Source organism: Ruegeria sp. BC6, assembly GCF_056539185.1.
Genome location: NZ_JBQFUM010000004.1, coordinates 56,980 through 114,650, shown reverse-complemented (window position 1 = coordinate 114,650; position 57,671 = coordinate 56,980). Strand labels below are relative to the sequence as shown.

The following is a 57,671-nucleotide window of genomic DNA, read 5'->3' as shown; positions in this document are numbered from 1 at the left end:
CACCAGTCCGAACGTCAATTTCCGCCCGACACCTCCGCTGAGAGAAGCCCATGCAAATCCAGCATAAACCAGAGAGAATGCAGCCGCCGGCAAATGGGACCATCCGGCCAGCACACCGCAAGCCAGGCCAGCGATCACGCTGGTAAGGGCCGGGTACTTGGCGCAGTGTCTGGCCATCTCGGCCATGATCAACAATGACATGGCGATCGCCCAGAGTGAGACGCTGTAGGTCTCGACAACGCTGAGGGTGGTGACGGTTCCGAAGGTCAGGAGAACAGCAAGCGTCGCCAGAATGGAAACGGAGAGCGACAGGTGTTGGCGCAGCAGGAATAGTGCAATCGTGACAGACGACATGGCAGCCCAGAATGCGAGGCTGATCGAAATCGCGACAGGCTGCCGGATGCCCAGCCCAGTCAACGGCTCGGCGATGGCGGCATTCAGCATCACCACCAGCGGGTGGCGCGCAAGGTGGAAAGCCAGGTAGTGCCCCTGAAACAAGCCATGCGAGTAACGGCCAGGGTCCGAGGCAAGGATGCAGTCGTCGTTGTAGAACGGTTTGCCCGGTGGTGCGGGCATGTCCAGAAACTGCCGCGCGAATTCCAGCCGGAAAAAGAAAAAAGCAAAGACCACGCCAAACAGAAGCAGTAGCGCGAGGCCCACCTGCCGTCTCATTGCAGGGGGTTGTAGAGACCGAAATTCGGACCGGACATCGCGCCAAAGGCCCGAGCAGGATGCAATCAGTTCAGTCATGAACAGACTTAGGCACGTCGGTACGGCGCGTGACAAACGAGACAGGCCTGAACCTCTGTTTCGCATGACAATCGGCTGAATTGCGTCCTTTTGTGCGAATTTGGTGAACAGAAGTCCGCGCTTCGAAGATCAGATCAGCCATTTTTTCTGCCAGAAATGATACATCAGAACCGTCCACAGATGGGGCCCCCAATTGCGACGCCCGCTGAGATGCTCGCGCCATCGTTGCGCCAAGGTGGCTGTGTCGAATACGTCCTCGACCCCATGCCCTGTTGAAAATACCTCGTTTGCCACAGGCTTCAGCGGGCCACGCAACCAGTCGTTGACGGGAATTCCGAACCCTTGTTTTGGGCGATCATACAAGGCCTTTGGTACGCGCTTGTCCACGAGGCGCCTTAGGGCCACCTTGCCCTGTTTGCCGTCGAAACGCAGGGATCGGGGCGCCTGCCAAGCGGCGGCGACGACGCGGTCATCCAACAAGGGCGCGCGCGCCTCAAGACCGACGGCCATCGACGCTCGGTCGACTTTCACAAGAATGCCTTCGGGCAAATACAGGCAGGAATCCAGCAGCAGCATCGTGTCGATTTCATCAAGGCCGTCGGGCAATCCAAGTGTTTGATAAACCCCGCCGTCATTCACGTCCTTCAGCGCTGCGGACGGGTCCCAAAGAGTTAAAAGGGTATTGTATCGGCTTCTGAAATCAGGCTGCGCGATGACCGAGGCGACTTTGGAGATCCTGTCGGCTGTGATCTGGTCGCGCATGGTGCCTGAAACGAATTTACGCAGGATCGGCGCAACGGCTGCACGCAGGGCATCAGGGGATGCTGCCAAAACTGACGCAGCCGGCCGGGGAAGCTTTCCGCCCAGGCGTTCCATCGCCATCATTCGGGCATAGCGTTCGTACCCGCCAAAGGACTCGTCGCCGCCATCACCCGACAAGACGACGGTCAGCTGATCGCGGGCCAGTTTGGACACCAGCAGGGTTGGAACCCCGGACGGGTCGGCAAAAGGTTCGTCATAGACGTGTGGTAGGTCATCGAGCAATTCGAACGCCATGGAGGGTGTCGCAGTGACCTCGTGATGGTCCGTGCCCAGATGTGCAGCGATTGCGGCGGCATGGTCTGCTTCGTTCAGCCCTTCTTCCTGGAAACGGACTGTAAAGCTGGTGACCTTGCCGTTGGTTTGTTCCTGCATCATGGCAGTGATCAGGGTCGAGTCTATCCCCCCGGACAGGAAGGACCCCACCGAGACGTCCGCGACCATGCGCTCCTGCACGGCGCGTTGCAATTCCTCTTCAATACGAGCCAGCGCCCGGTCTTCGTCTTGGATTGGTGCGGCAAGTCCCTGTTTCGCGCAGTCGCGAAGGTCCCAGAACGTCCGGATGGCATCTACCAGGTCCTGAGCCGTCGCGGGCGGTTGGTCCAAGCGGACTTCGACCATTGATCCGGCGGGCAACTTCATAACTTCGCGATAGATCGAGAGTGGTGCCGGCACATATCCATAGCGGGCGTACTGCGCCTGAGCACGCCGGTCAGCTTTCGGTGAGCCAAATGCGGGGTTCGCGCGCAGCGCCTTGAGTTCGGAACCAAACAAAAGCTGGCCGGATTTGAGGCCTAGATACAGGGGTTTCTTGCCCAACCGATCGCGTGCAAAAACCACCCGGTTCAGCTTGCGATCCAAGACCGCGAAGGCGAACATGCCGTGCGCCTGTTCCAATGTCTTGCGGATGCCCCAGAGGTCCATAGCCGCCAGTAGCACCTCGGTATCTGATGTGCCGCGAAACGTGACGCCCTTGTCCAGCAACGTTTGCCGCAGGGCCAGAAAGCCGTAGATTTCCCCATTGTAGACGATGGTGAACCGGCCGCTGGGCGAGGTCATTGGCTGCGCCCCGGTCTCCGACAGGTCGACGATCGAAAGGCGGCGGTGGCCCAGAGCTACACCGGCGTCTGGATCGACAAACAATCCGTCGGCATCGGGACCCCGGTGCTGAATAGCGTCGCACATGGCCTGCAGCGTGGTGCGGCCCGAGTCGGCGCCCATGGGCTGAAAAGTCAGAAATCCGGCGATACCGCACATGGGTCAGGTCCTTTATTCGACTTGAGGCGCTGTGGGTGGCGCCGGGTTGGCAGCTTGGTTCAGGGCCTGATCATAGGCGCGGGCAATCGCGTCGAGGGAGTAGTGTGTGGCGATGCGGTCGCGGGCAGCATTGCTATGGGCCTTGTAGGTTTCGGGCGGCCAGTTGGCAGCTTGGACCAGTGCCTCTGCCAATGCCTGCGGATCACGTGGCGGCACGACATAGCCGCACGAGTCCACCACTCTGGCGCTGTCGCCGACATGAGTCGTCACGACCGGGCGGCCGTGGCTCATGGCTTCGGCGATCACATTCGGAAAGCCTTCGGTGCGCGAGGCCAAAACCAGCAGGTCAATGCTCGCGTAGAACTCGGACATATCGTGCAGGTCGCCGCACAACGTCACGCTGTCTTCGGGCAGATCGTTGTCGGCCAGCATCGCGCGGATCTCAGGGTTCTCCAGCGTTACGCCGTCTCCGGCCAGACGGGCATGCAGGTCCGGGACGGACTGGCGCGCAATCGAGAAGGCGCGGAAGAAAGTTTCGAAGTCTTTCTGCGGGTGAAACCTTGCCGCCACTCCAAGCACGCGGGCAGGTCCCGGCCGCGCCGTTGGATCGGGCGGAAGGATAAACCCGTTTGGAATCACCGTGGAATGGTCCCCGGAAAAGCCGTATTTCTCGTGCTGAGTTTGAGCGCGGGTCGAGTTGTAGAGGATCCCCTGACAGAACCGGGAAAGCACCTTCGACAGAGCCACCGCAGCGCGGGTGCTGCGGGTGAAGGCAGCCGGGTCGTCCAGCGCTTGCCGCACGGTCCAAACGACGGGAACGCGCCGCCCGGCAAGTTTGCCGGCAATCAGGCCCAGGACCATCGCATGGTACATCCAGCACAGAACCACATCCGGCTGATGGGTCCGGATCAAACGTCGGATCTGCCAAACCGCGCGAAACAGGGCCAACGGCGATCTGGCACGCAGCGAAACGTATTCGACCTTGTCATTCGCCGCCATTGCGCGGCAGCGGTCCGAAACCTCGGTCAGGGCGACGACGCAGGCCCGTTCGCCGGAATGGGCCAAAAGTCGGGCCAACATGGCTTGTGCGCCACCTTGGCCAGAGAAATCAGTGGTGACATGCAAGATCATCGGGTCACCCTCCGCAGCTCACCGGTGGGTGTTCGACTCAAGCTGTATGTTGATCGGCCACACATCACCAGTTCGCGCTCAGCCCTGCGCCATGTGGCGGGCCGTCGCCTTTTGGCCCACATCAACAATGGCCTTTGCCAGACGAGCGACGTTCTCGGTGGACCAGGCTGGGTCGACCAGGAAGGCAAGGCTGATTTCGCCCAGCTCGCGCGCCACGGGCAACGGTTCCTTGGGTCCCAGGCCTCGGCTGGTGAAGGTTTTCTCGAGATAAATCTCAGAGCAGCTGCCGGAAAAGGCGGGAAAGCCGGCCTCGGCGATCTCGGCGATGATGCGGTCCCGGCTCCAGCCGGGCGCAAGTGTTTCCGGCCGCACAAACGCGTAGAAGCGGTAAAATGCGTGGGTAACGCCGTCAGGTGGCATTGGCACGCGAAAGGCCGGGCAGGCCGCAAGGGCCTTGTGCAGGATATCCGCATTTGCCGTCCGGTGCGCGCGCCATGCGTCCAGGCGTTTCAGCTGTATTCGACCAAGTGCCGCCGAAGGGCCGTTCATCCGCAGATTGGTGCCGGGGCCCGAGTCGTGCAGCCAGCGAAAGCCGGGCGGGTGTTCGGTGTTGAACACGGTGTCATAACCTTTGCCGTGATCCTTGTAGCTCCAGATGCGGCTCCAGAGATCAGAGTCGTCGGTCAGCAGCAGACCGCCTTCGCCGCCTGTGGTCATGATCTTGTCCTGGCAGAAGGAAAACGAGCCCAAGGTCCCGATGGTTCCCACATGGCGGTCGCCAATCATCGCACCGTGGGCCTGGGCGCAGTCTTCGATGACCCAAAGGTCGTGAGCGCGGGCCAGATCCATGATGCCGTCCATGTCACAGGGCCAACCGCCCAGATGCACGGGTATGATCCCCCGGGTGCGCGGCGTGATCGCCGGGGCGATGGTTTCGGGCGTGATGTTCTGGGTGTCGGGATCGACATCGACAAAGACCGGAACACCGCCCGCCAGCATCACCGAGCTGGCCGAGGCGATGAAGCTGCGCGGCGTTACGATGACCTCGTCACCTGGTTGCAGGCCTAGCCCGAGCATCGCGGCGTCCAGCGTCACTGTTCCGTTGGCCATGGCGATCGCGTGTTTGGCACCGGTATATGCGCAGTATTCGGCCTCGAATGCGCGAACATCTGGGCCGGTCCAAGCGTTGACTTTGCCAGAGGCCAGAACTTGCGCTACGGCGTCGATTTGTTCCGGATCATAGATGGGCCACATCTGCATTTCGCACCTCCTGTCAAATCACCGATCGGACCAGAACAAAGCCTTCAGCCGCCGACCGGTGCACTGTCGCGCCGCGCAGGGTGGCCAGTGCGCGCAAGCTGTCGACCGATCGTTCGTGCGGTGCCTGTTTGACCTGGCTTTCGAACTTGCCGAACGCCTCCAGCTTCCGCTCGATCGTGTCCGAGATGTCGACAAACACGTTTGGCACGAAGGCCGGGGTCAGATAGGGGGCGTTCCAATTTGTTTCGGAAAGGGTTTCGTAGGCCAGAATATTGGCTGGATAGTCATGTTGATGCGGGCGGCTTGCCACCAGCGTGGACAGAAAACTCAGCTGGTGATCCATATGGATGTCGCCCGGATGCGGAGCCAGGATCAGGCTGGGGGCGACGTCGCGGACCAGCTTTCCCAGCGCACCGTTCAGGTCCGAATGGGCATGTTCTGACAACTCCGCCGCGTTGAAGTCCATCCAATGTGTTTCGGTGACGCCCAGCAGATCATGCGCATTGCGTGCCTCGCGCCGTGTGGTTGCGACCTGTTCATCGGTAAACTTCGGGGGTTTGCCACGAGTGACGACAACCACATGCACTTCGCGCCCAGCATCGGCCATGCGGGCCATCGTGCCGCCGGCACCCAGAACCTCATCATCGGGATGCGGAGCGACGATCAGCGCGGGGCCGGCGTGGCCAGTGGTCAGGTCGGAAGCGATCATGGATGTGTCCTCAGTTTCGCGTGAAGGGCAGGGGGTGTGTCGGCCCCTGACCATTCAGTTATGTCCAGACAGCGCCCGTCGCCGCAGGCCACCGTAAAGCCGCCGTTGCCGATGGCCTGGATCTGGCCGGGCAAGCCGATGAAGTAGCCCTCCGGCTCGGTATATCTGACCTCTGTCAGAACCAGTTTCGCGCCATCGGGGCCATAGGTGTAGGCGCCGGGGTAGGGCGGACCCGAAGCACGGATCAGGCGGTGGATGTCCGCAGCAGGATTGGTCCAGTCAATCAGACCGTCCTCGGGGCGGCGGCGGGCGCACAGGCTGATCCCGTCGGTGCGTTGCGGTTCGGCCGGGATATCGCCGTTGGAAATCTGGTTCAACAAAGGCGGCAGCAGTCCTGAGACGGCACGCAAAGCTCGATTGTACAACTCGCGGGCGGTGACGGTTTCGGGATCGACCGCATAGATGGCCTGAGCGGCGATAGGGCCATCATCGGCACCTTCGCCCAACCAGAAAAGCGAGGACCCGACATTTCGTTCCTGCAACAGGATCGTCCATGGGATGACACCGCGCCCCCGCAGGCGGGGCAGGGCCGACGGATGAAATCCGATGCAGCCAATCCGCGCCAACGCCCGGAACTCGGGGCCGCAGATCTGTGACCAACCGAGCACCAGGATCAGGTCGGGTTTGACCTTGGCAATCTGTTCGAGAGTCGCGGGGTCGTTGGTTTTCTCGATATGCAGAACCGGGACACCATACTTCGCGGCCGCCGGTGACAGGTCGACGAAATCCGAATGCCTCGCGGACAGGCGCGGCGACAGGGTTACCAAAAGGGCCGGAACATGCCCGGCACCGCACATCGACATCAGGGCTGCAAGCGTGGTCTCGACGGCGCCGACAAGTACGATATTCACGCGTTCATCTCCTGCATGTCCTGGGCCAGCGGGCCATTCGAGTCCATCCATTTCCGGGCCGCCTCGATCCGGTCGTCGCGGCGAGGTTCGTTGTGCAGGGCCGCTCCGACCGTTTCGCCCAGAATCTGCAGGTCCAGCGCCAGTGACCGATGCGCCACATACCATAGATCAAGGCTCAGCTTTTCACTGTTGCTGAGGTTGGTGTTGCCGCTGACCTGCGCCCACCCGGTCAGCCCCGGCCGAACGGAACATCGGTATTGTCCGGCGGGTCCGAAGTCTTCGATCGTCTCAGGCAGCAAGGGGCGAGGCCCAACCAGGGCCATTTTGTTCTGCAGGATCAGAACGAGTTGCGGGATCTCGTCGAGCCTCAGGCGTCGGATCATTGCCGTTGCGAGCGTCTGGCGATCCGCATCGGGGTGCAACGATCCATCCGCCGCGCGTGTCTCTTTCATGCTGCGCAGTTTGTAGAGCCGGAAATTGCGACCCTGTCGTCCGGCTCGGATCTGTGAAAACATCAAGGGACGGCCGATGGACAAAAGCACCACGACGCACGCAATGACAAAGAAGGGAAGCGCGAGCAGGCCCAGAAGCAGGCAGATCAGGATTTCAAGCAACCGGTTCACAAATCAAATCCAACTCGCAACACGCGGGGTCCCGCGACACACAAAAAATCAACCAATACAAAGGGACGCGACACGCCACCCGAGCAACCGCGACTGAAATACCGACAACCCGGGTCGACAAGCGGCGATGCAGCAAGATTGGTCGAAACGGATTCTGTTTGCAAGCCGTCGATGCCTCCGCGCGATGCAGGGGCTGAGAATGCAAGGCTGACTAGACGATGACGCTGATTTGCCTTCCGTGTTGCGTCAACGATTCGAGCCAAAGTCGTGAACTGTTGCCAGTCGGGAAAAGCAGGAGCCAGAGCCGCGGCGTGATTGCCGCGAAACTAGGCGGGCTTTTCTGGTCGGGTGTTTCGCGCAAAACACCCAGCCTTCGGGCTGCATTCACAGGGGGTTGCGACCGCGGCCGACGCGGTGGCCCAGGCGCTGACAGGTCAGTGTCGACAGGAAAGCCAGCGCCAAAGGCGACGCGCCATTGGCTTTGCTTGTCAGCCTGAGGCCAAGCGCCTATGATTTGCCGAGCGGGATCGTTTCTGTCCCGCCGATGACCGAAATTGCTTTTGACGACCGACTTGCGCTGTGGGTGCGGTTTGTGTTTTCGAGATTTGAGTATCGTGCCCGGCACCCACGCCCGGCTTGTTGGTGTTTAAGAGTTGGGAGGCAAGGTTTTGCGCAGCTTCTTTCGAGTAATTCTGGCGACGCTGTTGTTTGCGCTGGCCGCTCTGCCGGCCCTGGCCGAAAGCTATCGCCTGCTGCCGCAGGATCGCCTGTCGGTTCGTGCCATGCGTTGGGACCCATTGTCCGCAAGTTACATGATTTGGGATGGCGTGTCCGGCGAGTTCGCTCTGGCCGGTGACGGAACGCTGATGTTTCCGCTGGTGGGACAGGTTGAGGCGGCCGGGCTGACCACGCTGGAACTGTCGCAGATGTTGGAGCTTGAGCTGAGCAGCCAGACCGGCATGGCCGAGCCGCCCAAGGTCGCGCTTGAAGTGATCAGCCATCTTCCGGTCTTTGTTCTTGGAGACGTCAATTCGCCGGGCGCTTATGCCTACCATCCCGGGATGACTGCCCAGCAGGTTCTGGCCCTTGCAGGTGGCCCGATCCGTCCTCCGATCCAGTTTGGGGCAAACAATGATTTCCAGATCATGCGGATGGGCGGCGAAATGCGGCTCCTATCCACTCAGATCGATGAGTTGGAAGATGAGAGGCAGCGGCTGAAAGCTGACCTTGCGAGCCTGCAGGAAGAAGGGATTGAGACCGGCACCGACGCGGCGCCTGACGCTCCCGGAGGGCTCGAGGGTGAAATCCTCGAGGCGACAATGAACGCCCGCGAGGGTTTGGGTGAACGAATTCGGGATCTGCAGGAGATGCTCAAAGAGCAGATCTCGAGCCTGACCATCCAGTTGGAACTTCGCAAAACGCAGATCGAGAATGTCAGCCGGGAGTTAGAAAACCTGAACCAGCTCAAGGAAAAAGGTCTGACCGTATCGAACCGGGTGACGACTATGACCAATCTTCTGAACGATCTGGAATCCAAGCGACTGGATCAGGAGGTTGCGCTGATGCTGGCCCGTCAGGAGCTGAACCGCGCCGAGCGCGACGAGCTGGAACTGGATGACAAGGCGCGCTCTGATGCTCTGGTCCAGTTGAACGCGGTCGAACGCGAGTTGGCCGCGCTGCGGACGCGCCTGGATACCGCGGCGAGCCTGCACGGAGAACTGGCCGCCGCCGGTTTGCTCAGCGAAGATGACATCGCAAGTGAAGTCGTGATTGACTACATCGTCACACGGGCGGGTGGCACGGCGCCACGCAAGATGGACGGGACCGAGGCGGTTCAGCCCGGGGACACCATAGAAGTCGTACGAAGAACCATTGTCACGTCGAATTGAGTTTTCCGGCGCGAGGTTTGCCGGGTTTGTTTTTATTAGTCTGTTCGCAAGGTCACGAGTATTCCTATGTCTCTCCCTGACGGTCGTCCGGTCGACTTCCTGATTTTCGGTGCCGCGAAATGTGCAACCACCTGGTTGCAAAAGTCGCTGATGCAGACGCCGGCCATCCATATGCCGGGTCCCGAGCTGCATTTCTTTTCTCGGAATTATGCAAACGGACTGAGCTGGTATCGTGACCAGTTCGGTGACTGCGATGGCGCAGATCTGATCGGTGAAAAATCGAATTCGTACCTGACTGAACCGCTGGCTGCGCAACGCATTCGGGAGCATTTCCCTGAAACGCGTTTGATCCTGCAGATGCGGGACCCGGTTCAACGCGCCTATTCCGACTATTGCATGTTGTTCCGCCGCGGCGAGGTCTCGGGGAGGATCGAAGATTATCTGGATCCGGCGGTCGCGGCCGACCAGCGTTTTCTGTCCGATGGGCGATATGGCCACCATCTGAAGCGGTTCTACGACTTGTTCCCAGAGGACCAGATCCTGCTGCTAGCCTATGAGGATGTCCGCGTGAACCCTCATGGGAACCTGAAGAAGGTGGCCGGCCATATTGGATATGACGGACAGCTGGAACCTCCGGTGCAGCAGAAAGTCAAAGATAAGAATACGCCCATGGTGCCATTGTCGCTGCGTCGTGTGCTGAAGCCGGTTCGAGCTGTTCTGGACCCTGTACGTCACACCTGGCCGGTACGGTCCATCCGAAACGCTGTCGCTCGAAAGGTGACCTACCCGGCCCTGTCGCCCGAGTTGGAGGCGAAGATGACCAAGTTCTATGCGACCGACGTAGAATGGCTTGCCCGCCGCAATCCGGGACTCTGCCGGAATTGGACGGTTTCGGATGCAGTTCACAGACGCGAATCGCAGGCCATGTCATGATCGAAGCCAGAATTTGGTTTCCATTCAGGAAACAAAAGCGCCTCAGGGCTTTGTGCGTGCACGATGAACCGGGACGATCGGGCCCTGAGGATGTAACAATTGAAACTGCGACGGCGGTCGCCTGCTGCAAAAAATGGCATTTCTGTGATTTTATGGTGTCCAAGTGGTGGAAAGGGGATTTTGATACCCATGTTGGTGTGGTACCGTTGAAGACGTGGGTTCGTGGTCGGGACCGTGTAATGGGCCAGACCACGCGTAGTGTAACGAGTTGACGAGTTAAAAGGGGGTTTGGTTCAGGGCGGAGGTTTCTAGGCGCCCGGAATCACGTGGGGGACTTTTAGCGAAGCAATGTGTTTGCCGGCCGGCGCCATGTGGTGTCGATCGGGAATTGAGGCTTTTTAGTGGTGGAGCGGGTGTGTTTGGCCCGTCTCATTTCAGTCGAGTGGTAAGTGGCAATTTTTGCCGGGGGTTCTTATGAGTATGTACGAGCAAGAGTTGGTTAAGCTCAAAAGTGGACCGGATGCAGACAGCACGATCGAACAAGATCGCGCCTTTGGAGACATCCAGTCGAAGCTGAGACAGAAGCTGACCGAAATGAGCGCCAACCGGCGCCTGCTGATCGGAGATGTATTCGCATCCGCCGGAGCCGTGGCCGTGGCCGTCGTACTGGCCAATGGTGGCATTGTTCCTGAACAGTTCGGGTCCGTTTTGTTGCCGTTGGTGGTAATGACCTGCCTGGTGGCACTGGCGGTTTTGCCGCTTTCCGGCATCTACAAACGCCACACGCGGTCGACTTCGCTGCGCGATGTCACGTTGATCGTCCAGGCTGCGGGTCTGTCGGTTGTATTGCTGGCATTGCTGGGTGCTGCCCTGCCGGTTACCGCGCAAGTGCCGCTGGCGGTCTATGTCATTCAGTTCCTGCTGCTGGTGCCCGCCTTTGGTACCCTGCGCGTTCTGGCGCGCAGCACCGAGCTGACGAGCGATCCGGCGCGCCGTTGCCCGGATGCGTCCAACGGGAAAATCCCGGTTATTCTGGTCGGAACCGGCGCCAGCTGCGACCTGTTCGTGCGGTCTCTGCACAATCAGGAATCCAAGTATGAACCTGTCGGCATCATCGATGATGCGCGGAACACGCAGGGCCTGTATTTCCACGATGTGAAGATCATCGGGTCGCTGTTGGATGCAGACGCCGTTATCGAACGTCTGAAGTATTATGACCAACTGCCGCAGCGCGTTCTGTTGACCGAGCCTGTTACCCATTTTGAAAGTGATGGCATTCGCAAGCTGACCCGTTGGGCTGAGGCCAACAGCATTCCGGTGTCGCGTCTGGCGGGACTTGAAGAACTTGGCACCGAGAGCAACGGCATCCGGACCGTAAATCCCGAAGACATCCTGGACCGTCCGCAGAAAGCGGTCGAACGGTCGATGCTGCGCGAGATGTTCAAGGGCCGCCGCGTCCTGATCACCGGCGCCGGAGGGTCGATCGGTAGCGAGCTGACACGCCAGATCGCCTCGTTCGAGCCGGCCGAGCTGGTGATGATCGAGAACACGGAATACAACGCCTATTCCATCGACATGGATCTGGGTCAAAACTTCCCGGATGTCGCACGCCGGATCTACGTGGCCGACATTCGCAACGCGTCCCGCGTGAACGCGATCTTTGAACGTCACCGCCCCGAGTTGGTCTTCAATGCTGCTGCGCTGAAGCATGTGCCGATGGTTGAGCTGAACCCTTGCGAAGGCGTTCTGACCAACGTGATCGGAACCCGGAATGTTGCGGACGCGGCCCGCAATGTGGGTGCAATCGCCATGGTGCAGGTCTCGACGGACAAGGCGGTGAACAGCACCAGCGTCATGGGCGCCACCAAGCGCGTGGCCGAGTTCTACGTTCAGGCGCAGGACCGCGTGACCAACGAGACCGACGAGAAAACCCGGTTCTTCTCGGTTCGGTTCGGTAACGTGCTGGGGTCGTCCGGTTCGCTGATCCCGCTGTTCCAGCGCCAGATCTCGGAAGGTGGCCCGCTGACGGTGACTGATCCGAAAATGGAGCGGTACTTCATGACCATCCGTGAAGCCGTGCAGCTGACGCTGGTTGCCGCCGCGCGGGGTCTGAACCTTGAAGACAGCCACGGCGAGATATTCGTTCTGGATATGGGTCGGCCCGTCAAGATCGTGGACCTGGCCGAGCGTATGATCCGTCTGGCCGGCCTCGAGCCCTATCAGGACATCGACATCAAATTCATCGGTATCCGGCAGGGTGAAAAGCTGTTCGAAGAGCTGTTCGACGTGACCGAAGAGCGGCGCGAAAGCGGTATTCCTGGCGTTTCCTCGGCAATTCCCGAAGGCGTCTCTGCCGCGCGTTTGCGGGCGCTGATCCTCAAGCTGGAACAGGCTGCTCAGGACGGCAATGATCTTGGGGTCAAAAAGCTGCTCAAGGATCTGGTGCCGGGTTATGGTGCAAATGGTCTGCGCCCGATCGATGGCAAAGAGCTGGCCGCGCGCACCGGCAAGCCGCAGATCAAACCTGTGCCGACGCCCAAGCGGATTGCAAACTTCGCACCGCATAAAAATCTGGAGACGATCAACGCCGGTCGCTAAAATTTTGTCAAAAGTACATTTAAGTAAGCGGCATTTTCAGCCGCGGGTTACGATTTCAAAAGGGCTCTTCGGAGCATATCGTTGATGTTTATTTGCGACCTTGGCGGTTTACGGCAACCTGCAGATTTTGGCGGGCCCGTCCGAACGGGCGAAGCGAGAGGGATATGACGGCTGAGGCCGAACATATGCGTGACCGGGCCGTTTCTCAGGCCGGGTCTGGTCGGCGTCGCGCGGTGCTGTGGCTCTTGTTTGGGGGGCTGCTGGCCGTGATGTTGGCGGCTGTGTTCGGCCGGATCATGTCGTTTGGTTTGCGTCGGGACGAACTGATGTTCGTGGCACCGGCAGAATTGTTGGGCCAATGGCGCCTGTACCAGGACTTCTTCTACAATCACGTTCCGGATTCGGCGTGGTATTTCCGCGGTCTCTATTTGATCACGGGTCAGGAAGGTCTGCTGGGCTCAGCGCGCCTTGGTGTGTTTCTTGGCTGGATTGCGTTGATCGGCGGTACCGGGTGGGTGACCTGGCGCCTGTCCGGATCGGCTCTGCTTGCGGCATTTTTCATCGCGGTCTTGATGGTTGACGGAACACTTCTGGCCCAGGCCGGAATGGCCGCCAGCAACAACCTGCTGCCATTGCCCTTCGTCGTATGGGGTGTCGGGGGTTGTCTGCTGGAAACCCAGCGCGACCATCCGCGGCCAGTTGTTTTTGTACTGATTGGAGTCTGCCTGTCGATCGCAGCGGGGATGAAAGTCAGCGCGGTGGTTTTCATTCCGCCCGTCGCGATTGCCACTTTTCTGATGCCGGGACATATGGCGTTTTCGGAACGTGTTCGACGAGTGACCCTGCCGATGCTCGTGGGTGGGTTGCTGGGTGCCTTGCCGCTGTTCTGGTACATGGCCGTTGATCCCGCGGTTTTCATCGCGCATGTCCTCAAGTTCCATACGGGTCCGCACGTGGCCTACTGGCAGGCCAACGCCGCCTCTGAACCCGATCTGGCTCTGGGCCTTGGGGGCAAAGTGCAGTTGGCCTATTCGGTCTGGTTGGGTGGAGCGGCACTGGTTTGCCTGTTCGTCGTTGCCTATCTGGCAGTTTTGGCCAGATCGGGCGGCATGCTGCTCTCCGGGCTCGGCGCGGTTCTGTTGGTTTTGGTTCTGATCGCCGTGACAGCCGCGTTCAGCTTTGTACCGTCGCCCGGGTTTCCGCAGTACTACATTCAGCCCTTGGTCATGATCCCTCTGCTGGGCGCATTGGTCTTCCGAAAGGTCGGGTCAGAGCAGCGGTCGCAAGTCACCCCGGTCCTTGCCGCCGGCTTCGTTTTGCTGGCAGTGCTGGGCGCGCCGCGCCTCGTTCCCGGTCTGGCGGCGCTGAGCGATCCCAGCGGCTTCACGACCACCCGGGTGGCGCAGGGCGCCGAGGCTTTGAAGACCGCACTTGCCGAGAGTGCCCATCCGGACGGACCCGTTGCGACGATCATGCCGATCTACCCGCTTGAAGCGCAACTGCCGGTATATCCCGAACTGTCTACTGGCCCCTTTGCCTATCGGATTGCACCCTACACGGAACCTGACTTGGCTGCGAAATACGTGATGGCGGATGCGGAGGGGTTGCAGGCAGTGTTTGATTCCAATCCTCCCTCCGCTTTCCTGCTGGGATATGATCCGGCTCTTGAGCAGCCATTGTTGCGCTATGCGGAAACAAACGGCTACCGGCCCGTGGAAATTTCGGGATTGGGCAACCGCTACGGGCAAGGTGTGGTATACTTGAAGCCATCGGGAGCAACGGAATGAGCCCAATTCGATCCGCGGTCTCTGGTGGTCGGTTCGTTAAGCGGCCGGTGTGAGGCCCACGCAGACATGCAGATTTTAGTAACAAGTATTTTGAGGGAGTGGCACGAATGAAAACGATACTGCTTGCTGGCGGTCTGGGGTCTCGGCTGGCCGAGGAAACAGTCTCGATCCCCAAGCCGATGGTCGAAATCGGCGGCCGGCCGATCATCGCGCGCGTCATGGATATCTACAGCCATTTCGGGCACCGCGATTTCGTCGTAGCCGCCGGATACAAGGCGCTTTTGCTCAAGCAGTTCTTCGCGAATTACCACCTCATCGCCAACAATATCTCGGTCGCTCTGGATACGGGCGAGCTCAAGCTGGTGCCTTCGGCGCCCGGCGGTTGGAACGTATCGGTGGTCGATACCGGGGCTCATACCATGACAAGCGGGCGCATCCGGCGTCTGAAGGAATGGCTGGATCCGGGCGAGACCTTCATGTGCACTTATTCTGATGGCCTGGGGAACATCGACATCAACGCGCTGATCGATTTTCACAAGTCGCACGGCAAGCTGGCAACGGTTACGGCGGTTCAGCCGCCAGCGCGTTTCGGCAACATCGAGTTAAAGGGCGACCGCGTGGATGCGTTCACCGAAAAGGTGCGCCGCCGCGAAACCTGGATCAACGGTGGGTATTTCGTATTCGAGCCGGGGGTCATGGATTACATGGTCGACGATATGGAGCCGCTGGAACAGTCACCGCTGTCTCAGATGGCCCGCGACGGTGAACTGATGGCCTATCGCCACGAGGGTTTCTGGCATCCGATGGATACGATCCGTGACCGCAACGCGTTGGAGGCACTTTGCGAGGATGATACCCCGCCTTGGCTGCAATTTGATGCCAAGCCCTCCTCTGATTACCCCGCCATAGCGATCTGAGGAACAAATGACTGGTCAGCCCGATCAGATTTTCGGCGGTCAATTCACCGGCCGCCGGGTGCTTGTGACAGGGCATAGCGGGTTCAAGGGCGGGTGGATTTCGACCTGGCTGAACCGGCTGGGTGCGCAGGTCACAGGCATTGCCTTGCCGCCCGAGCCCGGGCCTTCCTTCTATCAGGCGTGCGGACTTGATCGGACAATGGACAGCCGTTTTGCCGATATCCGCGATCCGGCGGCCTTGGCACGGGCGACCGAGGGTCTGGATGCCGAAGTGGTGTTTCACATGGCTGCGCAACCTTTGGTGCGCAAATCCTATCGCGAACCGGCCGAGACATTTGCGACCAATGTCCAAGGTACGGTCAACGTTCTGGAGGGCGCGCGTCGAATGCCATCGCTGAAGGCCGTGGTCGTGATTACCAGCGACAAGTGTTATGACAATCAGGAATGGCTGTGGGGTTATCGCGAAAACGACCCTTTGGGCGGGAAGGATCCGTACAGTGCCTCCAAGGCGGCAACCGAGCTTGTGGCTCAGTCCTATGCGCATTCTTTCTTTTCTGACGCGAATGGCCCTCAGCTTTCGACGGTTCGGGCGGGAAATGTATTTGGCGGAGGAGACTGGGGCGAAGACCGGTTGATACCGGACATCATTCGAGCATGGAATGATGGCCAGCCGGTGACCATCAGAAACCCGGATAGCGTTCGGCCATGGCAGCATGTGCTGGAGCCGGTCGCAGGGTATTTGCTGCTGGCCCAGAAGATTCTGAGCGACGGACAGCGTTTTGCCGGGGCATGGAATTTCGGGCCAAACGTTTCGGGCACCGTCAATGTCCGGGATCTGGCGGATATGATGTGGCGCGCCTGGGGGGCAGGCGCGCCCGGGTTCCGGTTCCCGGATGAGTCCGCAACGGCGCCCCACGAAGCTGGCATACTTCGGTTGGACAGCACCAAGGCGCAGACCCGTTTGGGCTGGCGGCCTCGGCTTGAACTGTCTCAAGCCGTTGAACTGACAACCGACTGGTACAAGGCCCACGCAACGGGCGACGACATGGTTAAGGTCACCCAGTCGCAGATCGCCGCGTACCAAGACCTCATGTCCGGCACGGGTTGCGACCAAACCGGGCTGGCCGCACAGTAGATTTTCAGGAGATTATTTGATGAGAGTGAATTACGGACAGACAGTCCACGGCCAGGACGAGATCGACGCCGTCGTCGAGGTTCTGAAAACATCCACCCAAATGGGACCCAAAGTCCGGGAGATGCAGCAGAAAGTTGCCGCGCTGTTTTCGAAGGCACATGGGATCATGGTCAATTCCGGGTCCTCGGCGAACTATCTGGCCGTCGAAATCCTGGATCTTCCCAAAGGATCCGAGGTGATCACCCCGGCATTGACGTTTGCCACCACGGTCGCTCCGCTGGTGCGGCAAGGGCTTGTGCCCGCATTCGTTGACGCGGCCGAGGGAACCTACAACATAGATGTCGAACAGATCGAGCGGATGATTTCGCCCAAGACCTCGGCGATGATGATCCCCTCGTTGATTGGCAACCTCCCGGACTGGCGTCGGATCCGGGAACTGGCCGACGCACATGGCCTGAAGGTCATCGAAGACAGCGCCGACACATTGGGTGCCACGATCGACGGTACCAGCACGGGCGTCTGGTCGGATGTTTCGACCACCAGCTTCTACGGCAGCCATGTCATCAACGGCGCAGGAAATGGCGGAATGCTGTGCGTCAATGATGACGAGTTGGCACGCAAGGCATTGCTGATGAGGTCGTGGGGCCGCAGCTCGTCGCTGTTCGTCGAATCCGAGGCAATCGAGAACCGCTTCAACGTTCAGCTGGATGGGATCGAATATGATGCCAAGTTCCTGTTTGAGGCGCTCGGCTACAATCTTGAACCGTCCGAGATCAGCGCCGCTTTCGGCCTGGTGCAACTGGGCAAGCTTGAGAACAACATTCGGGTCCGCGAGGAAGCCTTTGCTGCGCATCGCGCGTTCTTTGCGCAGTATGAGGAATGGTTCATTCTGCCCGAACAGCTGCCGGGCGCACGCACCGGTTGGTTGGCGTTCCCGCTGACTCTGCGAGAAGGCGCTCCGTTTACCCGTCGCGAGATGCAGATTTTCCTGGAGAAGGCGGACATCCAGACCCGGCCGGTCTTTACCGGCAACATTTTGCGCCAGCCGGCCATGAAAGATGTTGAGTATCGCGCGGATGCCGCAGGTTATCCCGTGTCCGATGCCGTGATGCGCGGCGGCATTCTGTTGGCATGCCATCACGGGCTGACTCAGGCTCATATCGACTATATGCATGAAAAGACGCAGGAATTCCTCAAGCCGTATATGACCGGGATGCCGCGCAAGGCGTCTTGATCCGAAGTCTTCCAGTGGCCGCTTTCCGTCTGCGGTTGGTGGGTGCGGAGTGATCGGTGTTAGCGCAACTATCCCAATGGACCCAAATTCCATAGTATCGAAGGGACCGGCCAGGGCGCAGGAATGAAACTTATGACAACTGATCATGATACGGGTGACCCGCAAAGCGCCGGTTTCACCAATCCGGTCCAGAACATGGCCGGCGGCGGTTTGTCATGACGAGGCGCGTTCTGATCACCGGGGCCGGAGGGTTCATCGGACAGCATCTGCTCCGAGCCTGTATGGACAGGGGGGATCAGGTCGTGGCCTTGGTCCGACCCGGATTCCTCTCTGATGGAATGCCAGATGTCGAACTGCATCGTGTCGACCTGAGCGACAAGGATGCTTTGCGCCGCGTGTTTGACACGTCCCGGCCAGAGGTTGTGTTTCATGCGGCGGCAAACACCCGGGTTGTAATGCGCCCCGGCCTCAAAGATGCCGAAGCCAGCGTGGGAGACAATCTTTTGCCGTTGATGACCGTGTTGGGTGCCGCTGCGACCTGCGACGCACCTCCGGATGCGTTCATCCGCCTTGGAACCATTGCCGAATACGGTGAGGTTCCTTCACCCTACACTGAAACCCAAAGCGAAATGCCGCGCGACAGCTATGGTGCATCAATGCTGGCAGGGACCAAGTACTTGACCATGTTGCGCCCGCGCCTGCCGTTCACTGCAATGACGGCCCGGCTTTCACTGACTTATGGTCCGGGTCAGACCGGGCCTCAGTTGGTCCCGTATCTGATCCGCACTTTGCTGAACGGGGAGGCCGCACGCATCGGACGCCCCGATGATAGCCGGGATTTTCTGCATGTCGGCGATGCCGTGCGTGCCCTTCTGATGTTGGCGGATGCACCGCGGGTTGACGTTCCGGTAGTGAATGTCAGTACCGGAGTGGCTACTCGAGTCCGCGATGCGGCCGCGATTCTGGCTGAGCTGACCGGTTCCGGACCCGGGAAGCTCGACTATGCCGACCCGTCAGGTGAGCCGATGCACCTGGTCAACGATCCCGGACTTATCCATTCCCTTTATCCCTGGACCGCGCGGATCGGGTTGGAGGACGGCCTGCGGGATACAGTCGATTGGGCCACCTCATCGGATGCGCAGAAGAACATGGCAGGACAAAACGCATGACAGTCATTTCCATTTTGATCCCCGCCTACAACGAGGAAGACAACGTCCGTACGGCCTATGAGCGCGTGCTGGCGGTGTTCGACAAACTGGATGGGTACGAGCCTGAAATCATCTTCACCGACAATCATTCCGAGGATCGGACGTTTGAAATCCTGTCCGAAATCGCGGGGGAGGATCCTCGGGTCCGTGTGATCCGCTTTGCGCGGAACATGGGGTACCAGGCTTCGGTTCTGACAGCATACAGGTCGGCGACCGGGGCCTGCGCGGTGCAACTCGATTGCGATATGCAGGACCCGCCCGAGTTGATCCCGCGGATGTTGGATCTGTGGCGGCAGGGGAATCATGTCGTCTATGGTATTCGCCGCAGCCTGCCCGATGGCCCTGTCGTTGCCGCTGCACGGCGGGGGTTCTATGCACTGATCGACTTGATCAGCAACGATAATCTGCCGCGAAACGCGGGTGAGTTTCGTCTGACTGACAGGCGGATATTGGACGAATTGCGCCGGGTTGATGACCGCTCGCCCTATGTTCGTGGACTGATCAGCGGCATGGGGTTTTCGCAGGTCGGATTCGAATATGATCGCGCGGCCCGGACAGCGGGTGAATCCAAGTTTCCGGTCCGGGCGATGTTGGCGCTGGCTGTGGACGGGTTGATCAACCATTCCCTGCTCCCGCTGCGCCTGGCTTCGCTGATCAGCCTTACAGTAGGGCTGTCGATGTTCCTGTTGATGATCGGCTACCTTGTCGGCAAGCTGTTCTTTGGCCAGGATTGGCCCGCAGGTTTTGCAACCACGACAATCCTGCTGCTCTTGTCGATGACCCTGAATGCGATGTTCCTTGGCATCCTTGGGGAATATGTCGGCCGGATTTTTCTGCAGGCCAAAAACCTTAACCAGCCCGTGGTCGAAACCGAGTTGAATGGCCCGGTGGAACAATTGAACACGTCTGGGAAACAGAACCGTGCCGACAGCACGCAAATGGTGGAGCGGGCGCAGTGAAGATACTGATCGTTCAGGGTGGGTTCGGAGCTGGCGGTGCCGAAAAGATCGTCTCGGTTCTTGCAGCCCATCGGATCGGCCTTGGCGATCAGGTCTCGGTTGCGGGCATGACCATGCCCGAGGACGGGTCGTATTTTTCTTTCCCTGACGGCGTCAGCCTGCTGGTAGCCGAAGGCGGAAACGACGGGTTCAGGGGGCTGAAACAGCTGGCCCGCCTGCGCCGGATTCGTCGCTTCATCCGGGACGAGAACCCCGACGTGGTGGTATCCTTTCTGACTAAAATCAATGTCCTGACGCTCGCTGCAGCCCTGGGGCGGGATGTTCCGGTGATCGTTTCAGAGCGGAACAACCCGATCGTGCAAAACGCCAACCCTGTCTGGCGCCACGCTCAAAACATCCTTGGACATCGAGCCAGCACCGTGGTCATGCAGACTGAGCGGGTGCGCCAGGACCTGCCGCCATCATTGCGGAGCAAGGCGCGGGTCATTCCAAATCCCTGTGCGCCAATCGATGGTGCAGCCACGCTCCTTGGCTCGGGTGGCAATCGGCTGGTCGCGGTGGGGCGATTGGATCCGCAAAAGGGGTTCGATCTGTTGATCGACGCAATGTCGGAAATCATCCAGAACAACCCGGACGCGCGCCTGACGATTTTCGGGGAAGGCCCGGAACGTGCCGCGCTCGAGGCGCAGAGGGACCGGTTGGGTCTGCAGGACGTCATCTCCCTGCCGGGCGCAAGCGACACACCCGGAGCGTGGATGGATGGCGCAGACATACTGGTGTTTTCCTCCCGCTTCGAGGGGTTTCCCAATGTGGTGGCAGAGGCGACCGTCGCAGGCTTGCCGGTTGTGTCTTTTGATTGCCCCTACGGACCACGAGAATTGATCCGACACGGTGAGAATGGATTGCTTGTTGCGCCTGAAGACACGGAGGAACTGGCCCGCGCAGTGCTGCAGCTGAGCGACGATCCGGAATTGCTGGACAAGATGCGTCAAGGATACCAACACAACAGGGACTGGCTGGCTCCCGGCAGTATTCTTGAGAAATGGGACCGGATCATTGCCGATGCCGCTCATCGCAGGGTTGGAGCGGGGGTCGAACATGGCCATAGCAGCTGCCGCCGGGAAAGTTGAACCAAACCAGGCGGGCCGCAGCGCCTGCTCTGCCATCAGGAGTTGGCATTGTTGCAAAAGTTGAAACCGCAGGTCTCCCTCCCAACGCGGGCGCGACCACGGATCGTGGTTGTCGCCAATCTGACTGCGTCTTTGCTGAATTTTCGCTATGACCTGCTGAAGGAGTTGTCGGAGCGGGCTGAGGTCGTCGCCTGCGGTCCCGAGCGCCATGAAGCGACGGAAACTGCGCTCGCAGAAATCGGTGTGGAGTTCGTGCAGTTTCCGCTGTCACGTGCCGGGATGAACCCGGTTGAGGACATGCGCACGCTGCGTGCTCTTGTGCGCGTTTTCAAGGAATTCAAACCCGACATTGTCTTTGCCTACACCATGAAGCCAATCATCTATGGTTGCCTGGCTGCAAAATGGGCGGGAGTGGACCGGATCTATGCCATGAACACCGGGTTGGGCTATGTCTACAGCACCCATGGCCTGACTTTTCGGAGGCGTGCGGTTCGCGCTGTGTCATCGGTTCTGTATCGTATTGCGCTGAAAGGTGTGGACGAGGTGCTGGTCTACAACCGCGCAGATGCCGAAGAGTTCCGAGAAAGGCGCCTTGTTGCACCAGATGCCAAGCTCAGCATCGTGCCCGGGTCTGGTGTAAATCTGGATCGCTACGGATTTACCGATCCGCCAGCTGGGCCGCCTGTATTTCTGATGATCTCGCGCCTGCTGCGCGAGAAGGGCGTGTTTGATTTCGTTCAGGCTGCCCGTTTACTGAAAGAAACGCACCCCCAAGCAAGATGCCAATTGCTTGGTCCGATGGACGCCAACCCGGATTCCATCGGCCAAAGCGAGATCGACGAATGGACGCGCGAAGGCGTGATCGAATACTTGGGAGAAACTTCGGACGTCCGGCCCTATCTGACGGCGTGTTCGGTCTTTGTGCTGCCGTCGGCCTACCGCGAAGGGGTACCGCGCACGATTCTCGAGGCGATGTCCGCGGGGCGGGCTGTCATCACGTCGGATGCGCCGGGTTGCGCTGATCCGGTCATCAGCGGCGAGACTGGCTACGTCGTGCCGGTCCGGAACCCCGAGGCCCTGAGCCGCGCCATGGCCTCGTTTGTCGAGAGTCCTGATCTGGTGGCCCGAATGGGTCAGGCATCGCGGAAACGTGCCGAGGATTCGTTCGACGTCCGTCGGATCAATTCGATCCTTCTCGGCAAGATGGGATTTTCGGCCAATACCCGAGAGGATAAGGCAAATTGAGGGTTGGGTGGCTCTGCCAAGCATTTGTTATTTAATGATAAACGGGAATATTTGAAAGAATTCGCAGAAACTACGGGAAACCCCTAATTCCCAGGCCGCCTGAGACTGGCTAACCTTATTTCAACAACGAAATTCGACCGGTGGGGCCGTCGGCCCGACCACTCACTCGACAAATGACCAGCATATGGGGTGCTGGTCATTTTGTTTTTTTGGGGGGCAGAAAAGCGCAGTTCAGACTGCGGTTATGGTCGAAGGCAGCTGATACCCGAACTGACCTAAATCGAGGCCAGTCAAGGATTGGAGTTCAGCGTTGGACTCAGCAAAGGCACCGTCAAATCGGGACTGAATTTTGCCGATCAGCCGGTTTTTGAGCATCTGATCCAGCTTGTCGGGAAAGATGCGCCCGATCGGTCGGTTCAATTTTCCGAATCTGCGCGTTGCGTTCGGAAATGGCAACAATGCGCCCTTGCTCAGTTGGTTGTCGCTGAGTGTGAAATTAACAAATCGCTGCAGAATCTGAAAACACTCCGATCTCTTCTCATTAGTGACTTCAAATTCGCGCTTCTTGTGCTCGACGCCGACGAAATTGCACAGGGTTTCCACAAAAGAATCCGGCTCGGAAATGAACTGTTCGTAGGCCAATCCAAGCACACGATCCTTGCCGAACTTGTCCTGGTAGAATTTGAACAAGCGGTGGTACCGGTAGAACTCCTCCGAGAACATCGGCGCGCGTCGCAGGTTCGGTTCAGGTTCGGACAGATATGTCTTCAGCGATCCGTGGCCGCCATCGGTGATGTACTGGCTGTACATCGACAGGATCGACGACAACTGCTCGCGGAATACGACCAGGATGTAGGCGTCGGGAAAAGTGCGCTTCAGACGGTCGGCAATGATGGTGCTGTCGAACCCGCCGCTGGCGGGGTAACCCGAGAATCTCTCGTGAGAGAACACCGGAACCTGCCCGTTATCCTGCGATTTTTTCAGGAAACTCTCGTACATCTCGCGAGTTTCTCCGGGATCATAGGTCATCGGCTGCGGCAGTACGATCCGGTTTGAAAGAATGTATTTGCGATCGCCATGCGGAGTCGCGAACGGTGCGTCCGGCGCCGAGAACAGCTGCTGTTGCAGCGACGACGTAGCGGTTTTGTGATAGCCGATATGGACAAGAACGGGTGCACGGGTCATGACGGGGTATTTAGCCTTCGGACCAAGTATTTTCGGTCTGGCTTCGGGCGCGGTCGGCATCCGAGCCGGACCGGTTGGCACCCCGACAGGTGCTCCGAACAAGAATTGGTTTCTGTCGCAACTTCAAAAGCCCCTTCAACAATCAGTACTGGATTCAATCGGCAAACTGCGCTTTCGTAAAACGATATAATCCAAGACAACTAAATGATAGGAACGGAAACAACCGGAAACATGACTTAACCCGCCACAAATTTTGGAAACGTATTGAATTGTACCGAGTGCATGGGTGAATTGATGACCCGCTTCCTGAACACCGCGTGGATAGCGCCGCGTGGTTTCGCGTGAACCGATGAGTGAGCCAAGCTCGAAGCCGCTGCTGAAGCGGCTGGCCAAGAACATGTCATGGATGTTCTTGTCGCAGATCTTGGTCGGTCTGTTCGGTTTGGCCAGCCTCATCTTTACGGCTCGCGCAATCGGGCCGGCTGCGGTCGGGATTCTGGCGCTGGTGGACGCGTACATTCAAGTGATGGACAGGTTGTTCCGGCTCGAGCCATGGCAGGCAACCATCAAGTACGGCAGCGAGGCTCTGATCGAAGAGGATCCGAACAGATTCCGACAATTGATCAAGATGTCTGTGGTGACCGATTGCCTTGGCGGGTTGCTGGCGGGTTCGGTGGCGATAATGCTGGCGCCAAAGCTTGCTCCGCTCATCGGGCTGTCTGAACCTGAAGGCGCGTCCTATATCACGCTTGTTGCATATGGGTTGTTTCTATCGCTTCGACCAACCGGCATTGGAGTTCTTCGAATTTTCGACCGGTTCGACGTGCTGGCGATCTCGGACATGGTAATTGCCGGCCTTCGGCTTGTCGGAGTCATTATCGCCTTTTTGCTGGACTTGGGGATCTGGGCATTTGTGGCTTTGTTGCTGATGCATCAGATCCTGACCGGGCTGGTTGCGTTCTTTCTGGCTCTGGCCGAACTGAAAAAACGCAACTTGCACAGGTTTTTGTCCCAGCCGCTGCGGCGGGCTTTTGCCCATAACCCCGGGTATCTGCGGTTCCTTTGGAACTCGAATTTCAACGTGATCCTGCGGCAATCGACTCAGCGGCTGGACATTCTTGTCGTCGGCGCCTTGCTGGACGTGACATCGGTGGGGTTCTATCAGGTGGGCAAGCGCATCATGGCCAATGTTGTTCGGATTGGCGGCCCCGTCAGGCAAGTCCTGTACCCCGAGATGACCCGCCTATGGGCCGTCGGCGATTTCGGCCGGTTCTGGCGTCTTGTGCGGCTGGTGTCGCTCTCGGTTTGCGGGGTGTCGATCCTGGTCTCCATTCCGTTGGCGCTGAAGATGCCAGAGTTGGCCGTTCTGCTGTTCGGGCCAGAGTTCCGTGGCGCCGCGCCCGTCATGACGATCTTGATGTATGCCGCGATCGTGTATCTGGGGGGCTTGGTGTTGAACCCCGCCTTGCTGAGCATGGGGCTGGACAGCGCGCTTGTGCGCACGACGATTGTTGCGACGGTGATCTTTACTGCCTCATTTCTGCCGTTGCTGTATTGGATGGGGATCGAGGGTATTGCCCTGGCCCATTTGTTGTTCAATGTGATCTGGACGGTGGGCTGCATATTTGCCATTCGGTCTTATCTGGCCAGAAAACACGAAACATGATGGGTTGGTGATCTTCCGACCCTGTCCCTAAATCCCTTGAGTCACGAGTATTTTGAGACCATCCATGCCAAGACGTATTCTATTTCCCTTCGAAGGTGACACTGTAATTGGCGGCAGTCACGTGTCAGCCTTGAAACTTGCGGCGGCGTTGGACCGGTCGAAATATGTGCCCCATATCCTGGTCCACTACGAGGCCGGCCCGGCGGCGGAGTATGCCCGATCGCTGGGATTGGACGTCGAAATCCTGCACGATCCCAGCCTGATGTCTCCGGGCGGGCTCAGCTATCCGCGCGATTGTGGTCCGGGGCGATACCTGACTTCCAGCGCATGGAGGCTGGCAAGTGTCCTAAAGCGCATCGATGCCGACATCGTTCACACAAACGAAGGTCGGATGCATGCCAACTGGGTGCTGCCGGCCCGTCTGGCGGGCAGGAAACACATCTGGCACCACCGGCAGGATCCGACCGCGTTCGGGATCAACAAGCTGGCGCCGCTATTTTCCGACCACATCATCAGCGTTTCGCATTTTTCGAAGCCTAGCAACCCGGTGCGGTCGGTCGACAAGAAGTTCACCGTGATCCGCAGCCCATTTGATTTCAACCCTGACCCACCGGATAGGTCCGAAGCCGGAGCAGCCGTAATCGCCGAGATGGGATTGCCCGAGGACGCGCTGCTTCTCGGGTATTTCGGAAACTTCGTCACGCGCAAGCGTCCCGACCATTTTGTAAGGGTCATCGCGGCTGTGCAAAATGCAATGCCTGACACTCCGGTGCATGGTCTTCTGTTCGGCAGCGCGGCCGAGCGGGACGAACCGTTGCGCCAGGCCTGCCTTCGCATCGCAGAAGAGGCGGGGATCAGCGAGCATATCCATATGATGGGGTTCCGTCAGCCGATCGATGGGTACATGGCCGCAATGGATGCCAATCTGGTGACCGCTCTGGACGAACCGTTTGGCCGTACGTTGATCGAAGCGATGTATTTGGGAACTCCGGTCATCGCGACCCGTCACGGCGGCAACATCGAAGCGATTACGGACTGGGAAACCGGTGTGCTGGTCGACCCTGACGACCCTCAGGCATTCGTGGAACCTGTGCGCAAGTTGCATCGGGACAGAGTGTTGTTCGAGAAGATTTCACAAGCGTCAAAGAACTATGCCCGTGCAAATTTCGGCTTGGATATTCATGTGAACGGGGTTTGCGAGATCTATGATCGGTTGCTCGCTTGATAGCTTGTTCGGTCAACAACGCGGGTTGTCGAATGTGTAATAAGTATTGCCCGCGACGAATCCATCCAACCCGACCTGGCGGGCATAATGTGCCAGATCCCGGGTTGTATTAATGAAGCCGGAGTTCTTGAAATTGAGCGAAGTGTTGCAAAGCACGCCCACCCCCGACACCGCCTTGAACGCGGCCAGAAGGTCGTAAAAATAGGGGTTCTGGTTGCGGTTGACTGTCTGTACCCGGGCCGAACCGTCGACATGGGTTACTGCGGCCAGGTCCGGATTGGTAACGCGGTAAAAGTCCATCATGTAGGGCGAGGGCGCGCTGATGTCGAAGTGCAGTGCAGCATCCTCTTCCAGGCAAGACGGCGCCACTGGACTGTTGCTGGCCCGTCCCTTGATCCGGTTCAGTCGCGTACGTGTCTCCGGGGAAAACGGCGCGGCCAGGATCGACCGGTTTCCCAAAGCGCGCGGCCCAATCTCGCAATTGCCGCGGGTCCAGCCAATGATCTTTCCGTCCAGCAGGTCTTTGGCGATCGTGTTCAGGTTCAGTTCGGTTGCGGTCATGCCCTGCGTGTTGATGCGGTCGTCGCAGAAGGACTGGCCGGAATAGACCGACCATTCCAGTTTGGCTTGGCCGGTATAGTGGCGCATCGCGTCCACGGCGGTTCCGATAGCACATCCCGAGTCGCCGGTCGTCGGCGGAACGAAGACCTCACGGAAGAGCCCGCTTTGCTTCCACGCGGTAATCCAGTGTCCATTCAGGCCACACCCGCCGGCGATCAGCAGCGGATGCTTTTCAGGCAGGTTCTGTTCCGCATAGTCGCGAAACTTCTGGAATATCGCTTTGGACAGCTTGGTGGCCATGTTCTTCAGCTCTTGGCTGTCCGTTCCAATGTTGAAGAAGGGTGAAGTCACAAAATCGCTTTTGCGAAGTGCGTCGCCGCCCAGGTCCGAGGACAGCAACCGGTTGATCAGTTCCGTCTCATCCGCATCTGGTGGACCGTCTTCGCCAAATGCGCAGGCTGCCATCAGGCGGCCGGGATCCTGTGGCCGGGGTGAGTTGCCTGTGACCGGAAAGTCGGGGTCGGCGAGGGCATTGAGAAACGCAAAGCGTGTGCCCGGGGCCGTCATCACCTGCCCTCGGTGATGAATGGTCAGGTCGCTGTCGATCTCGTAGAAATCTCCCAATGCGCCTTCCCACAGAAGCACATAACAGGGCTCGCCCTGACGAAAGGGGGACATGGCATAGCTGCACCAGATATGCGCCCGTTCGTGAGTTGAAGAGTAATAATCGACCGACTTGCCAAAAAAGGTTCGTTTGCCAACTGTTTCAGACCCCGCGCCGATGCCGAAGTATCCGGCCCCCGAAGTTGTAACGTGGTCGGCCCCGTTGCTTGACCACCCGCTGAGGGCCAGAACATCCGGCAAATCCTTGAACCATAAACCCGCATCAATGAACGTGTCAGGCGTAACCGGCGTATACCTGGGGAAACTGTTCTTTTCCGCCTCGTAGGAAAACAGCAGACGCCCGTCGGTGCTGTCGACACCCGCAACTGTGCCGTCATGTCCGGATTTGAAAGACAGGATTTTCATGAATAGTCCTTCCCTCGACAAGTCACGGTCCAAAGACCAGGTGCCTCGCAAACAGATGTGACAGTCCGTCGGGTCAAAAATGCCGGGGCGCTGACGGATCGAATTAACCGCAAATCCATTCCACGAATACCAAAACAAATGCCACGATTAAGCCTAGCAGAACCTCTGCGTTTGGGGGAACCCAAGTTCGCAACCGGCTGCCGTCGGGCTTAACGCAGTGGCTATTCGTGAACGAAAGAGCACTTTTGGCGCGATTGTTCACTGGGTGGGTGTTGCGTACCCTGCGCAGTGCCCGGCACCAGACCGCTGCAACAGGCTGACAAGTCCGGTGAATCACACTTGCATGGCTTCCGGTTGGCCGAGAAAGGCTGAAATTTGATCGAGCGGCACCTTCATCCGGGTTGCACCTACCAGCCTCTGACCGTTAACGTGGCCGCGTTATCAGGCAAGTTTTTTGGCCAAGGGTGTTTTAGGTTATGTCAGTAATTTTGGGTTTGGCTACAATGAGCAACAGCGCTGCCGCGCTGTTCAAGGACGGCAAGCTGGTTGCCGCAATCGAAGAAGAGCGGCTGACGCGGGTCAAGAATGACGGGGCATTTCCCCATCAGGCGATCGCCGAAGTTCTGCGCATTGCCGGGCTGAAGTTCTCGGACATCGACGAGGTTGCGGTCTATTGGCAGCCTTGGCGTATGGTCGGCCGAGGTATGGGCACGATGCGCAAGATTTTGCAGCGACCCTCGGCCGCCAAAAGCGTGACGGCGCGGATCGGGGCACTATTCGTGTCAGATGCCTCGTCGGACGAGTCACAGGACAGCGGCTGGATGGACCTGTTCCGCATCCGCAAGATCCTGACGGCCGAGCATGGTCCGGCCGATTTCAAGTTGCACTACATCAACCACCATCTGACCCATCAATTGTACGCCGAAGCGATGCGTGACTGGGACAGCTTCGTTTCCCTGTCCTATGACGGTGGCGGCGAGGAAAGCTCGACCATCGTGTCAGTTGTGCGGAACGGCAAGCGGGAAGGTCTGGCGGATCATCGCTGGCCAAACTCGCTGGGTCATTTCTACTCGACCTTCACCGGTTTTCTTGGCTTCAAGATGCTCGAAGGTGAATACAAGATGATGGGCTTGGCGCCGTATGGCAAACCCATCTATCGCGACGCCATCCTGCGCGAAATTCTTATCCTGGACGATGACGGCGGTTACCGCGTGAACACCGCGCTGTGCGACTATCACTCAGCCCTGCGCGGCGAGTTCCATCTACGTATGGAAGAACTGTTCGGCACCCGGCGCGAGCCTGGCACCGCGCCGAACGAACGCCACGTGGACCTGGCGGCCTCCGTGCAAGCCGCGTTCGAGGCAGCCCTGCACCATATTCTGGAGCCGGTCCGCAAAGCCAATCCGGACCTGCGCAAATTGGTAATTTCCGGCGGCTGCGCGCTGAATGTCACGGCGAATGGAACGCTGATCGCGGACGGCACGTTTGACGAGGTCATCATTCCGCCGGCCCCACATGATGCTGGTTGTGCAGTTGGCGCAGCGCTGGCCTGCATTCCGAGCGAGCAAGTCGATCTGCCCTCGGTCCGCAGCCCATATCAGGGTGCCGATTGGGCAGATGCCGACATCACCGCTGCCCTGGACCAGTATTGTGCGGAACCGCAGCAGGCCCTGCCTGTTGATCAGTTCCTGGACCGTGTGTCCGACTTGCTGGCCGAGGGCAAGATCATCGCTTGGTTCCAGGGGCGGGCAGAGTTTGGCCCGCGTGCTCTGGGTGCCCGATCCTTCCTTGCAGACCCACGCAAGGACAGCATTCGCGACGATCTGAACGTCAAGATCAAGAAACGCGAGCATTTCCGGCCCTTTGCGCCCAGCGTTGCAGAGGAGGCGGCCTCGACCTTTTTCGAGATCGATCAGACCAGCCCCTACATGAACATCGTTGCTCGTGTGCGTGACGATCGGGCGGCAGACATTCCGGCGATCACCCATACTGACCAGACGGCGCGCGTACATACGGTGTCGCAGTCGGCGAACCCGCTGTACCACGCCTTGTTGACGCGGTTCGGCGAAAAGACCGGAGTGCCCGTGTTGTTGAACACCTCGTTCAATATCCAGGAGCCCATCGTCTATTCGCCTCTGGATGCTTGCGCGACATTTGCGGCATCGGGAGTGGATGCGTTGGTGATCGGTGACTACGTCGTACTGCGCGAAGCGCTGAAGGATGACAGCGCCCGGGCCCAAGCTGTCGCGTGACCCGACTGTTTCTCAGCGTCGATTTCGAAGACTTTGCGCATGATCTGAAACGCCTTCTGGGGGTCTGGGAAACCGGCCCCCTCAGAGTTGAGGAGCTGTGGCAAAGCTTTGAAACCATTGATGGCTTCCTTCGCTCACATGGCGGATCTACCGGTGGCCCCGCAACGTTCTTCTGCACGGGAATCGTAGCACGCGATGCGCCTGATCTGGTGGCCGAAATCGCAAGGCGGGGCCACGAGGTTGCTTGCCACTACTATTTTCATGACAGCATGGACCTGCAGTCTGCGGGGACCATAGACCGTATGCTGGGTCAGGCGCGGCAAGCTTTGGAAGAGGCCGGGAACACCCCTGTTCGAGGGTTTCGCGCCCCGCGCTTTCGATTGAACCGCGCAACGCCTGAACAGTACCGCCTGATTGAACGTCATTTCGACTACGACTGTTCATCATTCTTCGCCTCGGAGCAGGAATGTGATCGGTTTTCGCAGGAAATGGGGCTGACCACGCTCCGGATCTTGCCGTTGTTCATGACGCCATTGGCGGGCAGGGGGCCGATGGTGCGTCTGGGAGGCAGCTATCTGAAGTTCATGACTTCGGGTCTGGCGAGGACATTGATCGAACGGTCTGAACAGGCCGGCATACCGCCGCAAGTTTATCTGCATCCCTACGAGATCGTGGAACCTCGGTCATTCATGGTTTCACGGGACCAACTCGTGGCCTTGGGAACTGCCAAAGCCGCTTACTGGGCGTTGCGGCAGTCTCAGTGGCTGAACTTTGGCGGCGCGCGACTTTTGCGCAAGGTCGAGGGTTTGATCCCCGCAGGCGGCCTTGCGGGTCGGCTGGATCAGTTGAGCGGAGAATAAAAAAGGGGCCGGTCAGTCGACCAGCCCCAGTCATTCGCGGAACCGAGGGATCAGTTCGACGCGGCCATCAGCTTGTCGTTGTGCTCGCGCAGCGAGTCCGAAACGATCGCGTACCATTCGCCGGATTCACGCATTTCGTTCAGGCCCTTGTTCAGCATGGCCAGGTACTGCTTGCCGAACGGGTTCGAACGGTGCGCGATGAAACGCAGCGACGACAGCGAGGTCACGAAGGGGTTCTCGATCAGGTCGTTCTGGTTCAGGCCCATTTCAACCATGGTGTCCGAGAACAGCTGGACCTCGAAGGTTGCAACATCTGCAGTGCCGGTCAGCACGGCATCCAGACATTCCCGCGCGGTGATCGGCTGCATCAAGGTGATGGTGTCGCCATTGATCAGACCTTGCTGTTCCAGATCGTGGATGAACCAGCCGTCCATGCGGCAGATGGTCGACCCTTTCAGCTCGTCAAAGGTGGTCGCGTTGGCAAACTGGCTTTCGGGCAGGGTGTAGAAACCGACCACGATGTCATAGACTGGGACCGACGAGTCGAACTGCGTGCAGCGCACCTCGGTTTCCCAGGACCATTCGTAGCTGCGGTTGGTGCAGTCCGGCATGTTCCATGCCATCGACACGTCGAACGCGCCCAGCGGCAGCAGGGTTTCCAGGTGCGAATTCCAGTCGTCAACAAAGCTGACCGAATAGTCGCGGGCGTTGCCGCCCCGCTGCAACGAGGTGGTTGCCAGACGCGGGATGATGCCACCGCCATTCAGCGATTCATCTGCGAAGGGCGCCCAGCCGTTACCGGTGACCAGTTTGATCGGCGGCTCATAGACGCTCGAGCGTTTCACGCTTGCAGCGCGCTGTTCTTCCGCGGCGATGATTTCCTGCGCGCTGCGGCCATTCGGCAGGCTGCCGTCTTCACAGGGCAGGGCCAGAACGATGCCCGGCTCAAGCGAGTTCGGGTTGGTGATGACGTTACGGTTTGCGTTGAAGATCGGCTGGTAGTTCGATGTGCCGTAGGCCGCGATGGCGATGGTTGCCATCGTGTCACCGTCCTGAACCGTATAGTTGGTACAGGCCTCCTGAGCGGCGGCGGCGCCGGCGCTGAGGGCGGTTACTGCGGTGGCTGCTGCCACCAGTTTCTTCAGATTGATTTCAAACATGTCCACTTCCTCCAGACTTTTGTTTTGTCAGACCTTTCCGGCCCTTATCCGTTTTCCATTTGGTACCGCAGGGCGGTCGAGACGATGTCGCGCCATTCGCCCGATTGCTGCATGATCGCCAGACCCTGATTGAGCGTCTCGAGGATCGCTTCCCCATCCGGATTGTCCTTGTGGGTCATGACGTTGAGCGACTTGATCGCCGCCAGGTTGGGGTTTTCGATGATCTTGTGTTCATAGCCCAGCCGACCGATGGCCTCGACGGCCAGATGCGCTTCGATGGCGACCAGGTCAGCCCGCCCGTCCATGACTGCGTGGAAACACTCGTCCGGATCGACGGGGCGCAAGATGGTGATCGCAGGCTCATAAAGACCTACAGCGTCCATGTGCGAGGTTGACCAGCCCTCGGGGCGGCAGATCGTGGTGCCGACGAATTCCGCGTAGCTGAGCGAGGTTTCGTAGCCTGAACCATCCTTGGCGAAGAACGTGTCGACCACTTCGTAGAACGGGTTCGAGAAGTTGTAGGTCTCGCACCGGTTCCGGTCGCTCTCCGAAAGTGCCTCGGCTTCTTCGCAATTCGGGCGCGACCAAGGGAACGTGGCATCGAAGGCCAGGGTGGGCATCAGCAGGTCCAGATGCGACGACCAGTCGTTCACGAACTGGATCTTGTAGGCCTGTTCCGGCGCCGCCCGCAGCATCGCGGTTTCGACTAGGTTCGTGTACAGACCGCGATTGGGCAGGGCTTCGTCCGTAAACGGCGCGTAGTTGCCCCCGGTGATCAGCAGCAACTGCCGGTCGCGGATCTCGGGGCGGGTGCCGTCACCGGCGTTGCGGATCAAGGCGGCACCTTCTGCGCGGGCGGCCTCGATTTCCTTCTTCGCGGCTGCCTTGGCTCCGATGACAGCCTTGTCGCTGGCCTGCTGGGCCTCCGCAACGCGGGCTTCGGCCTCGGCAATGGCCTTAGCGGCACGTTCTTCCGCGGCCTTGACCAGTTCGGCTGCCATCTCGGCGGCCATGCGCTCGGCCTCGGTTTCCGGTTCAGGCGCGGCGCGGCCGACATCCTCGAGGCAGGGGAAGGTCAGAACGTCGCCGACGCGGATGATGTTGGGGTTGGACCCGATCGTGTCGCGGTTGGCGTCGTAGATGATGCGATAGTCTTCGGTCGCATAGACCTTGATGGCCAGTTCACGCAGGCTGTCGCCGCGCTGGATCTCGTAGGTCGAGCATGCCTCTTGCGCCGAGGCTGCCCCCGTTGCTGCCGCCAGGGCAATGCTGGATATGATCAGGTGTGTTCTCATGGGTCCTGTTGCTTTGCTTTTGTTATTGTCGGGCCGTTTTGATGACGGCGATTGAAATGTTGTCCTGATCCGGATCACCCTTGGCGATCAGTGCCTTGAGGAGGCTGTCGGCGATGTCCTGGGAGAGGGCCGAAGCGTTGTCCTGAAGGATGGACTGGATGTCGTGGTTGCCCAGATACTGCAGCCCGTCACTGCCGAGGATGAGGATGTCATCGGTCGTCAGTTCCAGTGCGTCTTCGGGGCAGTCGACCTTGGGGATCGCCGCGCCCATGATGACCGAGGTCAGCTGGTTGCGGTCGGGATGGGACTGCGCTTCGGCTTCGGACAGCTCCCCTCGGGTTACCTGTGCGTCGATGACCGGTGCCATCGAATGATCTTCGTTGATCTGGGACAGAACGCCGTTGCGGAACAGGTACAATGGGCTGTCGCCGATCGAGATCCAGAACACTTTGTTGCCCAGCAGCAGAACTCCCAGCAGGGTCGAGCCCATGTTGAAGCCTTGTTGCTGGTCGTCGCCGTACCCCGCCACGGCCGCGTTGCCCTGCATTGCGGCCATGGGCAGCGCATCCAGCAGCGTATTCTCCGTCAATTCCGGAGTCTCCAGAACTGCGTCGAGCACTTCGCACCAGGACTTGACCACCAGATCCGAGGCCACTTCGCCCGCGGCATGACCACCCATTCCGTCTGCCACCACGACATAACCGGCGTTGGCGGCGTCAAAGACCCGCGAGGCAACCGCGTCTTCCTGCGTGTCGCGCTGACCCTGATCCAGGATTAGTGCAATGTCATATGCCGGAGTAGCCAGCATCCGTTATGCGTCCCGCCAGTCGAAGTTTTCGTCACAGAAGGCCACGAACCGCAGCGACGTTTCGCTGATGCGGATCAGGTCGCCGCTGGACAGCGGCACGGTGCTGAGGACGGGTTTGCCGTTCAGGCGCACAAGGTTTGCCTTGCCGCCATGGCCCAGATAGCATTTGCGGTCTTCGGGATCATAGGCAATCACGGCGTGGTTCGACCGTGAAATCCCGGTGTCGCCAAAATCCAATTGGATAGCTTGGTCATCGTTGCGGCCAATCTGCATCAGCCCTTCGGTCAGTGTTATGCTGGACCCCCGGCCGGGGCCACTGGTCACTGCCAGCCAACCGACCGGGAATGTCGCGCCTGCGGTCTCGGTTTTGGCCACCGGCTCGGCGGTTTCGATCAGTTCCTGCACATGTGTGTCAGGGCGCTCGAACCCGAGGAAGGTGGTCTTGACGCGCGACCGACGATCCGAGGCCGGCGCGTCGGTTGCTTCCGGAGCGGCTTCGGGTTCTTCGGGCTCGGTGGCCACAGGTTCGGCATCTACCGCTGCTTCGTCCGGGGCAGTTTCGATTGCAATGGGTTCCGGCAGCTCGAACGGCGTCGGCGCCGAGGCCACTTCCTCTTGGACTTCCTCCAGATCGGGTTCGGCAGTTTCGGCCATGACCGACTGGATGGTCTCTTCTTCTTCGGTTGCCGCAACGTGCAGCGTCACGACCTGTTCGGCTTCTTCCGGCGCTTCAGGCGCGACTTCGGCTGTTTCTTCGCTTTCTGTTGCCTCTTCCACCGTCGGTTCGGTCTCGGCGAAATCGGGCATCTTCTCTTCCGGAATCAGCTCGTCGGTTTCCTCGTAGCTGTCCGTGCTCAGGTTTCCACCAGCCAGAGCCTGGCGCAGTGCATTGAAGTCCGCAATCGGCTCGGCCTTGTCGGTCGTTTCGACTTCGGGTTCCGACCCTTCGGCTTCTTTGGTTTTGCCGGCACCCTCGAGAAGCCGGCTGAGTGGGCTTTTGTATTTGAACATGGTGTCGACACCTTTTGACTACTTGCACGGGCTTAGGTGACCCGTGGGGCTGCTACGAACCTCTGCGCATGGCGCAGCGGCACTTATGAAGTTGGAAACCTGAAACACTCTTATCTTCCGCGGCGGGCCGGTCCCCACCAGGAGGGCCAAAACGCGGCATCCTCCTCAGCAAACACAAACTGGCGGATCACATACGTACCGGCCTGATCACTCCCGTGCCAAAGGCATCACGGCGGTTGTTTCCGCCCCGTTTCGAAGCACAACCAACCGTGCTTCGGGCTTGTTTTCGGAAACCAACGCGTTCAGCGCGGTATCCAGACTGTCGGCAGCAATCATCTCAGTTCCCGAGACAGTCTCGCGGACAAGAATGTCGCCGGTCTGCAGGCCACCTGCCGTTGCGGCCGGTGCTCCGGCAACAACCGTCTGCCATTCGGGCAAATCAGCGCCGCGGGCTTCGAACGAGTAACCGTTGGCCAGCCCGAACTCGCGGATTGCGGGCAGGGCCAGCAGACCGTTCTGCGCGCGGGTCTGTCCGATGGGGCGATACCGCGCCGCGACACGGATATAGCCGTCAGGGTCAACCTGGAGGTTGTCCAGAACCTGTGCGGCAAGCGTCGTTCCGGCGCGCACAGGGTTGCCGTTCAGGGTATAGATCGCCGCGCCTCGCTGCACCCATTCACCGATCGTGGACATGTCCTGGTCGGCATCCACACCAGTGATGGCGATGATGTTTCCGGTCGAGGCGCGCCGCTGCGAAGTCGAGAACGGGATTTTGACATCCCAATGGGCATAGCTGACTTGGGTCTCGGCCAGATTGACCGGAGCGCTCGGTGCAACCGCCGCCACTTCGACAGGTTCTTCGGGCTGAGCCGCTTCTTCCTGTGTTTCCACCGCCGGCGGTGTGACAGCCGCTGCGGTCTGCTCGACAGGCTGGTCTTCTGCCACCTGCTGTTCTGTTTCGGTTGCTGCTGCGGTTTCTTCTGCCTTGGTCGTTTCGGGTGCGATCACTGGTTCAGCCGTCTGCGTTTCGGCAGGTTCGGCCGTTTCGGTGGGCGTCGCGGTCTGGATCGGTTCCGGGTTCGTCTCGGTCGAGCCGCCGGACATCACGAAGAATCCACCAGCGGCCAGAATCGCGATTGCGGCGACACCCGCGATCAACTTGCCGTTGCCGCCCGATCCTTTTTGGACGACCGTATCCACTGCCGCTGCGGGCTCGTCCTTCTGGGCAAAACTTGCCGGACCGTCGTCGTTCTTTTCGCCATGCCCAAGAGCTAGATCGGAATTACCGGCAAGCAGGGCTGTTACAACCGCTTCGGCGTTTTCGCTTTCGGCTTTGATGCGGGCCTTTTCGGCCTCTTCGTCCTTGCGGTCCAAGGCCACGATTACCGAAACGGGGCGATAGGCAAAGCTGTCGAATTCGACACCGGGGCCGCGGAACATCCGCAACCAGTCCAGTGCGGATTGAAGGCGGTCGGTCGCGTGGACCTCCATGGCCTTGTCGATCGCCTCAAGGAAGCCATCGGGGTAACCCTGGAAGCGGCCGGTGAGCGGCTGATAGGGATCTTTCTGTCCGTTGTTGAATGCATTCAAGCGCGATTGGCCGTCGATCGGGCGCTCGCCGCTGATCGCGTGGTAGAGCGTTGCCGCCAACACATACAAGTCGCTGCTGGGACCCTGCTCCGAGCCGCGCACGTAGAACTCGTGCGGCGAGTACCCATCCTTGATCACCCGAAGCGTCAACAGGGCCGCCGATTGGTTGGCAGCCTGCTCGCGCGCGGCGCCGAAATCGATCAGGATCGGTTCGCCGTTTTCGTCGATCAGGATGTTGTCGGGCGAAATGTCCCGATGCAGCATCCCGCTTTGGTGGATGAACGACACCGCGGACAGCATCTTTTCGGTGACTTGGACGATAAAGTCCGGGCCGGTTTCGGTCTTGGGGTCCTCGATGTAATCCAGCAGATCGCATCCGCGGATCAGGTCCATCGCGATATACGCAGTATCGTTGTCTTCGAAGACCTGGTGCACGTCGACGATATTGGGGTGGACCAGGCGAGCATGGTTGCGGGCTTCCTGAATGAACAGGTCGATGATCGCGCGCAGGTCGTCCTTGAAGGCCGGATCATTGGGTTCGACCAGGTCACCGTTGCGGCGGCACAAGGCACCCGGATAGCATTCCTTGATGACCACATCGCGTTCCAGGCTGTCACGCGCCAAATACGTGATGCCGAACCCGCCATTGCTGAGGAAGCGAAGAATTTCGTACTGGCCGCGCAGCAGTTTCGCGCCCGGTTGCAGACCTTGAATTTGAGGTTCGTCGTGCGATGCACCGACAGCCTGGTTGTGGTTCATTTCTTCCCGCCCATCATTCCAAAAACTTGCGGCCAAAATAACCGGGCAATCAGCCCGCGAACACACAACCAACACAACCGCAGGACACTTGAGAACGGTTAGACGTTTCAAATTTGACTTTAATGGGGCCGCCTCGTGGCTTCACTGAGAACGGTTTCGGGCGCAGATCAATATATTGATAAAAAAGCTGATATAGTACATATATGTAGTGTCACCCGGCGAACAAAAAGGATTCAGTCCGGGCGCCAGACGACCCATGGTCCACGGATTCGAAACAATGGAATCATGATCCCAGTGTTAACGATTCGCCGCGCCGCGGCTCAATCTTTGCGGGAATGACTCAGGTTCCGGTCTTCGGAGGGGCCGAAGCGACCGTGCTGCCGGCCCACGCTAGGTTGTCGCTGAGCTGCGCCAGTATGCTGATCGCATCCTTGAGTGGCCCTTCGCCGCTCTCGAATTGAAGCAGCAGAAGCAGGTCGGTGGCCTTTTCGAACTCGCCCGGAATCCAGTCGGCTTCGGGATCGATCTCGGACCCGTTTTCCAGCCGTTCAGCAAAATCCTCGACAATTTCCTGACAGCTTTGCAGGAAGGCGGCCGGTTCGATGTCCGAACTGTCGCGCAGGTCTTCGTAAATGCTGGCGATCGCCGCCAGCCAGTCTTCGAGGATCGGGTTGTCCAGCGGCGGCAGCGCAGATTCCAGACTGGGCTGTACCGTTCTGGTGTCCGAGACTGCGGCTTCGCCCGCGCCGGTCAATGTCTCCAAGAACGGCAGGAAGTCAGCGGCAAGGTCCTGCCGCGCGGCCTCCAGATCCGTTCGGCGGCGATGCGACGCAATTTCAAGCACCTTCTCCGCAAGGTTCTGGCCGCCGCAGGTTTCCCACAAGGCGAAGTCCGGTTCCGGCTCTTGCGCCATGGCGCGAACGGCAATCGGTGTCCCGATCGGTACGATCGCGCGGAACATGCCCGACTTCTCCTTCTCCAACCGCGACAGAACGCGATCGAGGGCGTCGCGGACAGGGGGCAGGTCCGTGTGAGTGACGGCCAGCAAGCTGTTGTCGCGCAGGTTTTGCGGGACCTGTGCCCACAAATGGCGCTCGGTTTCACGCCAGGCGTTGGTTCCGTTTGTGCACCAGATGGCGCAATCGACGAATTTCAACAAATCAAGCGTTTGTTTGTAAGTGTCGTCCAGCGCGCCCGAGCCAGGCAGGTCGAACAACGAGATTTCGCGCAGGGCAGGGGTGTTCAGTCCCACCGAAATGAAATCAGGATTGTCGGCCGCAGCCTTTTCCAGCGCGATGCCGGAATAAACCTTTGGCTCGCGATCCCACCACCCAACGGTCGTTTCAGGCGTGTCCGCATAGGTGACAATCACCAAAGGCAATTTCAGATGTTGCGGACCCGTGGGCAGGATGTCAGCTCCGGCGAGCATGTTGGCAAGACTGGACTTCCCGGCGCCGAATTCCCCGGCAAAACCAATTGAGACCGCGTTTGACAAACGCTCGGCGTGGGACTGTGCCCGCGCGCGCATGTCGTCCAGCTCGGGCGTGGACGGAAGGCGTTCGGTTGCGGTCAGAAAACGGTCAAGCTGACGCACTTCCGTCTCGGTTCCGGGAAATTCAATCACTCGGCGGCCTCCGCTTGTCGTTCGTCGCTGTGTTCAGCACCAAAGGTCGATTGCAATTCGTCCACGATCCGGCGTGCGCGGTCGAAATCGACCTGCGCCTGGGTGCGCTCACACGTCTCGCCCGTCGCGGTGCGGTTTTCAAGATGCCCGGCGAGCAGGGCCAGGAAATGGTCCAGAGCGGTGTTCAAGCGCTCCAGCAGGTTCTCGCGTGCGGTATCGATCAGATCATCTCCGATCATTTCGAATTCCTGCACGATCATGCGCTCGGCGCGAGAGACGACGGATTTCCGCGAAATCAGACGCGACAACCAGTTCACACGCAACTCGACCGTAATCCCCCGGGTCAGAGCGGTGGTGTCCGGACGGAACCAGCGCACGGCACTGGTGTTCATACGGCTGTCGGTCGGCTCCTGCCAGCCTGGCAGGGACCGCAGGGACGCGTTGGCCTGCATGTCGATGGCATAGAGTTCGCTGAGCATCCGCTGGCGAATGACCTGAGTCGCACCCTGTGCCAATTCGCGCATGCGTTCGCGCAACGGCGTAAAGTTCAGTTCGGTTGCACCACCTTTGGCAAGCAACGGGGATTGCCCGTCGGGACCGCGCACAACCGATACGACGGCTTCGGCCACGGTGTCATCCATCACACCGCGCAGGTTTGCCAGAACATCATCCATGTCCCGGGTGATTTCTGCGGTTTTGTCCGATACCAGCTTGCGCAACTCGGCGAGGGTCTTGTCATTCTCGCCAGCCGCGTCGTCCGAAGGTTGGCCATCCTCTTCCAGAGCGCGGAGGCGGGCCTTGCTGCGCTCCAGCTCGCCCTGGGCAAAGCCGTTCAGATGTTGCCACGCCATACGCAGTTGTTCGTTGCGCGGGCCATCAGTCAGCGCAGTGGTGACATGTCGGCGCAGGTCGGGCAAGCCCGAGGCGATCATCGCAGCATACCGCAGAACCGCCTCGCGGCTGATGGGGCCGGGGCCGCGTTTGATCTCTTCGACGCCGGCAAGGTACTGCTTCATCTGTTCGGGATGCGCCCGCAGCCAGGCGAGGATGTGATCGTGGTTGACGCCGGTTTCGTCCCCGGTCAATGCGTAATGCGCCCACTGAGCGCTGCCCATCAGAACGTCGATGCTGGACTTCCCCAGCGCCTTTTCCAACCCGTCCAAAACGTCGGCGCGCACTTTCGCCGCGTCTTCCGCACCGCCGCCCAATTCGTCGACCCGGTTGATGAAGACCACGATCTGACCCAGCTCAAGCGCCTGCATCAGCCGGAACAGTTTCAAATCGGCGCGCGACAGGGCCTGGTGCGCGGACAGAACCACGACGAAAAAGTCGGATTCCTTGAGGTACTGGCGCGAGATCTCTTCGCGGATCAACAGCGGATCATTGACGCCGGGCGTGTCGGTCACGGTCAGCGGGAACGGGAAGTGGCCCAGATCGAAATATACCTCGGCCTTGCGGGTGATGTCGCTGTACAAACCCCGGTCCGAGCCCGGATCATGTTCGGCTTCGTCGGTCGGATCATCCCCGGCACAGACATAACGGGCAAGATCATCCGACGTCAGTTCTTCGAGGTCGTGATGCTGACCCATCAACTGTGCGAAACTGTCCCCCAGGCGCAGACGAGCGCGGGTCTTCATCGCCTCGACCTGCTCCTCGATCATCTCGCGCTTATAGCTGTCCTCATCGTCGGGGAACATGTTGCGCAGTTCTTCGCCTTCGGCGATCAGCGCCTGCCATTGGCGGTTGTCGAAGAAATGGAATTCGGCCCCAGATGTGCGCCCGGAGGGATGTCCGAAATGCATATCGGTGATCACGGTTGTCCACGGGTTCACGTCCGACGGCAGGAATTCTGCCTGTCCCGTAAAGCCGTTGATCAGGCGGGACTTGCCGGCCTTGATCTGCCCGACGAATGCAATCGACGGTTTCAGGCCGCTGAGATCGTCAACGATGCGAGAGATGAACTGACAGGTCTCGTCATTGCTCACCTCTTTCATTTCGCTGGCGATCCGGATCAATTCCCGGCGGTTGGTTTCACTCATAACACTACCCTAAAAACTGGTACCCAAGATTTGCTTAAAACTTAACTTCAACTGTCGCGAAAGCGGTGTCATCAGACCGACTCCCGCAGAGATTTCCACAGGTTGACGACGGCACCCAGCTTGCGCGCGTCATGTACGGCGGCGGCTGTATTGCGACCATCCCGGACCAGAGCGACACCCGCGCCCTTGCCACCTGACGGCCGCATGACGATCAGTTGCGGCTGTTCGAGCAGCCCGGTATTGTCCGCATCCCATCCCGCCAGGTCCTGTGCGAACCGGGTCAACAGATCATCCGAAGGGTGAAGAGGCTGGCCATCGGCGCACACGCCATCGAACTGGTGGGTCGCCCCCTCGGCACTTGTCAGCAGACGTCCCATGGCGAACCGCTCGGCGCCGTCGAAGAAAGCCGCGGCTACACTGAGTTCTGCACTTTCAGCGCTGTCCTGCTCTTTCGTGTCCTCGACGGGATCCGGGACAACCGAAACCCGCGGCTCTGACGGCAGAACGAGCTCGGCACAGGCTTTCTGCATCTCGCTGAAAGTGATGCCGACGTCATCCGCCTCCAGCGGCCCGTCCGGTTTCAGAGACACCACTTCGATCGGAGGGGCGATCGCTGCCAGGTCGGACACGAGCCGCGCCAGCTTTTCGATCAGCGCTTCGCGCGGTTCGGTTTCGAAATCCGGAAGGGCGCCGGTGCTCGCCGAATAAACATCCGTGATCCGTGAGCTGTTCACCTCGATCGCCAGGATCGTTCCGTTCTGGGTGTTGAACTCCAAGCGTCTTGGAAGAACCGTTCCCTGGATCAGGTTCAGTATGCTGACCCGCCGCGCCTCGGCCGTGTCCCCGGTCAACCGAACGGCCGGCGACAAACGGGGCGTCGCAGACCGCTCGATGTTTTCGAGCATGTCGATTATGTCTGTCGCCATCATGCCGTGACCCCCTCTGGTCCCGTCTAAACTGCGGCCGCTACCGGCCCCAGGCTGAGATGTGATTTCGTAAGCGTCAGCCCGATATTCGCGCTGTCGCGGCAGATGTAGCAGACCACGTGTTCCGGATAGGCCCGGGTCCGCATGAAGATGTGCAGCCGGTCGTTCGAAAACACCGAGATTTCCCCAAATCCCGGGTTCTCCGGATCCTGTAGTCCGGCCGAGGCCAACAGCGCTTCGAATGCTTGAACGCCCCGGCCCTGAAACAGATTTGCCACCGCAACGGCGAGGGTTTCCAAAGCTACGTCATCCTCGGTCCCGGTTGCCGACATGCCCAGAAGCATGCCCGTTTCCATGTCGACATATCCCGCGGCGATGCAGTCGGGAATGGTCTCCATGGCGGTGGTCAATGCGGCGTCAATCGTCATCTAAAGCTCTGTTATCCCTTATTAAGCCCAAAGGCGCAGCGGTTCGAAACCGTCGCGCCGCTGAGTAGCATTGCCGTTCGGGACGGGAAACGGTTTATCGTTTCCCGCGTGTCCCTTGAGGCCCGGTTACAACACATGCCACTCCGCCCTGTCTTTCGGATTTGGCACCGGTTGAATCCTGTCCTGTTCGTCGCGCCCGGTGTGCTCGTGAGCGATCTTGTCGAACTCCTCAAGAAAGGCCTGGAACACGGCGTGCAGCCCGTCCACGTCTTGGGGAATATCTTCGCTGGCCGCGATTTCCCGCCACATCGCCGCCGCGCTAAGCGGAGCTCCTGCCGGCACGCTCAAAAGGTGTTCAAGCGAGGTTTCGCCTTCGCCGACCTGCTCACAAGGCGCTTCGGGTTCCTGGTCTTCAGAGGTTTGTGCCGCAACCAGGCCGTTCGATTCCGGCTCAGGTTCATAGGTCGTGGCATCGTCACCCTGTTGCTGGGACAACAGCGAAGCAATGGACGAGACCGAGTCTTCGACACTGGGTGCCGGGGTCTCGTCCTGTTCGTCTGCTGCCGGCGCGGGGGACTCGCCAACCAAACGTTCTGACAGCGTGGCCAGCAGGTCTTCGTCCTGGGCACCCTGATCGTTGGTCTGGTCATCGGCGTCTGCGACCAGCATTTCGTCGTCCTCGAAATCGAGCGGATCGTCATCGACCTGGTCAAAGTCTTCGTCGTCCAGCTGAGTCACCGCAGTCGAAGTTGCGGCGACGCTGAGCCGATCCTCATCCTCGTCCCGGAACAAGGCCCGCAAATCGTCATCGGGCACCGGCGTCATTTCGGCGCGCAAGCGGTCGGCGTCATCTGGGTTGATCCGCTCGCGTTCGGTCGACTCGCCGCGGCGCTCCACCCGGGCCGGTCGAACCGGGAAGGATGCGATCACATCGTCCGAGTTCCGGACCGCCTCGAATCCATCACCCTGATCCAGCGGGTTGGTCAACTTGAAAGGCGCGGGCTCTTCGGCTGCGGTCTGGCGATCGGATCGTTCGGGCCGCACCGGTTGAACCGGGGGCGTGCCGGTGAGGCTTTTGTCGATCTGGTAGCGGGCAAGCTTTTCCGCACGGCTATCCATGATCTGCTCGGTGATCTCAAGAAAGCTGTCGATCATCTTGCCGCCGCCGCTGCGCGACCACAGCTCGGCGTCGCCCGTTTTGTCACGCGCGATGATCGCGTCACGGGCGGAAAACAGGATTGTCCGATTGAACAGGTGCCCCGCTTCGCGGTTGATGCGACGGAGCACTTTCTGACGGTCTTTCAGATCCAGTGCGTCCGCGCGCGTGACCAACAGAAGCGAGTTGTGCTGAAGCCGTTCAGGCAACGAAACCCACGTGGCGCGTTCGGTCTCGCGCCAGGCTTGCGTCGAGTGGGTGCACCATAGCACTCCGTTGGCCTGACCCACCGCTCGGCGCCAGACATCGGCCTGAATTTTGGGGTCTGAAATGCCGGGCGTGTCGATCAGGTCGACGGCCTCGAGAATGTCCGCTTCAAGAAAAATACGGATGAACTGCGCGTCGTTGACGCCCACCTTGTCCAATTCGTCCAAACCAATCGGAGAAGTGGTCCCGTCATGGCGCTGAACGTAAGCCGGTTTGTTGCCCCAACTGAACCAAACCGGCGGCAGCTGGGTGGCCGTCACCTGCGTCGGTAGGGCCTGCTTGCGCAGCAGGAAGTTCATGAGCGTGGACTTTCCGGCGCTGAACTCTCCCATCAGCGCAAAAACCGGTTTGCGGCGGGACCACTGCTCGATGCGTTCCCATGCCCGAGGAGAGACGAAGCGGATTTGTGAATCTTTTGCCATGGCTTTCTTACGCTGCTTCGTTGCTGAGGTCTTTGAGGATGTCGCCGAGGATTTCGTCACGAGATTTCTTCGGCTCGAGTCCGGCCATCAGGTCCGGGGCGGTCCCCGGTGCCTTTTCGGCAGATTGCGAGATGCTGAGAAGGGTTTCCTGCTGCTCGCGCATGAAATCCGACAGGACGGCCCGAACATTTTCCAGAACGGCTGCGATCTGGGTTTCTTCGAGATCCTTGGTGATCGAATTGGCTTCTGATGCGATCAGGCGGGTGTAGTCCGCCGCATAGGCTTCAAACCCTTTCCGGCGTTGCCACCAGCGACGCCACCATGTGCTTTGAAGGTCCAGCGCGATCGTTCTGCCAATGCCCAATGGCGGCGGTACGCGCGGCACAATGGGCGCCTCGATGCTGAATTCGCCCAAGTGGTTACCCAGAAGCTTCTGATACAGGGCCTCGACATCCGCGGCGGCTGCGGAATACAGCGCGCCGGCGTCCTTGCGCATTGCGCGGGCAAAGCTGAAATAGGCGGCCTTCTGAAGGGTGCGAAGCCCGGCCGGGTCGTATTGCCAGGTGCCCTGTTCGCCGTTCTGCTCGAGATGCGCGATCAACGAGTCCGTGGCACGTTTGACGAAGTTTGCCTCGGCCGAAGCCAGACGTTCCAACACCTTGTCGCGCAGGGATGTCGTCAGTGCAGCAGCTTTCTTGTCATATTCGGCTGCGGCGGTGGCGATCGCATCTTCGGGTGACACGCCGTCAAGATCGCGAACAACGCCGTCTCCGCCCGACAGGCTCTTGGCGACCGAGGTGGCGCGAATCTGACTTGCGATGTTGCGGGCGCGGTGACGGACACGGTCCAGAAGGCGCGTGCCTGCGCCTAGGGCGATACGTTCGTTCATGGCCAACAGCAGGTCAGGCAGACCAGAAAGGGCCCAGATCTTGTCCAGCGACGCGGCCTGATCTCCAAAGCCGGCGGCCAGATAGAACGTGTTGAGGGCCTGGCGGGAGTCGTCGGTGAGAATATCGGGGTTGCCGGTCAGCGCGGCTTCGGCCCACAGCGCACTGCCGAAAACTACGCTGGTGCTTGTGTCGATTCCGTTTTGCTTGAGCGTATCCTGAATCCGGTCGCGAATTTCGGGGACTTGCTTGACCGGGTCGGTCAGCTCGTCGATCCGGTTGACGAACAGGACGATCTGCCGGTTCTCGAACTGCGCGATGATCCGCATCAGCGCCATGTCCATCGTGGTCAGCGCCTGGCTTGCCGCCAGGACCACGACGCAGACTTCCGATCCGCGCAGGCTGCGCAGAGTGATCTGTTCGCGCACCATGAACGTGTCGTTGACGCCCGGCGTGTCGCACAGTTTCAGCGCGATCGGGTACTGCGGAATGTCCATGTACAATTCCGCGGCTTTGGTCACGTCGGCGAACCGGCCCGTTTTCGGGTTGATGTCCGGATCGTCTTCGTCACCCAGGCAGACATAGCGCTGGATCAGCTCTTCGTCGAAGTAATCGTATTGGTGGCTTTGGCCCAGGATCAGGTCGAAGTGCTTGCCTAGGCGTTCCTCGGACTTGGCCTTCATCTGCGCGATCTGACGGCGGATGTCCTCCATCTCGTCATCGGCGCCTGCACGATTGGCCAGTTCGCCCAAACGGCCACCGCCTACCATCAGATTGTCCCATTCTTCCTGCTCGAAGAAGGTGAACTTGGATCTGTATTCACCGGGCATGCGGGTGTTGATGTTCAGCGTGGTCACAACCGAGGTCCACGGGTTCACATCCGACGGCAGCAGACCAGGCCGACCGGCCAGAATGTTGACGATCGAAGATTTGCCCGCCTTCACCTGGCCGACGAAAGTGACGCTGGCGGTGAAGTTTTCCATACGGGTCTTGAGCGTGGCAAGCCGCGCAGTCGAGCGCGCATCCGCCACCTCTGTCAGTTGGTCGATCTGTGTCGTCAGTGCGGACATGGCTTCCGACATCGGCGCCAATGCCTCGTTTCCTACGGACAAAAGGTGGTCGTTGCGGGCCATGTTCAGCCTCCGGTTCCGGTTGCAGCGATTTGGGTATGCTCGGATTCCGTCAAACTGGCAGGCGCCATGCCTGAAAAGCTGTCGATCCGGGCGATCAGTTCGAGAGCGTTGCCCAGCATCTCGGCCTCGGTTCCAGGCGAGATGGTGTCGAAGGCCCGCGAATCGGCCAGCACTTCGATCGAGCTGAACCGGGTGCCATTGTCCAGGCGCGCGACCCGACGTCCGGTTGGAAATCCATTGGATTTGGCCGATGGAAGGGGCATTCGCGCATTAGCCAACAGGTATTCGTTGCCCTCATGCGTCTTCAGGGCAATGCCGAAACCCGTGTTCGGGAATTGCTGGTTGAGGTTTTTGAGCTCGCCGACAAAGCTTTCTCTTGCAAGAAAGACGACGTCTTGCTCGGTGGCAGCGGAGTTGATCTGTTCGGTCACGACTGAGACCCTTGTACTGGAGTTGAGCAAAAAACTCGTACGGTGCCGAAAAGGCGAAAAAGACTCATTAACTCCTTGGTAGACAGAATTACCTTCATCGCGGTGTTATTTTGACGTGATTGAGATATTTTGGCGTTTGAAATGTGGCGCAATTATGGTGACCGTTGCATGACAATGCCGCAACTTCAGGATGTAATAATCAAAATAGACAGGACCGCCGGGTTTGAAACCGGGGTGTGTTTCGGCGTGCGATTTGTTTTGTCGTGATGAATTCGACTGATGGTTAGTGTTTTGTAAAATAAATGAAAAACGGAAAACCAGATCAGAGGATGAGTTCACGCCACGGCAGAAGGCGGAGGGACCGCATTGCTATTGGTTCAGTGCGAGGTTGATAAGGGTGGTCGAGACGTCCCAATGTGATCCACAACGTCAGCGAGAATTTAGCAATTTTTGAAAATTTTGGAATGTGTCCAAAAACAGAACAATTATGGCGCTTTGTTTCGCTCCGAAAACGACGGGTTTCCGCGTCAAGAAATCCATTTGGCGATAAAAATAAACCGGGAAGCCGGATGCCAAACATTCTGGCGCCGTTGCGCGGGTCGATCTTCCCCTCGCCTAGGTCATTTCCATTGTTTCCGAACGAGGGTCAATATTCCGCCGCAGACGGCAAGATTTCCTCTCGCGCTTGTCCAAAAGGTTTGTTATCAGCCCTTCCATTCGGCGCGTCGGCGCCGTGTTGCGGGTGTGGCGAAATTGGTAGACGCACCAGATTTAGGTTCTGGCGCCGCAAGGCGTGGGGGTTCAAGTCCCTCCACCCGCACCATTTTATTTCTTACCGATCATGCTGCGTGGGCGGATGCTAAGGCGCTACAAAGACGCCGCCGCGCGGCTGGCCTGGTCATAGTGGCCGGACAGGGCCCGCAGATCGCGGGCCAGGTCCCTCAGATCCGGGCCCGACAGGTCGGTGGCTGACAGCCCTTCCAGCAGGCATTGCTGGCGAACTTTCCGGTAGGCGTCGCATAGCTCCACTCCCTCGGGCGAGGTGCGGTAGAACACCTCTTTCCCACGCTTTTCCGACGTCAGAAGCCCAGCCTTCAGCAGTTTCCGCAGGGCGTAGTTCACGGTGTGGCTGTCCTCGATGTTCAGAAGAAAGCAGATGTCGGTCAGGCGCTTGTCGCGTCCGCGGTGGTTGACGTTGTGCAGGATCAGGATGTCGAGCGGTCCCAGATCGGCCTGCCCGGCTGCGGCCATGCAACGGGTCATCCAGCGTGAGAACGCATTATAGACAATGATCAGGCCGAATTCGAGTTCGGAAAGTTCCCAGCCTTCGCCCTCGGCCAAGTGGCGAGAGGAAACGATGCGGCGTGTGTCGGGGGAAGAATCGGTCATATTGCGGCCTTTTGATCTGCAAAACGCTGAGAAATTATCAGTGTTTTGGCATGAAGCGCGTGTGTTTTCAACGTGTTGACCTTTGCAGTTTTCAGCGTTTTGGTCAAAACGATAACAAAACGTTGACAAATCGTAAACGTTGAGTCAGCTTCTGCGCCAGAACTCAAGCAGGGAGAGCCAAAATGAAAATGATGAAATTTGCCGGTGGCGCGGTTGCCGCGCTGGCCGGGTTGGCCATGCAGGTGCAGGCCGAGACCTGGGACATGCCGACGCCCTATCCGGACGCCACCTTCCATACCGTGAACATCCACGACTTCGCCAAGGACGTGACCGCGGCCACAGACGGCGCCCTTGAAATCAAGGTCCATTCCGCAGGTTCGCTGTTCAAGCACCCCGAGATCAGCAAGGCAGTCCGCAGCGGCCAGGTGCCCGTCGGAGAGTTTTTTCTGTCGTTGCTGGCCAATGACAACCCGGCCTTCGGCGCAGACTCGCTGCCGTTCCTGGCCACCAACTATGACGACGCCCAAAAGCTGTGGGCGGCACAGAAAGACGTGATCAACGGTCTGCTGGACGAGCAAAGCATGATGGTGCTGTACGCGGTGCCGTGGCCGCCGCAGGGCCTGTACACCACCAAGGAAATCAACAGCGTGGATGACCTGGCGGGCCTGAAGTTCCGCACCTACAACGCCACGCTGGAAGAATTCGCCAACCTGGCGGGCGCCGCGCCCACGCAGGTCGAGGTTCCGGATATTCCGCAGGCCTTCAGCACCGGCCGGGTCGAGGCGATGATCACCTCGCCCTCGACCGGGGTGAATTCGAAGGCGTGGGACTTTCTGACCCACTACACCGACATCCAGGCCTGGATTCCCAAAAACGTGGTCGTGGTGAACAAGCGCGCCTTCCGCCGTCTGGATGACGCGACCCAGGCCGCCGTTCTCGAGGCTGCCGCCGCCGCCGAAGCCCGCGGCTGGGAAATGAGCCAGGCCGAGACCGCCAAGCAGACCGCAGTTCTGCAGGAAAACGGCATCACCGTGGTACAGCCATCCGAAGAGTTGATGGCTGGCCTGCGTGAAATCGGCGCGCAGATGCTCGAAAACTGGAAGGCCAACGCCGGCGAGGACGGTGCCGCGTTGCTGCAGGCCTATCAGCAGTAAACGACCCGAACCGGCCGGGCGCCAAACGCCCGGCCGGGTTCGACAACAAGGGGAGGGGATGGCGATGCTGCGGCGCAGTCTTGATTTCATCTATCGTGCGGCCGGCGGATTGGCGGCGCTGTTCATTCTGGCCATCGTCGTGCTGGTCTTTGCGCAGGTCGGGTTGAACCTGGCCGACAAGATCTGGGCCGCGCTGACCGGGCAGGGCGTGGGCCTGACCATCCCGTCCTATGCCGATTTCACCGGATTCTTTCTGGCCGCATCCAGCTTTCTGGCGCTGGCCTATGCGCTGCGCGCCGGCGGGCATATCCGGGTGACGCTGCTGATCGGGCGGATGCCCAAGCGGCCGCGCCGCCTGACCGAGATCTGCGTGGTGACGATTGCCCTGGCCATGAGCGCCTATGCCACCTGGTATATGGGCCTGCTAGTTCTGGAGTCGCTGGAATATGGCGACCGCAGCCCGGGCATGGTCTCGGTGCCGTTGTGGATCGTGCAGATGCCGGTCCTGCTGGGACTGGCCATCCTGACTCTTGCCCTTGTCGACGAACTTGTCGGTCTGCTGGCGGGCCACGCGCCCAGCTGGGACGGCAAGGGCGAAAACCTTCTGAGCGAATAGGGCCAGCAGATGTCGATTGCCACGCTTTCCATCATTCTTCTTGTTCTGTTGTTCGCCTTTCTGGGGTCGGGCCTGTGGGTGGCGTTTTCGCTGCTGGGGGTCGGGATCGCGGCGATGGCGCTGTTCTCCGATGCGCCGCTGGGGCTGGTCATGGCGACCACCTTGTGGGGGCACAGCAATTCCTGGGCGCTGGCAGCGCTTCCGCTGTTCATCTGGATGGGCGAGATTCTGTTCCGCTCGCGCCTGTCCGAGGACATGTTCACCGGCCTGTCGCCTTGGATGAACCGGCTGCCGGGGCAGTTGCTGCATGTGAACGTCTTTGCCTGCGGGATCTTTGCGGCTGTGTCCGGGTCGTCGGCGGCCACCGCGGCCACGATCGGCAAGCTGTCGATCCCGGAACTCTCGCGCCGCGGCTATCCCGAGAAGATGATCATCGGCACGCTGGCCGGCTCGGCCACGCTGGGCCTGCTGATCCCGCCGTCGATCATCCTGATCGTCTATGGCGTGGCGACCGAGCAATCCATCGCCCGCCTGTTCGTCGCAGGGGTTCTGCCGGGCCTGCTGTTGGTGGGGCTTTTCGTGGGCTATGTCGCAATCTGGGCGCTGATCAACCGCGCGAACCTGCCCACCGAGGACATCCGCGCGAGTTTCGCGGAAAAACTGCGTCGCTCGCGCCGACTGGTGCCGGTGATCCTGCTGATCGTCGGTGTGATCGGCTCGATCTATGCCGGGATCGCCTCGCCCACCGATGCGGCCGCCGTGGGCGTGGTGCTGGCGCTGCTGCTGTCCTGGCGCGAGGGCACGTTGACCCGGGCCAGTTTCGTCGATGGGCTGATGGGGGCCACCGTGACCTCGTGCATGATCGCCTTCATTCTCGCAGGGGCCTCGTTCCTGACCGTGGCGATGGGCTTCACCGGCATTCCGCGTGTTCTGGCGGAATGGATCGGGTCGCTGGGCCTGTCCACCTTCACGCTGCTGGCGGCGCTGACCGTGTTCTTCGTGATCATGGGATGCTTTCTGGACGGGATCTCGGTCGTGGTGCTGACGGCTTCGGTCATCATGCCGATGGTGATGCAGGCGGGGATCGACCCGCTGTGGTTCGGCATCTTCCTGGTGATCGTGGTCGAGATGTCGCAGATCACCCCGCCGGTCGGCTTCAACCTGTTCGTGCTGCAATCGCTGACCGGGCGCGACATCCTGCGGGTGGCGCATGCGGCGCTGCCGTTCTTCTTCCTGATGATCGTGGCGCTGGTGATCATCGTGGCTTTTCCCGGCATCGTGACCTATCTGCCGAACCAGATGTGACGGGAGCGATGCAGGATTTTCCGATCATACGAACCGCCGGGGTGGACGGGCTGTTGATCAGCTTTGCCGCCGCACTCAGCGAACCGGCCAACCGGGCTGCGCTCGCCTTTCGCGCCGCGCTCGAGGCGGAGGGCTGGGCGGGGGTTGAGGAAACCTCGTCCTCACTGGTCTCGGCCTTCGTCCGGTTCGATCCGCTGCGCCTGACGCATGACGCGTTGCACCGGCAGGTGCAGGCGCTGCTGGACCAGCGCGACTGGTACGCGGCCGACCTGCCCGGCGGGCGCAGGTTCTGGCGGGTGCCCACCGTCTTTGGCACGGATCTGGCACCGCAGTTGGGGCAGGCGGCGCAGGCGGCGGGCCTGTCCGAGGCCGAGGCGATCCGGTCGCTGTCCCAGGCGCGGGTGCGTGTGCAGACCATCGGCTTTGCCCCCGGTCAGCCTTATCTGGGTGAATTGCCGCCCGCCTGGGACATTCCAAGGCAAAAGGAATTGACCCCGCGCGTACCCGAAGGTGCGCTGGTGGTGGCGCTGCGGCAGCTTGTGCTGTTCTCGGTCACCACGCCGACCGGATGGCAGCATGTGGGCCAGACCGCCATCCGTCTGTTCCAGCCCGATATGCAAGAACCTTTCCTGCTGCGCCCCGGGGATGAGGTGCAGTTCACCCCCACCGACCCGGAAACGCTGGCGCGGATGCGCAGCGATCCGCGCGGCGGCGCCAGTTGCGAGCCGTTGGCATGAGCGCGCATCTGACCATATTGCGCGCGGGGGCCGGCCTGACGGTGCAGGACATGGGGCGACCCGGTTATCTGGACATGGGCCTGTCGCGCGGTGGTGCGGTGGACCGGCTTGCATTGGCCGAAGGCGCAGCGCTGCTGGGACAGGCCGACAGTCTTGCCGCCCTGGAAATGGCCGGTATGGGCGGCGAATTCCAGGCCGATCAGGATCTGCGCATCGCCCTGACTGGCGCGCGGATGCGGGCGCAGATCGACGGCGCGACCGCAGTCTGGAACGCCTCGCACCTCCTGCCTGCGGGCGCCCGGCTCAGCATTGGGCCGGCCGTAGCCGGCAGCTATGGATACCTCAGCATCGGCGGCGGGGTGCAGGGCGACCCGGTTCTTGGCGCCCGTTCGGCGCATCTGACGGCTGGGATCGGAGCCGTGCTGAAGGCGGGGGACCGGCTGGCGATCGGCCTGGACGCGGGCGGTGCAACCGGCATGACCTTTGACCCCGAGGACCGGTTCTCGGGCGGGGAAATCCGCATCGTGGCCAGTTTCCAGACCGACCTGTTCGCCGGCGACGTTCTGGAGCGGCTGCAAACCACTACGTTCCGCCGGGACGCGCGCGCCAACCGCATGGGCGTGCGGCTGGAAAGCGACGGACCAGGCTTTCATGTCTCGGGCGGGCGCAGCGTGCTGTCGGAAACCATCGTGCCGGGTGACATCCAGGTCACCGGCGACGGCACGCCCTTCGTGCTGTTGGCCGAGTGCCAGACCACCGGCGGTTATCCCCGCATCGGCACCGTTCTGCCCTGCGACCTGCCCAAGGTGGCGCAGGCCCCGGTCGGGGCCGACCTGCGGTTCCGTTTCGTGTCGCTGGACGAAGCGGTGACTGCCGAGCGCGCCGCGGCGCAAGCCCGCGCCGCGCTACCCCGGGCGCTACGCCCGCTGATCCGCGATCCGCGCAGCATGTCCGACCTGCTATCCTATCAACTGATCAGCGGCGCCATCGCCCGCGAAGAGGACGTTTTGTAGAAAAGGAGCCTGTGCCATGGCACATCAAGTCGATCTGAACGCCGATATGGGCGAAAGCTTTGGCCCCTGGAAAATGGGCGATGACGCGGCGCTGCTGAAGATCGTGACGTCGGCCAACGTGGCCTGCGGGTTTCATGCGGGCGACTGGGACGTGATGGCCACGACGATGGCGCAGGCGGTCGAAAACGGCGTGAGCATCGGCGCGCATCCCGGCTTTGCCGATCTGCACGGCTTTGGGCGTCAGCGGATGCACTATCCCCTGCCGTCGCTGCAGAACCTGATCCGCTATCAGGTCGGCGCGGCGCAGGCGATGGCACGGGCGGCCGGCGGGCAGGTGCGTCATCTGAAATTGCACGGCGCGCTGGCCAACATGGCGTCCGAGGATCAGGCGATGGCACGGGCCTGCTACGAGGCGGCGCTATCGGTGGCACCGGATCTGATCATCATGGTTCTGGCCGGAACCGCCCAGCAACGCGCCGCGCGAGACCTGGGCTGTCCGGTGGCCTGCGAGATCTTTGCCGATCGCGCCTACAACGATGACGCCACGCTGGTCGACCGCAGCCTGCCCGGCGCGGTGATCCACGACCCTGACCGGGCCGCCGCGCGCATGGTCGAGATGGTCAAGGCCGGGGCGATCATCACTGAGAGCGGCAAGCATATCCCGACTCGCATCGACACGATCTGCCTGCACGGAGACACGCCGACGGCGGTGTCGATTGCGGCAGGTGTCCGCCGTGCCCTCCAGAAGAGCGGGGTGGAGCTCAAGCAGTTCGCCGGTGGCCCTGCCTAGGCTTCTCGATTGACGCGGCTGTTCAATGCGTCCCGCGTTCGATGACGCTGGGGTCCAAAAAGATACTCTCTTCCGGACGTCCGGGATCGACGAGCCTACGCTCCAGCAGCGCAATGATCGCGTCAACGGCGGCGTCGATGGGGTTCCGGACTGTCGTCAGGCGGAATGTCGGCCATTTCGCCATGGCGATGTCGTCGAAGCCAACAATCGCCAAATCGCCGGGTACGTTCAGAGACAGATCGCGTGCGGCCGAAAGCGCCCCAATCGCCGTGGCGTCATTGGCGCAGACAAGCGCATCCAGAGAGGCGCGGGACAGCAGGCTGCGCGCGGCGCCGTATCCGCTGTCGACCGAGTAATCAGTCGGGTGTTCGGCCACGAGGTCAAGCCCTGCCCGATCCAGCGCCTGGAGGACCCCGGCGCGACGCCGCGAAGACGAGTAGAACTCCTCGGGTCCGCTGAGAAACCCAAACCGGCGCCGCCCCCTGCTGATCAGCAAGTCGGTGATCATGGTCATGCCATCGGCATTGCGGCAACAGACATTGTCGACACGGGGCCCTTGAACGGGACGGCCTGACGAGATCATCGGGATGCCGAACCGCGCACATCTGTCCACGATTTCTTCGGACATGCTGCCGCCGCGCAGAATCAATGCGTCCAACGGATAGCGCAGCAGCTCTCGCAGCGCCTGATCCGTGTTGGCTCCGGTTCGGTCGATCAGAATGGGCCATTTCTTCAACCCGCTCAGGGCCTGGGCCAGTTCACCAACAAAGGCCGAGTCGTATGGGCTGCGCATGTTGCCGACGAAGACGGCGACCAAATTCGATTGCCCGGCTTTGAGGCCAGCGGCCAGGGCGTTCGGCTGATACCCGGTATCGGCTGCGATCTTGAGGATCCGTCGGCGCTTCTCGGAATCGACATAGGCACCGGGCGTGAAAGCGCGCGAAACAGCTGAACGCGAGACGCCCGCAAGGTCCGCAACGGTCTGGGCCGTTGCGCGCCGCGGGCGTTTTGCGTCCTTGTTTCTCTCGCTACACATGCGTTTCGCGTTCCGCCTGTTCAGAGGGTTTCAACATTCTTGCAATGAATCGAATCTTTCATCAAACTGTCACGGTTGGAAGCTAGTGAACACGTGTGCACATTTTGCGAAAGGTGTCAGCCTTTTTCTGGATGTGAAATATGTCATCGGGGAAAATACCCCATAGTTTCCAGGGCTTTGGCCCGCCCGTAGGGGCGCAACATGAATCGGAGGAACTACATGATAAACGTCAAAACAGGTGCTGCTGCTGCCGCGTTCGCGATGATGGCGAATACGGTCTCGGCCGAAGTCGAGATTACGTGGTGGCACGCCATGGGAGGAGCCCTGGGTGACACCGTCAACCAGATTGCCGAGGATTTCAACGCGTCCCAGGACGACTACAAGATCACGCCGGTTTTCAAGGGCACATATGAAGAGACCCTGACCGCCGGCATCGCCGCATTCCGTGCGGGTGAACAGCCCAACGTCCTGCAGGTATTCGACGCCGGCGCCGCCACCGTGATTGGCGCCAAGGGCGCGACCGTTCCGGTTCAGGACCTGCTGGAGCAGAACGGCGTTGCGTTCGACATCGAGGACTATATCTCGGGCGTTCGCTACTTCTATGCCGACAGCGACGGCAAGATGATCGGGATGCCGTTCAACTCGTCCTCGCCCATCATGTATTACAACGTCGATGCGCTGGAAAAAGCGGGTGTGACGCCGCCGAAAACCTGGGAAGAGTTCCAGACCGTGACGGCGCCCGCGCTTAAAGAGGCTGGCTATATCGGCTTGTCGCAGTCGCATCTGCCCTGGATCTTCACCGAGAACTTCCATTCGCGCCACGACCTGCCGTTTGCCACCAACGACAACGGCTATGAAGGCGCTGACGGCACCAAGATTCTTGTCAACAACGACGCGATCAAGGCACACTTCAGCGCCGTCAAAGACTGGAAGGACAACGGGTTCTTCGAATGGTACGGCACCGGCTGGAGCGACAACCAGACCCCGTTCGAAGAAGGCAAGGTTGCCATCTGGCTGGGCTCGTCCGGTTCGTTCGGCGGCCTGTCCAAGAAGGACCTGCCGTTCGAGTTTTCGGCCACCTTCCTGCCCTATTGGGAAGCTGTGACCAAGGAACCCAAGCAGACCTTCATCGGTGGCGCGGCCCTGTTCGCGATGGCCGGCAAGAGCGACGAGGAAAACAAGGCCACTGCGGCATTCTTCGAGTTCCTGACCAAGCCCGAAACCCAGTACATGTGGCACCGCGAGACCGGCTATGTTCCGATCACCACCGCCGCCTATGAAATGGCGAAGGGCGATGGTCACTATGACCGTGCTCCGGCCGCCGAAGTCGGCATCAAGCAGCTGTCGCTGCCTGCTGGTGAAAACACCAAGGGCTATCGCATGGGCTTCTACGTCCAGATTCGCGACGTGATGAACCGCGAATATGGCCGCATCCTGACGGGTGAAACCTCGGTCGAGGACGCCTTCAAGGCAATCGAGGACGAAGCCAACGGTCTGCTCGAGCGTTTCGCAAAGACCCAGAGCTGATCCCACTCGCCAAGAAACGGGCGGTCGCAGAAGTGCGACCGTCCTCCCTTTTTCGGAGTTTTCATGAAACGCGCTGGTTTTTCCACTCGCTGGCTGCCGGTTCTTCTGCTGTTGCCGCAGCTGTTGATCATCGCGGTCTTTTTCTACTGGCCTGCCGCTCACGCGGTGCAGTCTTCGTTCTTCCTGCAGGATCCGTTCGGGTTTGGGTCGACCTTCGTCGGGCTGGACAACTACAGCGACCTTGCCGGGAATTCCGAGTATCTCAGCATTGCCTGGTTCACGGTGATCTTCACCGTTTTGGTCACGTTCTTTTCGCTGTCGATCGCGTTGTTGCTGGCCGTGAAGGCCGACAATGTGCTGCGCGGCGCCAAGACCTATCGCACGCTGCTGATGTGGGTTTACGCCGTGGCGCCGCCGGTGGCGGGTTTCATCGGCCTGATCCTGTTCAACCAGAGCTGGGGGCCATTGACCGAACTGGCGCGCTCGATCGGGTGGGATTTCAAACTGGGCGTGAATTTCAATGACACCGCCACCGCGATGGTTATCGTTTCGGTCTGGAAACAGGTTCCGGTGAACTTCATCTTCTTTCTGTCTGGCCTGCAATCGATCCCGCGATCGGTGCGTGAGGCGGCTTTGATCGACAACCGCTCATCCACGGGTCGGTTCTGGGACGTGACTTTCCCCCTGCTGGCGCCGACCGGGTTTTTCCTGCTGATCATCAATATCACCTACGCATTGTTTGATACTTTCGGTGTGATCGACACGATGGTGAAGGGTGAGCCGGGCAACAACCCGATGACGTTGGTCTACAAGGTCTATGTGGACGGCTTCCGCGGCAACGACCTGGGTGGCAGCTCGGCGCAGTCGGTCGTTCTGATGGTTCTGGTTCTGGCCC

Annotated in this window: 46 protein-coding genes and 1 tRNA gene (2 of these 47 only partly in view); 24 read left to right on the top strand and 23 right to left on the bottom strand. The window is 60.0% G+C overall.

The features are described 5' to 3' along the window. The 7 genes from ACR0MM_RS13215 to ACR0MM_RS13185 form a co-directional block, all read right to left on the bottom strand. Positions 1–660, bottom strand: the 5' portion of a protein-coding gene (locus tag ACR0MM_RS13215) for a hypothetical protein (protein ID WP_480696631.1). It extends 594 nt beyond the left edge of the window; only the first 660 of its 1,254 coding nucleotides appear in the window; the start codon lies at positions 658–660; its stop codon lies off the left edge, out of view. Between the two features lie 219 nt (positions 661–879). Next, positions 880–2,826: an asparagine synthase (glutamine-hydrolyzing) gene (asnB, locus tag ACR0MM_RS13210; protein ID WP_480696630.1), complete on the bottom strand. Its 1,947-nt coding sequence runs from the start codon at positions 2,824–2,826 to the stop codon at positions 880–882. A 12-nt stretch (positions 2,827–2,838) separates the two neighbouring features. Then, positions 2,839–3,957 (bottom strand): glycosyltransferase, encoded by a 1,119-nt coding sequence (locus tag ACR0MM_RS13205; protein ID WP_480696629.1) that lies wholly within the window; start codon positions 3,955–3,957, stop codon positions 2,839–2,841. A gap of 78 nt (positions 3,958–4,035) precedes the next feature. Next, on the bottom strand, positions 4,036–5,217 hold the full coding sequence (locus tag ACR0MM_RS13200) for a DegT/DnrJ/EryC1/StrS family aminotransferase (RefSeq protein ID WP_480696628.1): 1,182 nt from the start codon (positions 5,215–5,217) through the stop codon (positions 4,036–4,038). Between the two features lie 13 nt (positions 5,218–5,230). Then, positions 5,231–5,926 (bottom strand): PIG-L deacetylase family protein, encoded by a 696-nt coding sequence (locus tag ACR0MM_RS13195; protein ID WP_480696626.1) that lies wholly within the window; start codon positions 5,924–5,926, stop codon positions 5,231–5,233. Beyond that, on the bottom strand, positions 5,923–6,837 hold the full coding sequence (locus tag ACR0MM_RS13190; protein WP_480696624.1) for a methionyl-tRNA formyltransferase: 915 nt from the start codon (positions 6,835–6,837) through the stop codon (positions 5,923–5,925). Before ACR0MM_RS13190 ends, ACR0MM_RS13195 begins: the two co-directional genes overlap by 4 nt. Then, positions 6,834–7,460: a sugar transferase gene (locus ACR0MM_RS13185; RefSeq protein WP_480696622.1), complete on the bottom strand. Its 627-nt coding sequence runs from the start codon at positions 7,458–7,460 to the stop codon at positions 6,834–6,836. Before ACR0MM_RS13185 ends, ACR0MM_RS13190 begins: the two co-directional genes overlap by 4 nt. A gap of 668 nt (positions 7,461–8,128) precedes the next feature. On the opposite strand from ACR0MM_RS13185, the gene ACR0MM_RS13180 reads away from it, so the two are divergent. The 11 genes from ACR0MM_RS13180 (at position 8,129) to ACR0MM_RS13130 (ending at position 22,495) form a co-directional block, all read left to right on the top strand. Continuing rightward, positions 8,129–9,349: a polysaccharide biosynthesis/export family protein gene (locus ACR0MM_RS13180; RefSeq protein ID WP_480696620.1), complete on the top strand. Its 1,221-nt coding sequence runs from the start codon at positions 8,129–8,131 to the stop codon at positions 9,347–9,349. Between the two features lie 66 nt (positions 9,350–9,415). Continuing rightward, the gene (locus tag ACR0MM_RS13175) at positions 9,416–10,282 is read left to right on the top strand and encodes a sulfotransferase family protein (RefSeq protein WP_480696618.1); all 867 of its coding nucleotides are present in this window, start codon (positions 9,416–9,418) and stop codon (positions 10,280–10,282) included. Positions 10,283–10,756: 474 nt separating this feature from the next. Continuing rightward, entirely contained in the window at positions 10,757–12,880 is a 2,124-nt protein-coding gene (locus tag ACR0MM_RS13170; RefSeq protein ID WP_480696616.1) for a polysaccharide biosynthesis protein, read from the top strand. A gap of 164 nt (positions 12,881–13,044) precedes the next feature. Then, the gene (locus ACR0MM_RS13165) at positions 13,045–14,667 is read left to right on the top strand and encodes a hypothetical protein (protein WP_480696614.1); all 1,623 of its coding nucleotides are present in this window, start codon (positions 13,045–13,047) and stop codon (positions 14,665–14,667) included. Positions 14,668–14,774: 107 nt separating this feature from the next. Next, positions 14,775–15,584, top strand: coding sequence for a glucose-1-phosphate cytidylyltransferase (gene rfbF, locus ACR0MM_RS13160; RefSeq protein ID WP_093963249.1), 810 nt, complete (start codon positions 14,775–14,777; stop codon positions 15,582–15,584). Between the two features lie 7 nt (positions 15,585–15,591). Next, the gene (rfbG, locus tag ACR0MM_RS13155; RefSeq protein WP_480696612.1) at positions 15,592–16,719 is read left to right on the top strand and encodes a CDP-glucose 4,6-dehydratase; all 1,128 of its coding nucleotides are present in this window, start codon (positions 15,592–15,594) and stop codon (positions 16,717–16,719) included. Between the two features lie 19 nt (positions 16,720–16,738). Further along, a complete protein-coding gene (locus ACR0MM_RS13150) occupies positions 16,739–17,953 on the top strand; it encodes a DegT/DnrJ/EryC1/StrS family aminotransferase (protein WP_170341708.1) in 1,215 nt (404 codons plus the stop codon). A 215-nt stretch (positions 17,954–18,168) separates the two neighbouring features. Next, positions 18,169–19,122, top strand: a complete 954-nt coding sequence (locus tag ACR0MM_RS13145) for an NAD-dependent epimerase/dehydratase family protein (protein WP_480696610.1) — start codon at positions 18,169–18,171, stop codon at positions 19,120–19,122. Next, on the top strand, positions 19,119–20,120 hold the full coding sequence (locus ACR0MM_RS13140; protein WP_480696608.1) for a glycosyltransferase family 2 protein: 1,002 nt from the start codon (positions 19,119–19,121) through the stop codon (positions 20,118–20,120). Before ACR0MM_RS13145 ends, ACR0MM_RS13140 begins: the two co-directional genes overlap by 4 nt. Beyond that, complete coding sequence (locus tag ACR0MM_RS13135; protein ID WP_170372645.1) at positions 20,117–21,250, top strand: glycosyltransferase family 4 protein; 1,134 nt, start codon at positions 20,117–20,119, stop codon at positions 21,248–21,250. The genes ACR0MM_RS13140 and ACR0MM_RS13135 overlap by 4 nt, the downstream gene beginning before the upstream one ends. 51 nt (positions 21,251–21,301) lie before the next feature. Further along, complete coding sequence (locus tag ACR0MM_RS13130) at positions 21,302–22,495, top strand: glycosyltransferase family 4 protein (RefSeq protein WP_217353690.1); 1,194 nt, start codon at positions 21,302–21,304, stop codon at positions 22,493–22,495. A gap of 231 nt (positions 22,496–22,726) precedes the next feature. On the opposite strand, the gene ACR0MM_RS13125 is transcribed toward ACR0MM_RS13130, so the two are convergent. Continuing rightward, a complete protein-coding gene (locus tag ACR0MM_RS13125) occupies positions 22,727–23,740 on the bottom strand; it encodes a sulfotransferase (protein ID WP_480696605.1) in 1,014 nt (337 codons plus the stop codon). A gap of 289 nt (positions 23,741–24,029) precedes the next feature. On the opposite strand from ACR0MM_RS13125, the gene ACR0MM_RS13120 reads away from it, so the two are divergent. Further along, positions 24,030–25,346: a lipopolysaccharide biosynthesis protein gene (locus tag ACR0MM_RS13120; protein ID WP_480696603.1), complete on the top strand. Its 1,317-nt coding sequence runs from the start codon at positions 24,030–24,032 to the stop codon at positions 25,344–25,346. Positions 25,347–25,410: 64 nt separating this feature from the next. Then, the gene (locus ACR0MM_RS13115) at positions 25,411–26,571 is read left to right on the top strand and encodes a glycosyltransferase (RefSeq protein ID WP_480696601.1); all 1,161 of its coding nucleotides are present in this window, start codon (positions 25,411–25,413) and stop codon (positions 26,569–26,571) included. A gap of 12 nt (positions 26,572–26,583) precedes the next feature. Here the strand turns inward: ACR0MM_RS13115 and ACR0MM_RS13110 are convergent, their stop codons facing one another. Next, positions 26,584–28,161 (bottom strand): carbamoyltransferase C-terminal domain-containing protein, encoded by a 1,578-nt coding sequence (locus tag ACR0MM_RS13110; RefSeq protein WP_480696599.1) that lies wholly within the window; start codon positions 28,159–28,161, stop codon positions 26,584–26,586. 476 nt (positions 28,162–28,637) lie between these two features. Here ACR0MM_RS13110 and ACR0MM_RS13105 point away from each other — a divergent pair, with 476 nt between their 5' ends. Together ACR0MM_RS13105 and ACR0MM_RS13100 are read left to right on the top strand one after the other, a co-directional pair. Further along, positions 28,638–30,413, top strand: coding sequence for a carbamoyltransferase family protein (locus ACR0MM_RS13105; protein WP_480696597.1), 1,776 nt, complete (start codon positions 28,638–28,640; stop codon positions 30,411–30,413). Beyond that, a complete protein-coding gene (locus tag ACR0MM_RS13100; RefSeq protein ID WP_480696595.1) occupies positions 30,410–31,273 on the top strand; it encodes a polysaccharide deacetylase family protein in 864 nt (287 codons plus the stop codon). The genes ACR0MM_RS13105 and ACR0MM_RS13100 overlap by 4 nt, the downstream gene beginning before the upstream one ends. A gap of 50 nt (positions 31,274–31,323) precedes the next feature. Here ACR0MM_RS13100 and ACR0MM_RS13095 read toward each other — a convergent pair whose 3' ends face one another. The 12 genes from ACR0MM_RS13095 to ACR0MM_RS13040 all read right to left on the bottom strand — a co-directional run bounded on the left by ACR0MM_RS13095 (position 31,324) and on the right by ACR0MM_RS13040 (position 47,209). After that, on the bottom strand, positions 31,324–32,433 hold the full coding sequence (locus ACR0MM_RS13095) for a transporter substrate-binding domain-containing protein (protein ID WP_170341645.1): 1,110 nt from the start codon (positions 32,431–32,433) through the stop codon (positions 31,324–31,326). A 44-nt stretch (positions 32,434–32,477) separates the two neighbouring features. Further along, a complete protein-coding gene (locus tag ACR0MM_RS13090; RefSeq protein ID WP_480696593.1) occupies positions 32,478–33,728 on the bottom strand; it encodes a type 2 periplasmic-binding domain-containing protein in 1,251 nt (416 codons plus the stop codon). A gap of 22 nt (positions 33,729–33,750) precedes the next feature. Beyond that, a complete protein-coding gene (locus ACR0MM_RS13085) occupies positions 33,751–34,536 on the bottom strand; it encodes a PP2C family protein-serine/threonine phosphatase (protein ID WP_480696591.1) in 786 nt (261 codons plus the stop codon). Between the two features lie 3 nt (positions 34,537–34,539). Then, positions 34,540–35,547 (bottom strand): FHA domain-containing protein, encoded by a 1,008-nt coding sequence (locus ACR0MM_RS13080; RefSeq protein ID WP_480696589.1) that lies wholly within the window; start codon positions 35,545–35,547, stop codon positions 34,540–34,542. A gap of 207 nt (positions 35,548–35,754) precedes the next feature. Then, entirely contained in the window at positions 35,755–37,896 is a 2,142-nt protein-coding gene (locus tag ACR0MM_RS13075; protein WP_480696587.1) for a serine/threonine-protein kinase, read from the bottom strand. 340 nt (positions 37,897–38,236) lie between these two features. Beyond that, a complete protein-coding gene (locus ACR0MM_RS13070; RefSeq protein ID WP_480696585.1) occupies positions 38,237–39,520 on the bottom strand; it encodes a dynamin family protein in 1,284 nt (427 codons plus the stop codon). Next, on the bottom strand, positions 39,517–41,559 hold the full coding sequence (locus ACR0MM_RS13065) for a dynamin family protein (protein ID WP_480696583.1): 2,043 nt from the start codon (positions 41,557–41,559) through the stop codon (positions 39,517–39,519). The genes ACR0MM_RS13070 and ACR0MM_RS13065 overlap by 4 nt, the downstream gene beginning before the upstream one ends. Positions 41,560–41,630: 71 nt before the next feature. Next, positions 41,631–42,485, bottom strand: a complete 855-nt coding sequence (locus tag ACR0MM_RS13060) for a hypothetical protein (RefSeq protein WP_480696581.1) — start codon at positions 42,483–42,485, stop codon at positions 41,631–41,633. A 26-nt stretch (positions 42,486–42,511) separates the two neighbouring features. Continuing rightward, positions 42,512–42,913: a hypothetical protein gene (locus ACR0MM_RS13055; RefSeq protein ID WP_480696579.1), complete on the bottom strand. Its 402-nt coding sequence runs from the start codon at positions 42,911–42,913 to the stop codon at positions 42,512–42,514. Positions 42,914–43,039: 126 nt separating this feature from the next. Then, on the bottom strand, positions 43,040–44,758 hold the full coding sequence (locus ACR0MM_RS13050; RefSeq protein WP_480696577.1) for a dynamin family protein: 1,719 nt from the start codon (positions 44,756–44,758) through the stop codon (positions 43,040–43,042). Between the two features lie 7 nt (positions 44,759–44,765). Next, positions 44,766–46,778 (bottom strand): dynamin family protein, encoded by a 2,013-nt coding sequence (locus ACR0MM_RS13045; RefSeq protein ID WP_480696575.1) that lies wholly within the window; start codon positions 46,776–46,778, stop codon positions 44,766–44,768. Between the two features lie 2 nt (positions 46,779–46,780). Then, a complete protein-coding gene (locus tag ACR0MM_RS13040) occupies positions 46,781–47,209 on the bottom strand; it encodes a hypothetical protein (protein WP_480696573.1) in 429 nt (142 codons plus the stop codon). A 738-nt stretch (positions 47,210–47,947) separates the two neighbouring features. Between ACR0MM_RS13040 and ACR0MM_RS13035 the strand changes: the two genes are divergently transcribed. Further along, positions 47,948–48,032, top strand: a tRNA-Leu gene (locus ACR0MM_RS13035). 44 nt (positions 48,033–48,076) lie between these two features. On the opposite strand, the gene ACR0MM_RS13030 is transcribed toward ACR0MM_RS13035, so the two are convergent. Next, positions 48,077–48,598: a winged helix DNA-binding protein gene (locus tag ACR0MM_RS13030; RefSeq protein ID WP_093963275.1), complete on the bottom strand. Its 522-nt coding sequence runs from the start codon at positions 48,596–48,598 to the stop codon at positions 48,077–48,079. A gap of 182 nt (positions 48,599–48,780) precedes the next feature. On the opposite strand from ACR0MM_RS13030, the gene ACR0MM_RS13025 reads away from it, so the two are divergent. The 6 genes from ACR0MM_RS13025 to ACR0MM_RS13000 all read left to right on the top strand — a co-directional run bounded on the left by ACR0MM_RS13025 (position 48,781) and on the right by ACR0MM_RS13000 (position 54,213). Beyond that, complete coding sequence (locus ACR0MM_RS13025; protein WP_480696571.1) at positions 48,781–49,752, top strand: TRAP transporter substrate-binding protein; 972 nt, start codon at positions 48,781–48,783, stop codon at positions 49,750–49,752. Positions 49,753–49,816: 64 nt separating this feature from the next. After that, on the top strand, positions 49,817–50,368 hold the full coding sequence (locus tag ACR0MM_RS13020; RefSeq protein WP_480696569.1) for a TRAP transporter small permease: 552 nt from the start codon (positions 49,817–49,819) through the stop codon (positions 50,366–50,368). Positions 50,369–50,377: 9 nt separating this feature from the next. Beyond that, positions 50,378–51,673 carry a TRAP transporter large permease gene (locus ACR0MM_RS13015; protein ID WP_170391549.1) on the top strand — a complete coding sequence of 432 codons (1,296 nt, stop codon included), beginning with the start codon at positions 50,378–50,380 and terminating at the stop codon, positions 51,671–51,673. A gap of 8 nt (positions 51,674–51,681) precedes the next feature. Continuing rightward, positions 51,682–52,410 carry a 5-oxoprolinase subunit B family protein gene (locus ACR0MM_RS13010; RefSeq protein ID WP_170391548.1) on the top strand — a complete coding sequence of 243 codons (729 nt, stop codon included), beginning with the start codon at positions 51,682–51,684 and terminating at the stop codon, positions 52,408–52,410. Continuing rightward, complete coding sequence (locus ACR0MM_RS13005) at positions 52,407–53,423, top strand: 5-oxoprolinase subunit C family protein (protein ID WP_170391547.1); 1,017 nt, start codon at positions 52,407–52,409, stop codon at positions 53,421–53,423. The genes ACR0MM_RS13010 and ACR0MM_RS13005 overlap by 4 nt, the downstream gene beginning before the upstream one ends. Before the next feature lie 16 nt (positions 53,424–53,439). Continuing rightward, positions 53,440–54,213, top strand: coding sequence for a LamB/YcsF family protein (locus tag ACR0MM_RS13000; RefSeq protein WP_480696567.1), 774 nt, complete (start codon positions 53,440–53,442; stop codon positions 54,211–54,213). A gap of 22 nt (positions 54,214–54,235) precedes the next feature. On the opposite strand, the gene ACR0MM_RS12995 is transcribed toward ACR0MM_RS13000, so the two are convergent. Next, positions 54,236–55,249 carry a LacI family DNA-binding transcriptional regulator gene (locus ACR0MM_RS12995; RefSeq protein ID WP_170529922.1) on the bottom strand — a complete coding sequence of 338 codons (1,014 nt, stop codon included), beginning with the start codon at positions 55,247–55,249 and terminating at the stop codon, positions 54,236–54,238. Positions 55,250–55,468: 219 nt separating this feature from the next. Between ACR0MM_RS12995 and ACR0MM_RS12990 the strand changes: the two genes are divergently transcribed. Both ACR0MM_RS12990 and ACR0MM_RS12985 read left to right on the top strand, forming a co-directional pair. Continuing rightward, a complete protein-coding gene (locus ACR0MM_RS12990) occupies positions 55,469–56,776 on the top strand; it encodes an extracellular solute-binding protein (RefSeq protein ID WP_437342565.1) in 1,308 nt (435 codons plus the stop codon). A gap of 63 nt (positions 56,777–56,839) precedes the next feature. Beyond that, positions 56,840–57,671, top strand: the 5' portion of a protein-coding gene (locus ACR0MM_RS12985; protein ID WP_093963282.1) for an ABC transporter permease subunit. Its footprint extends 50 nt past the window's final position; 832 of the gene's 882 nt are visible here — the first part of the coding sequence; it begins with the start codon at positions 56,840–56,842; its stop codon lies beyond the right edge, outside the window.

Bases quoted from the DNA above. Each gene is read 5' to 3' on its own strand.
- ACR0MM_RS12990 (WP_437342565.1), top strand. From the start codon at position 55,469: ATGATAAACGTCAAAACAGGTGCTGCTGCTGCCGCGTTCGCGATGATG.
- ACR0MM_RS13015 (WP_170391549.1), top strand. From the start codon at position 50,378: ATGTCGATTGCCACGCTTTCCATCATTCTTCTTGTTCTGTTGTTCGCC.
- ACR0MM_RS13010 (WP_170391548.1), top strand. From the start codon at position 51,682: ATGCAGGATTTTCCGATCATACGAACCGCCGGGGTGGACGGGCTGTTG.
- ACR0MM_RS13080 (WP_480696589.1), bottom strand. From the start codon at position 35,547: ATGTTCAAATACAAAAGCCCACTCAGCCGGCTTCTCGAGGGTGCCGGC.
- ACR0MM_RS12995 (WP_170529922.1), bottom strand. From the start codon at position 55,249: ATGTGTAGCGAGAGAAACAAGGACGCAAAACGCCCGCGGCGCGCAACG.
- ACR0MM_RS13115 (WP_480696601.1), top strand. From the start codon at position 25,411: ATGCCAAGACGTATTCTATTTCCCTTCGAAGGTGACACTGTAATTGGC.
- ACR0MM_RS13025 (WP_480696571.1), top strand. From the start codon at position 48,781: ATGAAAATGATGAAATTTGCCGGTGGCGCGGTTGCCGCGCTGGCCGGG.
- ACR0MM_RS13175 (WP_480696618.1), top strand. From the start codon at position 9,416: ATGTCTCTCCCTGACGGTCGTCCGGTCGACTTCCTGATTTTCGGTGCC.
- ACR0MM_RS13050 (WP_480696577.1), bottom strand. From the start codon at position 44,758: ATGGCAAAAGATTCACAAATCCGCTTCGTCTCTCCTCGGGCATGGGAA.
- ACR0MM_RS13000 (WP_480696567.1), top strand. From the start codon at position 53,440: ATGGCACATCAAGTCGATCTGAACGCCGATATGGGCGAAAGCTTTGGC.
- ACR0MM_RS13090 (WP_480696593.1), bottom strand. From the start codon at position 33,728: ATGAGAACACACCTGATCATATCCAGCATTGCCCTGGCGGCAGCAACG.
- ACR0MM_RS13075 (WP_480696587.1), bottom strand. From the start codon at position 37,896: ATGAACCACAACCAGGCTGTCGGTGCATCGCACGACGAACCTCAAATT.
- ACR0MM_RS13200 (WP_480696628.1), bottom strand. From the start codon at position 5,217: ATGCAGATGTGGCCCATCTATGATCCGGAACAAATCGACGCCGTAGCG.
- ACR0MM_RS13150 (WP_170341708.1), top strand. From the start codon at position 16,739: ATGAGAGTGAATTACGGACAGACAGTCCACGGCCAGGACGAGATCGAC.
- ACR0MM_RS13105 (WP_480696597.1), top strand. From the start codon at position 28,638: ATGTCAGTAATTTTGGGTTTGGCTACAATGAGCAACAGCGCTGCCGCG.
- ACR0MM_RS13085 (WP_480696591.1), bottom strand. From the start codon at position 34,536: ATGCTGGCTACTCCGGCATATGACATTGCACTAATCCTGGATCAGGGT.
- ACR0MM_RS13055 (WP_480696579.1), bottom strand. From the start codon at position 42,913: ATGACGATTGACGCCGCATTGACCACCGCCATGGAGACCATTCCCGAC.
- ACR0MM_RS13140 (WP_480696608.1), top strand. From the start codon at position 19,119: ATGACAGTCATTTCCATTTTGATCCCCGCCTACAACGAGGAAGACAAC.
- asnB (WP_480696630.1), bottom strand. From the start codon at position 2,826: ATGTGCGGTATCGCCGGATTTCTGACTTTTCAGCCCATGGGCGCCGAC.
- ACR0MM_RS13020 (WP_480696569.1), top strand. From the start codon at position 49,817: ATGCTGCGGCGCAGTCTTGATTTCATCTATCGTGCGGCCGGCGGATTG.
- ACR0MM_RS13065 (WP_480696583.1), bottom strand. From the start codon at position 41,559: ATGAGTGAAACCAACCGCCGGGAATTGATCCGGATCGCCAGCGAAATG.
- ACR0MM_RS13060 (WP_480696581.1), bottom strand. From the start codon at position 42,485: ATGGCGACAGACATAATCGACATGCTCGAAAACATCGAGCGGTCTGCG.
- ACR0MM_RS13030 (WP_093963275.1), bottom strand. From the start codon at position 48,598: ATGACCGATTCTTCCCCCGACACACGCCGCATCGTTTCCTCTCGCCAC.
- rfbG (WP_480696612.1), top strand. From the start codon at position 15,592: ATGACTGGTCAGCCCGATCAGATTTTCGGCGGTCAATTCACCGGCCGC.
- ACR0MM_RS13145 (WP_480696610.1), top strand. From the start codon at position 18,169: ATGACGAGGCGCGTTCTGATCACCGGGGCCGGAGGGTTCATCGGACAG.
- ACR0MM_RS13170 (WP_480696616.1), top strand. From the start codon at position 10,757: ATGAGTATGTACGAGCAAGAGTTGGTTAAGCTCAAAAGTGGACCGGAT.
- ACR0MM_RS13205 (WP_480696629.1), bottom strand. From the start codon at position 3,957: ATGATCTTGCATGTCACCACTGATTTCTCTGGCCAAGGTGGCGCACAA.
- rfbF (WP_093963249.1), top strand. From the start codon at position 14,775: ATGAAAACGATACTGCTTGCTGGCGGTCTGGGGTCTCGGCTGGCCGAG.
- ACR0MM_RS13165 (WP_480696614.1), top strand. From the start codon at position 13,045: ATGACGGCTGAGGCCGAACATATGCGTGACCGGGCCGTTTCTCAGGCC.
- ACR0MM_RS13120 (WP_480696603.1), top strand. From the start codon at position 24,030: ATGAGTGAGCCAAGCTCGAAGCCGCTGCTGAAGCGGCTGGCCAAGAAC.
- ACR0MM_RS13045 (WP_480696575.1), bottom strand. From the start codon at position 46,778: ATGGCCCGCAACGACCACCTTTTGTCCGTAGGAAACGAGGCATTGGCG.
- ACR0MM_RS13125 (WP_480696605.1), bottom strand. From the start codon at position 23,740: ATGCCGACCGCGCCCGAAGCCAGACCGAAAATACTTGGTCCGAAGGCT.
- ACR0MM_RS13110 (WP_480696599.1), bottom strand. From the start codon at position 28,161: ATGAAAATCCTGTCTTTCAAATCCGGACATGACGGCACAGTTGCGGGT.
- ACR0MM_RS13005 (WP_170391547.1), top strand. From the start codon at position 52,407: ATGAGCGCGCATCTGACCATATTGCGCGCGGGGGCCGGCCTGACGGTG.
- ACR0MM_RS13095 (WP_170341645.1), bottom strand. From the start codon at position 32,433: ATGTTTGAAATCAATCTGAAGAAACTGGTGGCAGCAGCCACCGCAGTA.
- ACR0MM_RS13195 (WP_480696626.1), bottom strand. From the start codon at position 5,926: ATGATCGCTTCCGACCTGACCACTGGCCACGCCGGCCCCGCGCTGATC.